Source organism: Exiguobacterium sp. KKT215 (genome assembly GCF_055635335.1).
On the sequence record NZ_CM145756.1, the window covers coordinates 1910880 to 1967360 of the forward strand.

The window sequence follows — 56481 nt, forward strand, 5'->3', positions numbered from 1 at the left end:
ACTTCGTTTTCCATGTCTTCGTTCCAAAGCTTCTTGCCTTCGAGGAAGAGGCGGAAACGTACGAGCGGATCTTTCTCTTGGTACTCTGTATCGAGTTCTTTCGTACGGTAACGTGTTGGGTCATCCCCAGCGAGCGTATGTGGTCCGTAACGGTATGTGAGTGCTTCGATGAGCGTCGGAGTTCCATCAAGTGCGTCTTTACGCGCTTGTTGTGTTGCGGCGAGGACAGCAAGAACGTCCATTCCGTCAACTTGAATTCCGTTGATTCCCGCTGCGACAGCTTTTTGCGCGATCGTTTTAGCTGCAGTTTGCTTCTCAACAGGTGTCGAGATGGCGAAGCGGTTGTTTTGAACGACGAAGATGGCTGGTGATTTGAATGCACCTGCGAAGTTCAATCCTTCGTAGAAGTCACCTTGTGATGAACCACCGTCACCCGTGTAAGTAATGGCGACGTTTGTGTTGCCGTTGCGTTTGAGGCCCATTGCCACACCCGCAGTTTGAACGATTTGTGCCCCGATGATGATTTGCGGCATCAAGACGTTAACGTCTTCAGGAATACGGTTACCTGCGACGTGACCACGTGAGAACAAGAACGCTTGATAAAGCGGAAGTCCGTGGAATACGAGTTGCGGGATATCACGGTAGCCTGGAAGAATCCAGTCTTGTTTGTCGAGCGCATATTGCGTCCCGATCATCGTTGCTTCTTGACCAGCCACTGGCGCGTAGAAACCTAGGCGTCCTTGACGGTTGAGCGAGATGGCACGTTGGTCCCAGATTCGTGTATAAACCATGCGGCGCATAAGCTCCTGAAGTTGCTCGTCCGTTACATCTGGCATTGCGTCTTGGTTGACGACCTCGCCCTTCTCGTCGAGAATACGGAACGTTTGGAAGTTTTCTTCCACGTTTTGAAGTACCTGAACGTTGTTCATTCGTTTCACCTCATCCTTTCAACTATGAGACAATTGTCTTTTTTGTGATCAAACACTACCTCAAATCTTAAGTGTATCTGTCCAAAAAAGCAATCTGTATTAACGTGATTCAGGAAAGTTACACTTATCCTGCCGTTTCCTAGTCAGTATAAAACGGGTTGTTATAATAACGCAAAAAATATGCTCACTTTATAAAAACGCTTACATCAACACATCTTTTCCCTTATTTCGCCTCTGTATCATTTTCATTTCACCTTCTGTACCATCTAAGCGAAATGACTAATAAATATGATATAATTGGTCATATCGCAATGGGAAAGGAAGTTTTGCATGTTAACGATGAAAGATGTGATTCGTGAAGGAGACGAGCGGCTCCGCGCCCGCTCAATCGAAGTGCCGGTCCCACCGACGGCAGAAGACCTCGCGCTACTCGACGAGATGGAGACGTTCCTCGTCAATAGCCAGGATCCAGAGATGAGCGCGAAGTATGAACTTCGGGGCGGTGTCGGCATCGCCGCACCACAACTCGGCGTCAATCGCCGCTTTTTCACGGTCCTGCTCCACGAAGAAGAAGAGACGTTCAAACTATCCATCTTCAATCCGAAGATTACGAGCCACTCGGTCGAACAGACGTACTTGAATGGCGGTGAAGGCTGTCTATCTGTCGACCGTGTCGTCAAAGGCAACGTGCCCCGATACCGACGCATCACGATTGAAGGGTTCGACCGTGACGGCGCCCCGATTAAATTGCGGCTCCGCGGTATGCGCGCCATCGTCTGTCAACATGAGCTCGACCATTTAGATGGGGTGCTCTTTTACGACCGCATCAACACGACCAACCCGTTAGAGACCTACGGTGAGCCGATTTGAGGTGACGAGCTTGAAGAAAAAGGCACTGTTGTTAGTATTCCCATTTCTGTTTCTTTTAATCGGGGGATGTGTCCGAATCGAATATGATGCGACCGTCCACTACGACCAATCGGTCACGTTAGAGACGACGTATGCTTTCCGCGACCATCCGGTCATGAAGCTGCTCAATTTGCGGCTCGATTGGGATACATGGAAACAACAGGCGAATGAGAACGGATATGCGACACGTGACTACTCGAGTCAAGACGACTATGAAGGCATGGTGCTCAAGAAGACGTTCGACAACGTCGATGACCTCCAAAACATTAAAGAGGAGTGGAAGACCGGTCCGGCCGGTATCCTCGTTCCACCTGATATGAAGTTTGATGTCGACAAAGAAGATGGGATTTGGTTTGACTCATACGTCATGAACACGAACCTCGACCTGCGGCTCGACCGCGTCGATTTGCCAGGTCTGAATTTAAGCGGCTCCCCGAAACAACTGGCCGAACGTTACGTTCGTCAAGCCGATATCCGGTTCAATCTGACCGTGCCGACCGGGGTGTTCGTCGAAGACGGTACTGGACTCGATGTACGGTCGATGAAACATGTCGAGTGGCAAGTGTACGGTGGCCGTCAAAACAACATGACGCTCGTCGCCCACGTGCCGAACGTCAAGGCGTGGATTATCACAGGCGTCATCATCGTCGTCCTTGGCCTAGTCGCTTTCTTTGTTTGGCGGAAATATCGTCAAAACGTCGGTAATCCGGACAAGACGTCGATTCGTTCTCGCATCTTCGGCGGCTTCATCCTCGTCTTGACCCTCGCGTTGATGATCGTGACGATTCGAGAAGAGTTGACGACGGAACGGAAATCTGAGGCGATTCGCCAAGCGGCGCAGACGGACGAGTTCATCCCGACGTTCGCCGTTCACGGCTTGCTCGGGACCGACCGCACATTCCTCCGCTTCTCGCAGTATATGGAACAGCGTGGGCTGGCGAAAGATGGTGCCCTCTGTACCGTGACGGTGAAAGGCGCGGCCGATTGCGTCATCAATGACTACAGCTCGAACCGACCGATTGTCCGGATTGAATATGAGGATGCCGAGGCATCGCTCAACAACCAGACGAAGTGGTTGAATGCGGCGATCGAACGCTATAAACAGGAACGAAACCGTTCGTTCGACCGGATGTATTTGATCGGTCACAGCATGGGCGGTGTGGCGGCAGCGAACTATATCTTGAATCAAGACGAATACATCGTCGATAAGTTCGTGACGTATGATAGTCCGTTCGCCGGAACACGACTTGCCAACTTCGGTCTGTCCGCCAGTAATTTCGGGATCAATACCGGCAGTCCTGCCATCCGGGATTTGTCCCCGAGTTCTGACGGGTTGCAGGCGTTCCAAGAAAAACTTGAGACGTGGCCACGCTCCGTCCAAGTGTTCTCCTTCTCGGGACGCGGTGGCGAGTTCAACTTGATTGAGCCAGCGAGTTCGCTCTTGCTCGAAGAATATACGAACAACATCGAGACGGAAACCGTCCCATACGATCACTTCTCGCTCCACCGGAAGACAGACGTCCTCCGCGACACGGGCCGGTTCCTTTACGAGTTCACGAACGAATTCAATCCAGTCGAAACGAAATGATGAAAACCCGCCTTCACATATTATGAGGGCGGGTTTTGTTCGTCGTCATGTCGATGGTAGCCCGTCCACAACAAAGCCCACCTTCACAGGAAGGCGGGCTTGTGTCAGTAGGTCATCGTCCAAGTGAGTTTCTGGATCCAATAAATCACATACTTTCCGATTGGCAAATCGGTCTGAATCTCATCATAGGCGAGCGTATACGTTCCTTGCTCGTTGTTCCAGAGACGCTTGAAGTACCCGTCGACCTCGCGGATGAACGCTGTCTCCTCGGTCGTGACGACTTCGACATCCGCCTCCAAGTTGTAATCGTTCATGTTGCGGGTCGTATAGTTGCCCGACCCGATGACGACGACTCGACGGTCCCCTTCCACGTACAGCATCTTCGGGTGGTACTGCTCTTCGCCGACTTCGTACCACCGAATCTCGATTTGCTCCGGGTTCACCGTGTTCAATTCCGCGGCGACCGGCAAGTTCGGCAATCCTGACTTGTCGCGCCCGAACGCGTTCGTATTCGGGTCAAGAATCAGTTTGACGAAGACGCCGCGCTCGGCGGCCTCATGAATGGCTTGAATGATGTTTCGGTCGGCCAAGTAGAACATGCCGATCCAAATCGTCTCACCTGATTCCGCTTCTTCCATCGCCTTGATGACGGCGTCCTGAATCTTGGATTCCGTGACGTAGCGGATTTGCATCGGGCCTTCCGACGGCTCGTCGCGCAGATTCGCGAGTTTCTCCTCGCTCGGGAAACGTTCGGCATCCCCTTTCGAGAACGTCGCGATCGCTTCCTCCCCTTCGAGGATGTCCGCTAAAATTGGACCGTCGAGCCGGACGCCTACGTTCGAATGATAGCCGCTCGCATCGTGTGGGTTAGCCGATAAGACGAAGCCGTCATTCTCGGTCACCATCACTTTGCGGTGGTTCGCTTTCACGTTCAACAGCCGTAAATACGACCGGATCGTGATGTCCGGTGCCGATTTGGCCATCGGGTTCGGCAACCAGCCGTTCTGGCTGTCCCCGAACCATTGGAACCCGATCCGATACAGCGTCGAGTATAAGATGTTCGGGTCGCGGAGCACATCGAGGTTCGTGTAGACAATTTCCGCGCCCGCTTCCTTCAAGACGTCGAGATGATCGGACGCGTGTCCGTTATAAGTCGTATTGATTTCATCCGTGATTAAGACGACGTTCATGTCCGGATGGGCTTCCATCTGTTCGAGCAAAGCCGATGACAGTTTGGCCGTGATGTCCGGATATTGCCGGTCTTCATTCGAATATGGGTTGAATAAGAAAAAGTCCATGACGATATATTCCCGCGCCTCGCGGATTGACCGCTCGACGTCTTGAAAAATCTCTTGCTCGTTCACTTCCGTGTCTTCCCCTTGATACGTCAAATCAAATAAAAAATCGATTTGGTCATCCGAAATCGCGACCGGTTCCGACGCACGCGACACGCCGTCCGGCAACGGTTTGACTTGATGGTATACCATCGTGATGAGGAAGAGTAAGGCGAATGCGGCCAGGCCCCATTTCAACCAACCTTTCTTCCGTTTCTTGCGTTCCATCAGACACCATCTCCTTTATCTTTGTCCTCTAAAAAACGGGCTGTAGTCCCCTACAGCCCGCTCGTTCATACTTCCATGATGATCGGAAGAACCATTGGGTGTCTTCGTGTTTTTTGTGCCAAGTATGGCGTGAGTGTATCCGAGACGAGTTGTTTCAACTCCGACCACTTCATCTGTTTGTTCGACAACCCTTGCTCGACCGTCTTCTTGAGCAAGCGCTCGCCGTCACGAATCAAGCTGCCCGATTCGCGCATATAGACGAAGCCGCGTGAAATGATATCCGGACCTGAGACGAGTTTACGCGTCTTGCCGTCGATGCTGATGACGACGACGACGAGTCCGTCCTCTGAAAGGATGCGGCGATCGCGCAAAACGATATTGCCGATGTCCCCGATGCCGTTTCCGTCGACGTACACGGCGTTGGCCGAGATTTTCCCGGTGATGGCGGCCGAGTCGGCGTCGACGGCGAGCACTTCACCGTTATCCATGATGAAGCTGTTCTCTTTCGGGATGCCGACCGATTCGGCGAGTTCGGCGTGTTTCACCAACATGCGATACTCCCCGTGAATCGGCATGAAGAATTTCGGGTTGAGCAAGCGGATCATGAGCAATTGCTCTTGTTGCGACCCGTGACCCGACGTGTGGATGTTCGTCAATTTTCCGTAAACGACGTCCGCGCCGGCTTTATACAATTGGTCGATCGTTTTCCCGACCGAGATGGCGTTACCCGGAATCGGAGATGACGAGAAGATGACCGTGTCGCCAGGAATGATCGATACTTGACGGTGTGTTCCGTTGGCGATGCGGCTGAGCGCAGCCATCGGCTCACCTTGCGAACCGGTACAAAGAATCGCCACTTCATGCGGCTCGTAGTTCCGTAACTGATTCGCTTCGACGATCATGCCTTTCGGGACGTTGATGAAGCCGAGCTCTTGCCCGATCGTCATGACCTTGTCCATCGAACGGCCGAAGATGGCCAAATGACGGCCCGTCTCGGCACAAGCGTCGACGACTTGTTGCAGGCGATAAATGTTCGAGGCGAACGTCGCGAAGATGACGCGCCCTTCGGCTTTCCGGAACGTCTCACTGATCGTGCCGCCGACAACTTTTTCACTCATCGTGAAGCCTTCGACTTCTGCGTTCGTCGAATCGGACAAGAGGCAAAGCACGCCTTCTTTCCCGATGTCTGCCATCTTGGCAATGTCAGCCGGTTCGCCGACCGGTGTGAAGTCGAACTTAAAGTCACCGGTATGGACGATATTCCCTTGTGGCGTCTTCACGACGACACCGAGCGAGTTCGGAATCGAGTGAGTCGTGCGGAAGAACGAGATGCTCGTCTTTCTGAACTTGACGATGGCGTCCTCATCAATCTCATGCAGTTCCGCCTCGCGGAGCAACCCGTGCTCTTCGAGTTTCACTTTAATCAAGCCGAGCGCGAGTTTTGTCGCGTAAATCGGAAGCTTCACTTGCTTCAAGAGAAACGGGATGCCGCCGATATGGTCTTCGTGACCGTGGGTGATGAATACCCCTTTGACTTTGTCTTTGTTTTTAATCAAGTACGAGTAATCAGGGATCACGTAGTCGATTCCAAGCAAGTCATCCTCCGGGAACATGACGCCCGCATCGATGACGATGATTTCATCTTGGAATTGAACAACGTACGTGTTCTTCCCAATTTCTCCGAGTCCGCCTAGTGCGAACACAGCTGTTTGGTGGTTCTTTACAAACTTCATTTAATCTCTCCTTACTACAAGTAGTTGATGTTCATCTATGTGAAACATAAGTGATTCTCGCAATATAATTACGTTCCGTAAGATTCTTTCTTCATTATAGCTCATATTGTGACAATATTTCACTATTGACGTAAGATTGAGGGCGGTTTCTCGATTTCGTGTTATGCTTTTTAGTATACAACTGACTTAATCAAGACAGAGAAAGCATGGTGAAGAAAAATGGAAGATCAGAAAGTAGTCTTTTTTGACATCGATGGCACGTTGCTCCATGAAGGGTCGTACATTCCCCCTTCGACGATCGCGGCCATTCAGCAGCTACGCCACAACGGCGTCGAGACGTTCATCGCGACAGGGCGTGGCCCGGCGATGCTGTCTGATATCCCAGAACAGCTCGGCATCGACAGCTTTGTCTGCTACAACGGACAAATCGTCGTCCACCAAGGCGAGGTCGTCTATCGGAACACGTTGCCGACCGACGCGCTCCGTCGCTTGACCGAACATGCCGGCTCAAACGACCATACGCTCGTCTATCTCGGACAACACCGTGGCGGTGCCACGAAAGCGAACGACCATGTCGTCGAACAGTCACTCGGAGAACTTGATATGCCGATTCCGACATATGATCCGAATTTCCATATCGAACAGGCCGTCTATCAGACGCTCCTATATTGCGCGCCTGAAGAAGAACATCACTATTTGGATGCGTACGGCGAGTTTGATTTCATCCGCTGGCATCCGCACGCCATGGACGTCATCAATCGTGGCGCCAGTAAAGCCGACGGTATCCGTCACTTCATCGAGACGAACGGCTATCGGCTCGAGAACACGTACGCGTTCGGCGACGCCTTGAACGATTTGGCGATGCTTCAATACGTTGGAACGGGCATCGCAATGGGCAATGCCCGGGTCGAAGCGAAAGAAGTCGCCGACTTCGTGACGAAATCGATTCTCGAAGATGGAATCGAGTACGGCTTAAAATCAATGAAGCTCATTTAATGAAAAACGAGAGGCGCGCGCCTCTCGTTTTTTTATCTGGACCGAAGTGTGCGTTCGAGTCGATCCAAGTCCGTATCTTTCCCGATGATGATCAAGATGTCCTCTGGCAAAATCATCTCGTCGGCTTGCGGTGAGATGATGACGTCATCATTGCGGCGGACCGCGACGATGTTGACGCCGTATTTGGCGCGAAGGTCCAAATCGATGAGCGACTTGTTCGACAGTTTGTCCGACGCCTTGATTTCAACGATCGAGTGCTCGTTCGAGAGCTCGAGGTAGTCAAGGATGCTTTGGCTCATCAATCCGTTCGCAATCCGGATGCCCATGTCGCGCTCTGGGTGGACGATGTTATCGGCCCCGATGCGGCGCAGCACTTTCTCGTGATAATCATTCGTCGCCTTGACCGTGATGATTTGAACACCGAGCTCTTTTAAAATGAGTGTCGTCAAAATCGAGGCTTGAATGTTTTCACCGATGGCCACGATCACGTGTTCAAAGTTGCGAATGCCGAGACTTTTCAATACGTTCTCGTCGGTCGTGTCCGCGATGACCGCATGTGTCGCCAATCCCATAAACTCGTTGACGCGTTCTTCATCCGCATCAATCGCCAACACGTCATAACCGTTCGCCGATAGTTCCCGAACGATCGAGCCGCCAAACCGTCCTAATCCGATGACTGCAAATTCACCTGTCATAATTTCATACATCCCTTTCCTACGCTGTTTCTGTTCCCGATTCTTCGTACAGTGTAACCGATTCCCCTCAAAAAAACTATATAAAAAAAGACCGGAATATCCGGTCTTTACGCTTTACCACTCGAACGCTTTCCGCGTACATAGTCATTGTCGAACAAGAACAGGCGTAGCAAGAGATACAGCGCCGGTACGAGCAAGAGCAATCCGAGGATGAAGACGACGACGAGGGCGATGGCCATCGACTCGTTGACGACGCTTCCGTTGATGTCGATGTACGGATAAAGAATGTACGGCAAGTGCGTATATCCGTATCCGAACCAGGCCATAAAGAACTGACCCATGACCATCAAGAACGCGATGCCGTAGTTTCGCTTCATGTAGACGAGTGCAACGGCTACAGCGAAGAAGATGAAACTTGCAGCGAACCACCACCAGTTGCCCGCTAAGATGCTCTCATAATGCCAAGCTGCCTGCGACTTCAACCCGAAGAAGACGAGGCCCGACGCGACAATCGTCGGAACGCTCCAGAACAAGGCCCATTTTCGAACGAGTGGGACCGCCTGAGCGTCACGCGCCTTATCGGCATAGAACAAGAGGAACATGGCACTGATATAGAGCACCGACACGATTGCCAAGGTGACGACGGTCCAAGAGTAGAAGTTGGTGAACAACTTCATGCCGTCAAAAAAGACGCCCGACTCGGTCTCATTGATAAATCCACCTTGGCTGACGGTAAGAACGGTAGACATCGAGGCCGGGATTAACAGCCCAGTCGCCCCATATAAGAACATATAGAACGTGCTCTCTTTTGATCCATAGTTGGCAAACGCGTAGAAACTACCGCGAATCGCCAACAGAATCAACACGACCGAGGCCGGTACGAGAAGCGCCGTCCCGTAATAGTAAGCCGTATCTGGGAAAAACCCGACGATCCCGACGAAGAAGAAGACGAAGAACACGTTCGTCACTTCCCACGTCGGCGATAAATACCGTGCAATCAGACGGTTGATCTTTTGGTCCCGCTTCGTGTACTTACTATAGAAAGCGAAGAAGCCGGCACCGAAATCAATCGATGCGACGATGAGGTAGCCGTACAAAAACGTCCATAGTACGGCAATCCCTAATTCTTGAATCTGCATGTCATACCCTCCGATCACACTTCATCCGCGAACATCGCTTCACCGCGAAGCTCCGATTGTTTTAGTTCTTTCCCTACTGGGTTGTCTTTGAACAGACGAGTCAAGACGAGTACCGTGACCACGCCAAGAACTGCATACAGGATCGCAAAGGCGATAAGCATCCATCCTACGTTTGCCGATGTCGTCGCCGCTTCACTCGTGCGCATCAAATCATAGAGCGCCCAAGGCTGGCGACCGAACTCTGCGAAGAACCAACCGAACTCGATGGCCATCATCGCGAGCGGACCGCCTGCGGCGATGGCGATGAGCATCGGTTTACTGAATTGAGGCAGTCGCTTGATATACCGTCCGAGCACGAACAAGAACGAAATCAATGCCAGCAACATCCCAATCCCGACCATCGCATCAAACAGGTAGTGGATGAATAGTGGAGGTTGATCTTCTTTCGCAAATTCATCAAGACCGGTCACCTCGTAGTTCGGCACACCGCCCGCTAGGATTGACAAGGCGTACGGAATCTTCAAGGCGCCACGTACTTCGTAACCGCCCTCTCCGTCTTCCTCGAGCCATCCGCCTAGAATCAGCTCGGCCTCCGAGGAGGTTTCAAAATGCCACTCCGCAGCCGCCAATTTTTCCGGCTGGTACTTCGCCAAGTATTTACCTGAGAAGTCTCCGACGAGTGCAGTCGCAATCGCGAAGATGAGCGCGACGGTCATCGTCAAGCGAAGACCTTTTTTATGATACTCGATTGATAACTTGTCGAGTTGGTTCCGTCGCTGACGGAGCAACTGGACAGCGGCGATAGCAGCTAAAATGAACGCCGATGTCAGAATGGCCGACGTCAAGACGTGCGCCATTTTGGTCGGCATCGCCGGGCTGAACATCGCCTCGATTGGACTCACGTTGGCGAGTCGACCGTCGACAATATCAAATCCGACCGGCTGGTTCATGAAGCTGTTGACGGTCGTAATGAAGAACCCTGAGAACAAGGCACCGACCGCGACTGGAATCCCGACTAGCATATGGTGCCACGGGTTTTTAAATCGATCCCACGTGTACAAATAAATCCCGAGGAAGATCGCTTCAAAGAAGAAGGCGAACGTTTCCATGAACAGTGGAAGTGCGATCGTTTGACCGGCGACCCGCATGAGGTTCGGCCAAAGTAAAGACAGCTGGAGCCCGATTGCCGTACCTGTCACGACACCGACCGCTACTGTGACGACATATCCCCGTGACCACCGACGGGCCATCAAGGTGTATTTCGGATCTTTCTTTTTAATACCTAGAAACTCTGCCAATAAAATGAGTAATGGAACCCCGACGCCGATTGTGGCAAATATCACGTGGAAACCCAACGTGAGTGCCGTTAACGCCCGGCTCATCAGGACAGGATCTTGAAACATCTATTGATTACCTCCTATCTCTCTCTAGCGCTTTAAACCAATGTCTATCGCGCAACATCACAGATGATTTCCCTTGGATACCCTTATCATAATGATTTTATATAGCGCTGTAATGTTTCAATGCTTGAGTTCGCAAAATGTTCACATTTGAGCATGCTTAACAATATCGACGCTTTACAACTCTTACTTTTTTCCCAAATCTTTAACGGTTCACGCACAATTCTACACATTTCATACAAAAAAGCGGACACCGTCGTGTCCGCTTGCTTCACTTAATGATGGCCGTTCTAAAGAAATGATCGAACAGCTCGATGGCGACATCGATGGCCCGCTCATCCGGGTTGAGCGTCGATTGGTGAAGTCCCGACCCCATATCGTTCACGCCGAGCCAGACCATAAAGCCTGGAACTTGTTTCAGCATGTATCCGAAATCTTCACCGGTCATGGCCGGTACGCACGTCTTGTATGAGTATCCGACTTCCTCGACCGCTTCTTCGAATTGGAACAAATAACGTTCGTCGTTGACGACCTCGTGGTACCGGTTGCCGAACTCGAGGTCGATGTGGACGTTATACGTCATCTCCACCCCGGCGATGATTTGACGGATGCGTCGTTCGAGCACGACCATCTCCTTGTCCGACAAGGCCCGAATCGTACCGTCGAGCTTCGCCGTGTCCGCGATGATGTTCTCTTTCGTCCCAGCCATCACTTTCCCGATCGAGATGACCGCGCTGCCCATCGGGTCGATGTTCCGCGAGACGATTGTTTGCAGCTGCATAATCAACGCGGCCTGGACGATGACGGCATCAATTCCGGCGTGTGGGAAGGCACCATGCCCGCCTTTCCCATGAATCGTCAGATGCAACTCGCGCGCACTCGCGAATAATACACCTGGACGCGACGCGATTGTGCCGACAGGATATTCTGGTGCGACGTGAAGTCCGAACATCGCATCGGGACGGAAATGATAGAACAATTCCGACATGGCCATCGGCTCAGCTCCGCCCGGACCTTCTTCGGCTGGTTGGAAGAAGATGACGAGGTGATGGTCGAGCGGCTCTTCGACGGCTCGCTTAATCAACCCGAGAGCGATTGCCATATGAACGTCATGGCCACAGGCGTGCATCATCCCTTCATGGACCGAGGCAAACTCGAGGCCCGTCTCTTCGGTGATCGGTAAGCCGTCCATGTCGGCCCGGTAACCGATCGTCTTTTCACCGGCAAGCCCGTCGATGCGGACGAACAAACCGGTACGCCAATGCGAGATGTGCACGCGCGGCGAGTTCAAGGATCGAATCAGTTCCTCAAGCGTCGCCTGTGTCTTGAACTCTTCATAACCTCGTTCTGGAATCAAATGTAATTGCCGTCTTGCCTCAATTGCCCAACTCATTCCACACTCTCCTTCGTCACTTCATCAACAATCTCCCAAAACGCCTTCACTTGCGCCAACTCGAGCATCGACTCGGTCGATAACATCCACGTATCCCGGACGAGCGGAATCCCATCCGACGACGTGAGCGGAATCTTATTGATTGCCTCGACGTCGCGAATCGTCGACTCAGGTAAAATCGCGAATCCGATTCCGTGTAACGCCATCTGTTTGCACGTCTCGATTTGGTCGACGACGAGCGTCGTGAGCGGCGGGCTCGAGAAGCGCTCTTGCCACCACTCCAAAATTTCTTGATAATACGTCGAGTCGCTCTTGAATTGAATGAACGAACGCTCGTTATTCTTTAATTGTTTCAAATCGGTCATCCGCAAGTCGACCAGATGAAGCGAATCTGAGAACAATTTCATCTTCTCACCGCGCCAATCCGGATTCCCGCGAATGATGCCGATATGGAAATTTTCCTCTAGCATATAGCGCATCATCTCGCTTGACCAGCCCGTGACGAGTTTGACTCGAACCGATGGATACCGCTCGACGAATCGCTTCAAGACGCGCGGTAGCCAATACTGACCCATGATGGATGCGACAGCGATTTTTAATGTACCGTACACCTCACCTTGTTGCGCTGTCAACTCCCCACGCAGCTCCTGCTCCTCGCTATACATCTTCTTCGCGAAGTCGATGATTTTTTCACCGTCCGGCGTGAGCGCGAGGCCCCGTGTCGAACGGACAAAAATTTTCTTGCCCCACTGATGCTCGATTGTGACGAGGCGCTGACTGAGTGCGGGCTGGGAGACGAACAAGCGCTCCGCCGCTTTCCGCATATTCAACTCTTCGGCGAGGACGATTAACACTTCCACTTCTGATACTTGCATGACGTCACCTATTTCTCTATCGTTTCAAAGATTGTATACTGGATACGTTATTGCTTCACTGTATCATATCATGTTTGTCGATTAGTTTTGAATCGTCAGGAGGAAATCAGATGCAACGTCATCATTTTGCCTTTATTGTCGCCACCATCGCGACGCTCGGCAGTCTTTATTTCTCGGAAATCATGCTGTACGTGCCATGCAAGTTATGCTGGTTCCAACGCATATTTATGTATCCGCTCGCCATCTATTACTTGACGGTGCTTCTCTCGAACCGTGCTGTGAACAAATTGTTCGTCGGTCTCATGGCCGGGGCGGGTTGGGCAATCGCCCTCTATCACGTCATTCTCGAACGCATCCCGAACGGCGACGCGTTCTGCAGTAATGACTGTTTGATTCGTTGGGTGAACTACTTCGGATTCATCACGATCCCGCTGCTCAGCTTGATCGCGTTCACACTTATCTTGCTCATCCAATTCGTGCCGACACGCTCGAAGCGCTAATCTGTGATACACAAAAGAACCGGTCTACCGACCGTTTTTTTTGTTTGATTTACGATTGCTTTGGCCGGCATCCTTCGTTTCTGGGGCGATGCGGATGCCTCCGCAGCGCGAATCGCGCTTTACGGGGTCGTCCTTGCATCGCTCTCCCCTAGGAGTTCGGTTGCCGGCTTTTGGCATCGATTGATTTGTAGCATAGGGAAGTCCCTTCGATCCGGCCCGTGGCGCCCTGACTCATGCAGGAAAGCAATCCGACGAAGACCCCGCAGTGCCGGATTCGGCGCGAGGAGGCTACGGGATTGCCTGCTGAAAGCATGGGCGCCTAACGGGACGGTTCGAAAGTTACCATATAAAAAAGAACCAGCCGGGGGCTGGTTCTTAAGATCACTGCCACCACTCGTCATAGAGCGAGGCCGGCATATGGTGTTTATGGCGCGACCGTTTGAAGATTGTCTCAATCCGTTCAGCGATGGCTGGATCGACTGATTTCCCTTCGAGATAATCATCGAGTTGATCATACGTCATCCCGAGAGCGACCTCGTCCGGGAGTCCCGGTTTGTCATCTTCCAAATCAGCCGTCGGCACTTTGTAAATCAAGCTCTCATGCGCTTCAAGTTCATGGAGCAACGCTTTCCCTTGGCGCTTGTTCAATCCTGTGAGCGGCGTCAAGTCGGCCGCCCCGTCCCCGTGCTTCGTGTAAAAACCAGTGACGTATTCGGCCGCATGGTCCGTACCGACGACGAGGGCACCGTACGTGGCTGCGATGTCGTATTGCACTTTCATCCGCTCACGCGCTTTCGTGTTCCCTTTATGGAAGTCGCCAAGTTCGAGTCCCGTCGCTTCATGGAACGAGTTGGCTGAGGCATCGACGGCCGGTTTCACGTTGACCGTGAACGTTTTGTCCGGTTGAATGAAGTCGAGGGCACGTTTGGCGTCGGCCTCGTCATGTTGCTCGCCATATGGCAGACGGACGGCGTAGAATGTAAAGTCCGCACTTGTTTCCTCACGCAATTCTTCCATCGCCAGCTGGCAGAGCTTGCCGGCGAGCGTTGAGTCCTGTCCTCCCGAGATGCCGAGGACGAGCCCTTTCGCGCCTGCTCGTTTGACATAAGCCTTTAAAAAATCGATTCGGCGACGAATCTCTTCGGCTGGGTTGATGGATGGTTTGACGTGTGTCGTCTCAATAATATGTTGCTGCATTCTCAACTTCCTCCCTATCTGATATCGGTTTGCCTAATTGTCTGACAATCTATGAATGCCGTCAACTTGTTTCATTCCCGAAACAAAACGACGGAAACCTAAGTTTCCGTCGTCCGGTTATTGAATGCGGAACGATGCGACGTCGCCGCCGATCGGTGTCATCTCCAAGAATAATGCTTTTCCTGCCGGTGGTTCTTCATCCATTAAGACACCAAATGTGAAGCTGCCACTTGTCACTTCGGCCGCACCTTGGGCATATAGATTATGACCGTCCGACACGCTCCATTCGAACTCTTCGACGTCCGTGTATCCAGAAACATCAATCGCGTTACCGTTCAATTTGATGGCCACATCGCGGAACGAACCTTCCGTTTGCGCGGGTTGGTCGCTCGGCTCTTCAACGGGTTCTTCTGTCGTTTCTTCCGTCGTTTCTTCGGCCGGCTCTTCCGGTGTTTCTTCAGTCGGCACCTCGGAAGCTTCAACGGTCAGCGACTGTTGATCGGTGACCGCCATCTCAGGTGCACCTTCGACTTGGGCCAGACCGACGAAGTCCACCGTGTACTCACCCGCTTCGAGCGTGAGTGGGAATACTTCATCGAACACTTTCTTCTCACCTGGTGCCCACGTCTCTTCGATAATCGATTCTGTGAACATATATTCACTGCCATAGTCGAAGATGGTCGTATCCCCGTTCATCACCGTCATCTGAAAGCGTTGCGACGAATTGAACGTCACGTTGACGGGCTCCTCGTTCGGATTCGTCATCGATACCGTCGCCGACAACTGTTTGGACTCGGCATCGTAGCTCACGTCCGTCTCGAGTGTCAATAAGGCAGGCGGTGTCGACGCGTTACCGTCCACATCGCTCGGGTTCGCTTCTTCTTTGCTGCAAGCCGCGACGACCAACATCATCGCCGTAACGATTGCCAATAACCAAGTTTTCTTCACGTATCCCACTCTCCTCCGAAAAATAAAAAAACGTCTATAGCACTAGTGTAAACGTTCGTGCAGACGTTTGTAATGGGTTTACGGATATTATTCACCTTTATTATGAAACTTGGACGTTTTCCACGTATTGCTGCCATCCTGTCATGAACAACGCGTCAGCGACGTCGATATCGGACCGAACTTGTGCAGAGATCGAGAACGTCTCGCTGTGAATCGACTCAAAGATGACCGTTATCATACCATCGACGACTTCCTTATAGGCTACGAGTTCTGGTGTTTCTGCAAAAAGCATCATGAGTGTGGCTCCTTTTCGGTTATAAGATATGTATAGTGTATCAACGATTATATTGAGAATAACGTCCCATCGTTCGACAGGCCAAAAGACCCGTTTACCCAACTGTCGAATTGCTGGTATCGATTGTTAGTCATTTGGATGAATTATCAAATTATTCGTGCAAAAAGAGAGACGAATCGCAATCCGATTCGTCTCTCTTCCTGTAACTGTAAATAAATTAAATTCATGATTGTCGAATGATTTGTTACTTCGTTCGGTTTGAAATTTGTTGCCACACTGTCCCGAGTGCCGTTTCCCCGCTCGTGATCCGTTCTTTGGCAAGGCGTGCCTGCAACGACACCTCGAACTCACGATCGTCTTCGGCGATTTTGAGGGCGGGTACGGCCTGTTCATCTCCGCAGTCGAACAAGAATCGAGCGGCCCGCCACCGGACGAGCTTGCTCTTATCCTTGAGCGCCTCAATCATCGACGGTTGCGACTGCGGCAACGCCCAATCGGACACCGTGTCGCCGGCCGTACGCCGTACAATCGGTGACGAGTCGACGAGCGCCTGTTCGATATACGTGACATACTCTTCCCGATTCTCTTCGAACATGCCAATCATGACGACCGCTTGTCGACGGATGGCCATCACCTTGTCCTCGAGGGCGCGGCGGAAGTACACCATGTTGTCCGGGGTAATCTCGAGCTCGTCCAAGAACGCCAAACGTGCTTTCCAATCGTCTGATTGCAATTGGTTCGCATTGGCTTCATAGTCGGCTTCCCGGCCAAACGCCCGGGCGACGATGCGAGCGACCCGTTCTTCAGGATACGCCGCCTCGAGCTCTTCTTGCGCGACGACACTCACATCCTCGAGCTCGCCGTAACGCGGGGCTTGTTCGACCCAGCGTCGGTCTTGGATGACGTTTTTCACTTGGGCCTGCACGTCAAGTGCGGCGTCGACGAACCGTTTTGACAGACCGACCCGTTTTTCCGAATCGCCTTTGACGAGTTTCAATTGCATCGGCACATCGAGGACGAACTGGACCGAGACGTGCACCGGTTCGTAGTCCGCCGCCATTTGGCTTGCCTCGACTTCCGGCACGTCTTCCCCGAACGCGCGGCGAATCTCGTTCATGACGTCGTGCCAGTCATGTTTCGGATGGCGTTCGACGGCGAGGAAGTCGGAGACAGCGTAGACCGACTTGACCCCGCGTAAGCCGACGATGTCTTCAATGATCGGCGGCATATCACGGCTCGCCTTGTCATACGTGACACCACGGCCCGTGAACGCCGGTTCGACGATAATCTTCAAGTTATTTGGACTTGGAGTTGGTTCGATTGCTACTAATTTCATTCTCATCACCTCACTCTCAATCGTGACGAAAACGACAAAAAAACGCAAGCGAGTCGCTTGCGTCGTGAACAATCAAAATAGGGCGATGAACTGTTGGAGCGAATACTCTTCTCCTTCGACGATGAACGTATCATCTGCTGACACAGGCTCAAGGAAGAAGCGCTTCTCCCCATTGACTTTGACGTATCCGAAGATATGGCTCGTTTGATAGAACAATTCCACAATCGTCACCCGGCCGAACGTCATCCCGTCATTGATGATTGCCCGGTCCTCCAACTCGCCGCCATTATACAGTTCAATATACGTTTGCATGTTTGTCGTCGCTCCCTTTGTGTTTGTTTTCACAATTCATTTCTATCAAACAATCAGGGCGACTTCAAGTTAATTTTTTGCGTGACGCTTCCAAAAATCAATCCAGTTATAATACTCGGATAACACTCGGTCGATTTGTTGCCGAGACTTTTCATCATGTAATCCAGTATCATCAATCTTTTCTTTACAATGCGTGATAAAGATTTCATTTCCTGGTAAAACGTTAGCACGATTTGTGGCAAATACTTGACGGAGATGAATTTGACATCGCGCCGTCCCAAGCATACCCGGAGACGCCCCGGCAATCATGACCGGTTTCTCACGGAGCGGCGTGCCTGGTTCGAGCGACAGCCAATCGATTGCGTTCTTCAACACACCCGGGATGCTGTGGTTATATTCCGGGGTGACGACGAGCAGACCGTCCGCCTCACGCACGGCTCGTTTGAAGTCGCGCACGACTTCGGGTTCATCCGGGTCGATCAAGTCGTCGTTATAGAGCGGCATCTCAATCGAAGCAATCTCGACGTCGAACCGATCTTGGCCAAGCTCGATGATGGAATGGAGCAGCGCCGTGTTGTATGACGCCTTACGAAGACTTCCTGATACGGCAACGAGTTTGAATTTAGACATCCTGTACCTCCTTGAGCCAATCATTGATGAGTTGCGCTTCTCGTTCTGGCTGTTCCATCATCCCCATATGGCTAGCCGGTACCGTCTGTTTCGTATGACGGTCCGCCCCTAGGAAAGCGCGTTCCGCATCCATGTTCGGATCACTAGATCCATAGAGGAAGAGACCGGGCAAGTTCGTCGACCGGACCGTCTCCGTTTCATCGGCACGGTCGCGAATGGCCATCTGCGCGGAAATGATTCCTTCTTTTGACATCTCGTAGCCGATTTGCTTGGCGCGTTCAATCAACGCGGTGTCGGAATCAGCGGCAAACACACCCGGAATCATCGTGTCGATGAACGGATGTACCCCTTCTTCCATCACTCGTTCGATGGCTTCATTCCGCTTCACTTTGGCCGTCTCTGGATCAGCCGCCGCCGTCGAATGAATCAATCCGAAACCGGATAGCGCGTCCGGATGACGGCGGACGAGGTTGGTCGTGATGTAGCCCCCGAACGAATGACCGAGCACGATTGGACGCTTGAGATTGCGCAGTTTCATCTCAGAAAGTACCCAATCCGCAAACTGATCCATCGTCTCTGGTCCGGCCTCCGTCCCGGCATGTCCCGGTAATGTCAGCGCGTATACGTCCGCGTCCATCAATGGGATGAGTTCCTCAAAATAATCAGGTGATCCACACAATCCATGTAACAGCACAACTTGTCTCAACGTCATTCCTCCCTTTCGTTCCATTCGTCTTTCAAGAGACGATACATCGTCAAATCCATGAAACGTCCGTGACTATAGGCATAGTCATGGAGCAATCCTTCCTCCGTAAAGCCGAGCTTTTGCACCAACCGGTTCGACCCTTCGTTCCCTGGAGCGACGAGCGCCGAGATCCGATGAAACTTGAACTCGTCAAACCCGTATCGAATGACGGCAGACGCCGCCTCGAACGCGACACCCCGGCGCCAATGGCTCGGCGCGACCTCGAAGCCAATTTCGGCTCGAAAATACTGCGGGGTCCAGTTGTGAAAGCCGATCGTCCCAATCAGTTCGTTCGTGTCGCGGTCACAGATTGCCCAGCGAATCGCTTTTCCTTGCTGAAATTGATCTTTGAAATAAGCGATGACGTTCTTCGCCTCATAGACGGCCAGCAGAGGATCGGACCCGTAATAACGCATCACTTCCTCGGTCGAAAGAATCACATAGAGCGCCCTCGCGTCACGGGGTTCGAGTTCCCTCAAAATGAACCGGCTCGTCACGAGCTCGGGAAAGCTTTTTTTCAACCCCCACATATGGAATCCGCCTTTCTGCTTCTTTTCCTCAATTATAACCATTTTCCCAAAAAAACCATCATCTCAATCCTCTAGAACCGCTCAAACATGGCGCGCCACGAAAGGATTTGCTAAAATCAAACTATAGTGACTTCGAACTGAGGGGATAATTATGTCAAAACAGTTGTTCTATATTAAACAAGACCGAGAACTGCAACGTTTTACACTGCATGGCGTCACTTTAAACGATGTCACCGAGGCGTTATCACTCGCCCGCCCGATGATTATTTGTCGGACGGACATGAAAGGGATGAGACAGTCGTCCCGGACCCGGTTCCGCTATATCGAGGCGCACGAACTGTCGACGTTCTCGACCAAGTATTTAAATAACCAAACGAGTTTCACCGCCATCGACTTTCCTGACTATCATCTGCTTGAATCGCTATCGGATCACGAAATCGCTGAAATTTTGTTCCTCAGTCATATGGAACGTGGCTTAAAAGGACCTTTCTTGAACTCGATTCAAAACGAGATTGCCTTCTTCAACGAATCGAACGATCGTCATAGCAGCCTGTACATAAAAGACTGGTCGACGATCTCGCACTTCTTGCAGAGCGTGCTGCAAAGCAAGCTCGACCGCGACATTCGCAACATCAGTTTCGTCCCGATCCCGCTCCCGGTCATTGATGAGATTTTGGCGTTATCACCGCAAGGGTTGATTATCGATTTCGATCATACGAAGCGGAGCCTGTTCAATCGGCAAGTCTCGATTGCCTTCTATGTCGCCGGGCGTTACGAGGACATGTCGGTGCTCGAAGAAGACTTTGATGCGAAAAAAGAATCGATCGCGTTGAAAGGACAATTGACGTATCGCCGTCGTACTTGGGAGATTGAACGATTTTGAGTTCACCCGTGCAATAATCTTTATCGAACCTGAGCCAATCAGGTTCTTTTTTGTTATCCCGCTCATACGGATTACGTTTCAAATCCCATCACCAAGCGCCTGAGACACTATTTTTAAAAATTGATAACAAATTGTCTTAATTTTTCGTTAAATTAACTCTTTTCTTTTATCGCGAGGAGGGTATACTAGGAATAACCTTCTGGAGGAATGGAAGGCAATATAGAGAAAGCGAGGTGAAAATCTATTCATCACGCGGATGAATAGATACACGAGATGGAACAACTGAAAGTACAGGGAATGTCTTCGTTCACCAAGTTTGCGACGAATGGAAAAATGCTGAAACTAAAAGATGCAGTAGCCGGCGAGCAACGGATTTCGCTTCAAGAAGCGACCGATATTCAAGTCTCAATGCTCGACGAGGACCATTCGCGCTTCACTATATTCGGTCAGTCACACCCACTTGTCGAACTGACCCTTCCTCACCATTCTTGTGAAGTGTTACATGCCTGGTTATTACACAAGTTAAAACGACAAAAAATCAAATTGGCTTCTAACGCCTAAATGAACAAAGCGCGTTCCTCTTATGAGGACGCGCTTTGTTCGTTTTTCCGATAAATCGTCACGCCGCCGTGTTTCGCTTCACCCACGACTTCAAACAGCCAGCCCTTGTCGACCAAAAGTGAACGGACCGTCAAAAAGTCGTCTTTTGGGACGATGAGTTCGTCGACCGTCCCGTCGAGAAGTTCTTGAATTTTTGGTTCCCACTCGTTCATTTCACTTCATCCCTCTCCGTTTGTTGTCGGTTTGCCCAGGCGAACAATCGTTCACTCGTCTGCATCACATTTTCCGGTACGAACACATCTTCCGGCACCTGAGGATGCGACGCGACCGGCTCATCGATGGCGAGCACGACCGTTTCACCGAGTGCCCGCTCCACATAATCGGCTACAAACGCGATCCGTTCACCGTACGTTTTTGGCGCAGCGTCGTCGAGGGCGACCGCATAGGCCACATCCACTTCGTTGTCCTTTAATAAGACTCGGCCCGAATCGAGGATGGCGAACGGCGGGACCGCGTCGACATGAAACACTTCATAGGCTCGATACGCCGTCTCATCGCACGATAAGAGCGGCACGAAGCGTCGTTGTCCCGTCCACTTCTTGAGTTGGAACAACGTTCGCATCGCCGTGAATGACTTGGCCCCGGACGCATCTTTTTCGACCAAAATCGTCGGTGCGTCGGCCGCGTCCGCTCGAGTTTGGTCCATGAACAACCATGTTTCGACTTGTGAGACTAAAATCAATTTCGTTTCCTCCTTATTACTTCTGACCCTGCCACGATGACGAGCGCGACGAGCCACCCGCCGATGACGTCACTGAAATAGTGGACGTTCAAGATGACCCGGCTGAACGAGACGGCCAACACCATCGCGACAAGCAAGCCGAACCCGATCAAGTTTTCATTGCGGCGGTACATCAATATCGCCAGCATACCGTACAAGGCGAGTGATCCAGAGGCGTGACCGCTCGGGAAGCTATAAGTCGTCGCGTCGAGCGCGGCATCGATTGACGGTCGGTCAACCCCGAACACGAGCTTCAACACTTGTGTCACGAGAAGCGTGGCGATGACGACAATCGGCAAACGGAACGCCTCAAAGCGGTTCCCTCGCCATAAGAAATAGAGCATGCCAATAATGGATAGACCAATCAACACTTTCACACTGCCGAGCTCGGTCACATAAACGAACAATGGTCCAGCGAGCGGTTCAAGCAAAGCCGTGACGAAGCGGTCGACCGGTACGACCCAACCTAAAACGACGACCACCGAGAAGAGAACGAATCCAATCGTCCCGGTGATCGCCAGCTCTTGTAAGCGAGAAGTCATCAATACAACCCTTTCCGTTCCCGCATCTCGTCTTCGCCGAAGTCGGTCATGTCACGCAGACGGTGCGCCAACCGACCTGAGGCGTTCGCCGCGATGGCACCGACGAGGTCATCCATGAACGTATGGACTTGGCCGTCGTCCATTTTCGTGTCGAGCTGTTTGATGATCCCGATTTTCGCTTTGTCTAAGTATCCGAACGTCGTCACGGCAATCGAACCATATGTGTTGACGGCCCCGATCGCAATCGTCTCATCGACACCGAACAACCCTTCATCCGACGCCACGATTGACAAGAGCGGCTCCGACAATTGCCCGCGCTCGGCGAGCATGTCGAGTTCCGACCCGACGAGAATCGCGTGTTGGAGCTCGCGTTTATCTAACACGGCCTCGACCGAGTCCATGCAGTCTTTCAATGATAAGTGTGGCGAATACGGTGCTTGCATTTGATAGACGATTTCGGCGATCGATTCGATCGATACGCCCCGTTCAATCAAGCGAGCCCGTGCCGCGTCGCGTACATCGCGTGAGTGTGGTACATGTTTCATCATAGATGCGGGAACATTCCCGCTACACATCCTTTCATCTCGAGAAGAGCTTCTCGAAGTACTCAATGTCTATTATACTGAAAACTCGAAAAAAAGACTAAGCCCGCTTTGACTTCATTCATTAAATCGGTCATCATAAAAAAGTAGACCACTTTATAAAGGGGGAACTGGAATGAAGATTGGGGTAGTCTTATTTCCATCAAAACAAGTTCAAGACTTCGCCAACTCGTATCGGAAGCGATACGACACGAAGTATGCGTTGATCTCACCTCACGTGACGATCAAGGAACGCACTGAAATCGACGAGGCCGATTTGCCGAAAGTGCTCGAGTATCTCCAGCAAGTCGCAGACTCGACCAAACCGGTTCAATTGAAAATCGACGGGGTCCGCTCGTTCGCACCGACGAACAACGTCCTCTACTTAAAAGTATTGCCGACGCGCGAACTGTCAGCGCTTCACGACAAACTGCACGACGGTCTGCTCAAGCAGCCTCCGAAATACGAGTTTCTGCCGCATATCACCATCGGTCAAGATTTGACCGATGCCGAACTGTTCGACGTGCTCGAACGGATGCGAATGGAACAAGTGCATTTCGAGGAGACGATCAATCGCATGGCCGTCATGTATGAGCTCGAAAACGAAACATGGAACGTCTATGAGACGTTCCGGTTCCGCGGATAAGATTACACGCTCCGGTCGACGAAACGACCGGGGCTGTTTTGTTGTTCGGCTTCTAACCATTCTTCTTGACGGGGCCGGATTCGTTGGACACGTTGAATGCGTGTGACCGGCTCGATATTCGCCCGTTCTGTTGGTTGAACTTGGCGATTTCCATATTGGACGACTGTGAAATCAATCTGATAAGGACCCATGATCCAACCTCCTTCACAAGTCCTTACCCGAAATTCTTCAACGATAATACAAAAAAGAGCGTATCGCTACGCCCTTCCCCATCTTTATAAAATGTGATAACCGCTATCGACGTGGATGACTTCACCTGTCACGCCGCTGCCCATGCTCGACAAGAGGAACAGGCCGGTCGAGGCCACTTCTTCTACCGAGACGTTGCGGCGCAATGGCGCTTTTTGCTCGAGTTCAGACAAGATGCTGTTAAAGTCGCCGACTCCTTTAGCCGACAACGTCCGAATCGGGCCAGCCGAGATCGCATTGACGCGGACGCCGTGTGGGCCGTACTCGTTTGCCAAATATTTGACGCTCGAGTCGAGCGCCGCCTTGGCGACACCCATCAAGTTATAGTTCGGGACGACGCGTTCGCCGCCGAGATATGTGAGCGTGATGACCGATGCATCTTCTGCGAAGTACGGTTTGGCCGCTTTGACGACAGCCGTCAAGCTGTATGCCGAAATATCGAGCGCTTGCGCGAACTGGCCGCGTGTCATCTCTGAGAATTCACCGCGGAGTGCTTCTTTGTCTGCGAATGCGATCGAGTGCGCAATCCCTTGAATCGGGCCTGCTTGTTCATGAATCGTCCGGAACGTCGTGTCGATGGCTTCGTCGTTCGTGACGTCACACTCTAACAGCAAGGCTTCTCCGTTCAAGTCGGCTGCAAGCGACTCGAGTCCTGACTTGAAGCGTTCGCCCGCATATGTGAGCACGAGCTTCGCGCCTGCTGCGTCGAGCGTCTTCGCGATTCCCCAAGCGATCGAGCGTTTATTGGCGATTCCCATGACGACATACGTCTTATTCGTTAACGTTGGATAGATTGACATCGTAAACTCCCCTTTTTTAGTACCTGGTGATAATATCTGTTATCAGATTACAGAATGGTGTCTGTTTTGTCAACTAGCGCGTAACGTATTGCGATTTTTTTAACTTACGGTAAGATAAAATACGTAGAGAAAGGGTGAGACGACTTCATCATGAACCGCATTCAATCTTATTTTAAAAGTTTAGACACAACACTTTTGACAATCGTCTTTTTCTTGATGATCATCAGTTTAGGTGCCATCTATACGGCCCAACCGATGTTGCCGACGCGATTGCAACATATTAATTTCGCATTTGACCAAGGAATCCGCTACATCATTGGGTTCTTCGCCATGTTCGCCATCATGACCATCGAATATGAACAGTTGCGAAAAATACACTGGTATTTGTATGGCTTCGGGTTATTGCTACTAGCCGGTTTGATTCCGCTCCGCGATACGACTCTCGTTCCGAACATCAACGGGGCGTACGGCTGGTATAACGTACCGGGCTTCAGTTTCCAGCCAGCCGAATTCATGAAGTTGTTCTTACTTATTTCCATGGCGACGATCGTCTATGACCATAATAAACGCTACGGTTCGTCCCAACAGGACACATGGCTATTAATGAAATTGGTGCTTCTCGCCATTCCGCCTCTCGCGCTGATTGTGACGCAACCAGACTTAGGCACAGGGCTCGTGTTGATCACGATGCTCGGAGCGATTATCATCGTGTCTGGTATCGGGTGGAAGTGGTTGCTCGGATTGTTCAGCGCCGCTGCCTTAACGATCGGTGGCTTCATGTATTTGTTCTTCTCGCATTTCGAGTTGTTACAAAGTTTCGTGCCAGGCCACGCCTTGAATCGATTCCAAGCTTGGATTTACCCGTATGAGTATTCCGATGACCTGGCGTTCCAGTTAATCAAATCGCTTCAAGCGATTGGGTCTGGCCAAATGTTCGGGGCCGGCTATGGACAAGGGCTCGTCTATCTTCCTGAGTCGCAAACCGACTTCATCTTCGCCGTCATCGCCGAGCATTATGGCTTTATCGGGGCAGCGATCGTGATTATCGTTTTCTTCTTGTTCTTGTACCGAATGATTCATATCGCCCTCGAAGCGAGCAGTCCGTTCGGAAGCTACATCGTCACGGCCGTCATCGCCATGTTCACGTTCCAAATTTTCCAAAACATCGGGATGACGATCGGCGTCCTCCCGATCACCGGTCTGACGTTACCGTTCATCAGTTATGGTGGGACCGGGATCATCATGAACATGATCGCCATCGGGCTCGTCATGAACGTCGCCTCTAAATCAAAAACGTATATGTTCGACGACGACTAAACAATAGTCCCGCACTCATCCGAGTGCGGGACTATTGTTGTTACAGGATGAATTGGAAATCAGTCGGGTCAGGGGCTTGGATGAACAGCTTCTCGCCGGTCAATGGATGATTAAACGCCGCCGAAGCGCTATGGAGCGCATGACGGTCGAGAACAGTCTTGCCACCGTACATCGTATCCCCGAGCAACGGATGGCCGATATGGCGCAGATGGACCCGGATTTGATGCGTCCGACCGGTCTCAAGGGCAATCGATAGTGCCGTATATGCGCCATGCGCCTCCGCTTCGAGAATATGTGTGACAGCATGCTGTCCGTCCGCTGTCACGATTCGCTCCATAATCGAATCGGGGGCGCGGCCGATTGGGGCATCGATCGTCTGTGGTTCAAGCGGCCCTTCGACTAACGCGAGATACGTCCGCGACAAGCCGCCAGTCTGTTGCAACTCGCTAAAGCGATGATGCACGTATGCATATTTTGCGAACAGGACGACCCCGCTTGTGTCACGGTCGAGCCGGTTGATGACGTGAATCGCCGACTGCAATCCAATCTGTTCATAATAGCCGAGCACGGCGTTGGCGAGTGTATCATCCGGATGGAGCCGGGACGGGATTGTCGCAATGCCTGCCGGTTTGTCGACCGCGAGCAAATAGTCATCCTCAAATAGGATCGTGAGCGGCCGCTTGGAACGGACCATCGTCTCTGCGGGCTGTTCGACCGGGAAGTGGACGGTCACTGCCTCCCCTGCTCGGATGTCATAGCGGACGGTGCGAGGCTTGCCATCGACGAGGATGAGGCCACCTTGTTTGATTTGGGTCAACATCTTTCGTGAGATGCCACAGTCTGTCATTAAAAAGTCGCGCAACGGGACGGTTGTCTCCGCGACGCGACGCAATGTAAATCCGTACATCGGTTACTTCCCTTCTTCAATGAACGATTCGCGGACCCGTCGCCAAAATGGGAACGGCCGGAACCGGGCAAACGTCACTTTTTCTTTCGCGACCGCACAGCGGATGGAGCGCACGTTCGACCACGACAACGCTTCTTGATGATCGAACGCAAGTTCAAACTCGGTTTTCGTGTGCGGAGCAATCTTCACTTGATGATGTTTCGGCAATAAGAGCGGTGACCCGATCGTGCGGTACACCAAGTTGTTAATCGACGCCATCTCCGTCACTTGAATTGCCTCGATGGACGGATGGACGATGGCCCCGCCGAGCGCTTTGTTATAGGCCGTCGACCCGGACGGCGTCGAGATACACAACCCGTCGCCCCGGAACGTCTCGAAGTAATCATCGCGAATCGATAAGTCACAGACGAGTGTGCGCTTATAGTTTTTAATCGTACATTCGTTCATGGCGAGCTGTCGATCGGTCGTCCCATCCTCGTAATCGATGAGTACCTCGACAAGCGGGTATGACACCGGTTCGAACGACTCGCTTGTAATCATCTCCGTCAACTCATCGAGTTCATCCGGTTGCCAGTCGGCGTAAAATCCGAGATGGCCTGTGTGGATGCCGACGAGCAACGTCTGATCGAGCCGGTCGATATACTCGTGGAACGCCTGCAGCATCGTCCCGTCGCCTCCGACTGAGACGACAATGCGTGGCTCTTTCGAAACCGAATGCCCCGCTTCGGTCAATTTATTCGTCAACTCTTGCGCGATGTCAGCCGACCGCGCGTCTCCCCGTGCTACAATCGCAAACTGCATGCCGTGGCCCCCTAGTCTTGGTCCGTCTGGACGTTCATTTCTTTATCCCGGAACACTTGCTGTGCATCTTGAATCTCGACGCGAAGCTGGCTCATCTCGGCATCCAGCAAGAACGCCGCCTCGGCCGCTCGCCGCAGACGCTCTTGAACTTCGAGCGGCATATCCCCGTCGTATTTATAGTTAAGCGAATGCTCGATTGTTGCCCAGAAGTTCATCGCGAGCGTCCGTACTTGGACCTCGACGAGTGTCGGGAACTCGCCATGAATCGTTTGCACCGGGTACTCGAGAATCAAATGGTACGAGCGATAGCCCGATTCCTTTTGGTTCGTGATATAGTTACGTTCCTCGACGATTTTAAAGTCGGTCCGATGATGGAGCAGTTCGAGGACGTGGACGATATCGTCCACGAATTGGCACATGATGCGGAGTCCGGCGATATCTTGCATCTCCGTCGACAATTTATCATAAGGAATCTGCTTTCGCTTCGCCTTCTCGAGGATGCTGCCGACCGGTTTCACTCTTCCGGTGACAAACTCAATGGGAGAATGGTCATTTTGAGATTTATATTGCTTTCGAATCGCCTTGAATTTCACTTTCAGTTCATCGACCGCGATTTGATACGGCACTAAATATTGATCCCAATCCATGGATTGCATATGCTGTCACCACTTTCGTTCGTATCGGAAAGCCCTGCTTTTTCCGTATGTATCCGATTGTATGGTATCATAAACCAACAATTGTTCATAGAATGGAGCGATGATTTATGACCCAAGAAGTGGAAATTGAATTTAAATCGATGTTGACAAAAGACGAGTACGAAATGTTGCTCGCCGCCTACGATTTGACAGACGAAGTGAAATGGCAAGCCAACGACTACTTTGACACGCCGACGTTCGAACTGAAGAACCATGGTGCCGCCCTTCGCATCCGTGAGAAAAAGAACGGCCAAGTGCTGACACTGAAGCAGCCGCATGAAGTCGGCTTGCTCGAGACGCACGCCGCCATCAACGAAGAGGAAGCCGAGAACTTGTTCAAATACGGCATCATCCACGATGATCAAATGACGGCCGCGCTCGCTCCATTCAACTTGTCTGGACCGCTCGAACACCTCGGCCGTCTCGAGACGAAACGGGCCGAAATCGCGACACCGGACGGCCTACTCGTCCTTGATGAAAGTCATTATTTGGAGATTCACGACTACGAAATAGAATTTGAAGTGACCGACGAGGCGAGAGGGAAAATCGCTTTCGAACAGCTCCTTCGCGAGCATGGCATTCCTCTTCGTCCCGCTAAAAATAAAATCGTTCGATTCATGGAAGAAAAGGTGCGTCGAAATCAAGGTTGAGCAGATACGTTGCCAACCTTTTTTTTTCGTTGCTACAATGAGCATACGATATATTTGATTTTTGTTTACGAGAGGAGGCGACACAATGGAACTAGAACAATGTAATGAGTCATCCTGTTCACTGGAAGAATCTCCTATCCAAGCAACCTATAAACCATTAGAGTTATTCTATTTCATGGACATTTCTGATCCAGATGGACTTCATGTGATGACGCTCATTAAAAAGCTCGAACTTGAATACGGGCATTTGATTCGTTTCCGTATGGTTTCGACGGTTCCTAGTTGTGTTGGCGGATGTCAAGAAGAGGTTCGCCTTCTCACGATGATTAAGGCTATGGAGTTACAAGGGAAACGTCATGCGATGCGCTTCTTACGCCATCTGCATATAAACGATATCTTTTTGAAGGATGGCTCTAGCGACAGCGACTTGTGGGAAATTGCCCGCTCGTTCGTCGATTACGGGCTCGACATCGAGGAGTTGGCGGCCGATATCCAATCCAATCAACTGCTCAGCGCTTTAGCTGTTGACCATGAGATCTTAAAAGATTGGGAAATTGAGTCACTTCCTGCTTTGACGTTCGTCACGCGTGACGAAGCACTCAAAATCGAAGGATTGTACCCGTATGACGTCTATCAGGCCGTCATGGCCGAACTGCTCGGTTACGTCCCAACCCGGGAGTCCGAGTGGAACGTCGAGAAAGTATTGGGGCGCTACGATGCCTCGACCATCACCGAGCTCGCCTTCATCTTGGAGCTCGAGAAGCCGGTCATCGAGAGAGAACTGAAAAAACTGTCACTCCAGCAACGGTGCCGACCTGTTCCAGGTTGCAGCGGACAAGCTTGGGCGACGAATAAATGACACAACAAAACCCACGGCCGGGGAGCCGTGGGTTTTTTGCGATGTTCTCCGCGGGGACGGAAAACATCACGACCCGAGTATCTATACAGATCACAGGTTGGGAGAAAGTTTACGGTCAATAAAGGGGTTTGTGATTGATTTCACACTTATAATATACCGAGACGGGCGCCACGTGACAAGCACTTTGTTCATATTGTCACATAATGTTCACGCCATACTTCTTATTGAAATAATAACGTCTCCATTTCGTCGAGGACGGCCTCGAACTGATCGAGTGCTGCGAGCACCGGCGCTTTCGTCGTCATATCGACGCCGGCCGCCTTCAATACTTCAATCGGATAGTCGCTCGAACCGGCCTTCAAGAACTTGTCGATGTAACGACGGACAGCTGGTTCGCCTTCTTCCATGATCTGTTGCGACAACGCGGCCGATGCTGAGATCCCTGTCGCGTACTGATAGACGTAGTAATTGTAATAGAAGTGCGGGATACGGGCCCATTCAAACGCAATCTCACCATCGATAACGAGTTCGTCTCCGAAGTATCGCTTGTTGAGCTCGAGATACGTCTCATTCAAATACTCAGGTGTGAGCGAGACGCCTTCTTGGGCCGCTTTATGAATCATGTGCTCGAACTCGGCGAACATCGTCTGACGGAACAGTGTGCCCCGGAACGTTTCGAGCTGATTGTTCAACAGATAGAGCCGCTCCTGGCGGTCCGTGCGCGTCTTCAACAAATAATCGTTCAAGAGCGCCTCGTTCGTCGTCGAAGCCACTTCAGCCACGAAAATCGAGTAGTCCCCGTACGGATACGGCTGCGTCGCACGCGTATAATGGCTATGGACCGAATGGCCGAACTCATGGGCGAGCGTGAACAAGTTGTTGACGTTGTCCTGCCAGTTCATCAAGATGAACGGTTGCGTGTCGTACGCGCCTGATGAATAGGCGCCACTACGCTTACCACGTGTCTCACGAACGTCGACCCAACGTGAAGCAAGTCCGTCTTTGACGATTTGGACGTACTCGTCTCCGAGCGGCGCGAGCCCCTCGACCATCAAGTCTTTCGCTTCGGCATACGGAATTTTCATGTCCACGTCTTTGACGAGCGGCGTATACAAGTCGTACATATGCAACTCGTCCACACCAAGTGCCCGTTTCCGGAGCGCGACATAACGGTGCAACAAGTCGAGACGTTCGTTCACCGCCTCCACGAGCCCGTCGTATACGGATTCTGGAATGGCATTATGATGAAGCGCCGCTTGGCGGGCGCTCTCGAACTTGCGGACCGTCGCATAGAAGTTGTCTTTTTTCACGCTACCTGACAACGTCGAGGCGAACGTGTTCAAATATTGCTCGTACGTCCCGTACATCGCCTTGAATGCGCCTTCGCGGACGCTGCGGTCACTTGATTCGAGGAAGGTGATATAGCGGCCATGCGTCAATTCGACGTCTTCGCCTTTCTCGTTCTTCACTTTCGGGAACTTCAAGTCGGCGTTGTTGAGCATGCCGAACGTCGAGCTCGACTGCCCGAGGACGTCACCGGCTTGGGCGAGAATCGCCTCTTCCGCTTCCGTCAACACGTGTGGACGTTCTTGTGCCAACTCGTCGAACGCGTGGCGATAGACGTTGAGTGACTCGTGCTCACTCATGAACGCCTCGATTTGGCTTTCGTCGATGGCGAGCAGCTCTGGCGTCATGAACGCGAGCTGAGCCGAGATTTGGGCGGCGAGAGAACCGGCACGGTCGTTCAGTGCCTGATAATGGCTGTTCGACGTATCCTCGTCGTAGCGCATATGGGCGTATGTATACAGCTTATGCAATTGACGCGAAATGTCGTCGCGCAGTTGCAGACCTGCGAATAAAGAAGCCGCTGATTCTCCGAGTTTCCCTTTGAACTCGACCAAGGCCGGTACGCTTGCTTTTAGCGCCTCAAAATCTTGTTCCCAAGCTTGATCGTCTGCATAAATCGTCTCTAAGTTCCACGTCTCCTCGACGGGTACTTGTTGTCGTGTAAGTACTTCTGACATATGTCCACTTCCTTTTCTTAGTTTGTATACGATTTCGCCATGAATCGCTGAAACCCTTGAAAGTATCGAAAATCGTGAAGCAACGCCGTGTCTAACGTCTTAGGCACGTGCCAATCGCGCACCGCCTCCGTCACGTCGAATACGTTCAACAGCTGTCTCCATTGTACTTCAAACGCTTGCAGAAAGTCGCTTGTCGGGGTCACGTCGAACTGGCGGCACGTCTTCTCGATGCTCCAATTGACGGAGTCTCCGGGGCAATCCCGTCGATTCAAGTAGAGCACCGTCTGGAACATGAACGGATGGACATGGACCCCCCACAGTGACGGCAACGGCAAATAACAGTAGCTCGGTAACAACGAGGGCAACATCCCGAGCGGATACAGTCGGTTCAAGATGAGGCGGCGATACTGTGGCGTCGGATAAGGTGGCGTCATCCGCCTCCGCCGAATGACTTGGGTCCAACGATGGGCATCGAAGCCATAATATGCCGCGAACGGCGAGACATCGAACGAGGTCGCGACCTGCCATTGCCCGACGCCCGCTCGGATGGAGACCGGAAAGCCGACGAAGCGGTATAACGCCTGTCCGGTCGGGACGACCAGGCTATGTCGTCGGGCCAGTTCGGCCCGCATCCACGGTTTGAACGTTGTCACACCCCCGGGCTGCAGCCCGCTCGCCAGCCAGACGACGTCAAGTCCATTGTCGCGATAATGTTTCGTCCGGTCGACGTAAGACTCGATTGAGAGCGTGGACGCCTGGATTTCGACGACGAGCCGTGTATCGTCGCGTACTGCCACCAAATCGGCACGACGTGCGCCGATGACGACTTCTTGCTCGACTTCATACCCTTGCCCTTGAAGCCATTGCCGCACTCCCCATTTGTCTTCATGGTGTCCGGTCGACTCGCCGCATCCGCAAGGATTGACGTGGGCGAAATGGAGACGCCGTTTCACACCTTGCCTGACGATGACCCGTTCCCCGCATTCTGGGCACGAAAAAGGGGCAAACGGTTCAATCCGCCCCCGACTGAGCGTAAGGGCATCCACATACCCTCCAGTTCGACCGATGGCAAATCGCATCCCGCTTCCCCCTCATAATAGTGGTGAAAACATTCGGGCCAATGATTCGACGAGTTTGATGAAGTAGGATCGTTCCGAGAACGCCCGAATCTCCAACTCGTGTGACCCTTCAAAGTCTTTATACAAATCTTGTTTGAGCTGATGGACGGAGTTCGTGTTATACAAGAGCGCGTTCACCTCGAAATTGAGGTGGAAACTTCTGAAGTCCATATTCGCCGTTCCGATTGTCGCCAACCCATCGTCGACGACGATGACTTTCGAATGCATGAACCCTTCCTCATACAAGTAAATCTTGACCCCGGCGCTGAGTAGTTCCTCAAAATATGAGCGACTCGCATAAAAGACAATTTTATGGTCCGGATAGCTCGGAAGCACGATACGGACATCGATACCTGATAACGAAGCGGTCTTGAGCGCGCTCATGATGTCCTCGTCTGGAATCAAGTACGGGGACGAGATGTATACCGACTTCTTGGCCGCATTGATCAGCGCGAAATAAATCGATTTCATCGTCTCGTACGGCTCATCCGGTCCGCTCGCCACAATCTGTACGCCGCCACTCGCACTTCGCACCGTCTCGAGCGGCTCTAGATAGAACGGCGTGAATAGACGCTCACCCGTCATGTAGTACCAGTCCTGCAAGAAGATGAGCTGGAGTTCCGACACCCCTTCCCCTCTGACGTATAGATGCGTGTCACGCCAAAAACCGAACTTCGAATGCTCGCCCAAATATTCATCTCCGACATTCAACCCGCCTGTGAACGCCTCTGTTCCATCGATGACGACGATTTTCCGATGGTTCCGATAGTTCGTCTTACTCGAAACGAGCGGCAGGACGACCGGGAAGAACGCTTTGACATGGACACCTGCTTGGCGCATCTCGTCAAAGAACGTCCCGCTCGTATGAATCGAGCCGACCGCGTCATATAGAAAGCGCACCTCGACCCCTGCCTTCGCCTTCTGAATCAAAATCCGTTGAATTTCCCGAGAAATACGATCTTCCCGGAAAATATAATATTCGAGATGGATGTGGCGGGTCGCCCCTTTCAAAGCGGGCAACAACTTCGAGAACTTCTGTTGTCCATTCGTCAGCACTTGCGTATACGTGTTCGACGAAACGGGTAATTGATTCAGAGACGACGTCAAATGGAGCAACTTCTCATAATCGTCATGAGAGAACATGAGCGACGGCGACAACGTCATCGCCTTCTGTCGATAAGCGAGGTACGTCTCTTCGTCCAACATGGCCTTCTCTTTGAACATGCGCTTCCGGCGATAGTTCTGTCCGAACACAAAATATGCGAACAGCCCGACGACCGGGAAGCCGAGCATGACGATGGCCCAAATGAGCGTCCGCTGCGGATTTCGATTCTCGAGCAGGATGACGAGCAGGATGCTGAACGTCGTCAAAAAGACGAGCACCGAGAACAACCCGATCACTTGCGAGCTCCAGTAATACGATAATACGGCAATGAGACCTGCGAGCAAAATCAGGGATAAAAGTACTTGTATGCGTCGCAACATATTATAAACTGACCTCGTTTCTGTCTTGTATTATCATAATTATACAACTTAACACCATCTTTTGAGGGGAGCGAACAAAATATGGGCACATTTTTGGTTACAGGAGCGACGAGCGGGATTGGACGGGCCGTCGCCCTTCGTTTGGCTGAGGACGGACATGACGTCATCGGCATCGGCCGCGACGAGACACGAGGTGCCGCACTCGAAGACGCCTCACCACGCATCACTTTCCTTACATGTGATTTAGCCGAATCCGAGCAAGTTGAAGCATTGATGGACCGCTTGAGCGAGGACAAGGTCGTCCTCAACGGATTATTCAACAACGCCGCGACGTTCGGTCGTCCCGGGACACCGGAGCGGTTGCCAGCGACCGCGTTTGACGACGTATTCGAACTGAACGTGTTGGCTGTGAACCGGCTTATCCAACGCGCCATCCCGCTGTTGGCGACGGGAGGGAGCGTCGTCAATAACGCTGCAATCGTCGGCCACGTCAAATTTCCGCCGATGCTCGGTCCATACGCCGCCTCGAAAGCGGCCGTCATCGCCTTGACGAAGACGTTCGCCCATCGGATGAAAGGCAAAATACGTTTCAATGCGGTCTGTTTCGGTCCGGTCGATACGCCACTCAGTCATAAACTGTATGGCGGTGAGGCCGAATTCCAAGAGGCGATGACCCATCATTTCCGGGGACATGCCGCCAAACCGGAGGAAGTCGCACCGGTCGTCACATTCCTATTGAGCGAAGCGTCAAGCTATATTAACGGTCAAGCCATCACGGTGGACGGTGGATATACACTCTCATAAGTACCAAAAGGGAGGGGTCTCGAGTGACCCCTCCCTTTTACGTCTGTACTTTTCGGGCACGCATCATCTGATTCGTCAGAAACGCGCGTTCTCTCGGATGCAACTCTTCAAAATCGAGCGACTCCTCCAAATAGTCGATGAACCCCTCGAACGTCTCTTCGTGTGAGGCATGTGCTTCCAGTCGGGCGATTCGGATCGCCTCGAACACGGATGCCATCACAAAGATGTCATGGCTCGCATACGTCTTGATTGGGGTGAGCGCCTCGAACAACGTCGCCTCCATCGGTTTACGTTTGGCGTGCCAGTTGCTCTTGTCATTGGAAAATAAGAAATCCCCTTCAGGTAATCGGCTCAGTTCTCGCAAAATGTCGCCGATGTAATGAATGGCGTGAATCGCAGTATTCGGATCGTTAATCCCGGGCGAGATGCCTTTCAACGCGATTTCACTCAATTTCTCGATGACGAAGGCCGGGTCTTGAATCGAGGAGCGAATCTCCCCAATTTGGAACACGTCGACATCGAGCGCTTCTTCTCCGAGCCAATAGCCGAGCAAGTCTCCTTTCGCCACGAAATCCCCGACGGCCACGACCGACTCGAAATCGACATCATGGCTTTCTTGTTTCTCGCTTGCGAACAATTGGATATAGCCGGTGCGCGGCGCATAGATGGCCTGGCCCTCGAACGTGTGGACCGAACGTTCGGGAACGATGTGCATCTTTCCGTCCTCCACCGCTTGCTGTTGCGTCTCGATGACGGACAACGCCTCGCGATGCAGGGCTGACAAGAGACGTTCGGCTTGAATTGAGACGCTTATCGTTTGTATGAACTTGACGAACGCCCAGATGGAACTGACGACGAGCAACACGCTGACGCCCGAGGCGAGTACGACATCCTCATCCGACGTCCGAATTAAAAATAAGTTCGTGATCCCGTACACCGTCGTCATGATGAACAAGCCGAGCGTATGTTTCGATGCCGAGTTCGTCAAAAAGTTATTGATTGTTCGTGGTGAGAACTGTGACGAGTACGTCGTCAAGACGACGAGAATCGTTGAGAAACTAAACGTCATCATCGTCATCAGACTCGTAAAGGACGAGGACAGCACGGTTGCTGCCGAATCCTTATCTAAATAGACGATTTCGGGCAACAGTTCCCGAAAGAAGTTTCCGAAGTATTGGGTCAGGAACGTCAAGGCAATCCCCCCGACCCCATATAAAAACGGGACAAACCAGGCACTATCGGCCAACATCAACTGCAAACGCTTGAACATCACGACACCTCGTTTATGTATTAGTTAGAAAAAAATCGCCTGTCCATATGAACAGGCGATTGGGGTTTAGAAATAGTGACGGACTTTAGCGAAGACATCCCCATCGAGGATAAGCTTACCGTATTCTTCGAGCATCGCTAACGTCTGCGTGCTGAACGTCAAATACTCGGCCAAGAGACTCAATACGTTCTCTTCTTCCTCTGGTTCCATCTCTTCCGGGAAATCGATCCACAAGTAATACTTCTGATCGTAGTGGAACAGTTTGAGGTCGACGTTGCTTAACGTCTCTCCCGCCCGTTTGCTGAGCGAGATGATCGCCTCAAAGTCATCCGTTTCCATAGCGAGCGGAGCCCACGCCTCCTGCTCGGTTTCTTCATCGAGTTCACTCAACTGGTCGAGCACCGATTGTTGATCGCGTGCCTCATCAATTGCCGAGCGTAGGAGTGATCCGAGCTCAGAATCGTCTTCGGCGCCAATCACGTTTTTCGCGATCGTCACGGTCACTTCGAGTCCTTTTTCAAAAGCTTGTACTTGTATCCATAGTGGACCATCAAACGAGATATCTTCTCGTTCGTGCGCTTCGTCCATCATCTGCCAGAACAGCTGCTCACCACGTTCTCGGTTATACCAGATTTCATCACGAGCGAAACCGCGTTTTTCGATATCGACATACGTAATGAAAAATTTGACGGTATTGTCATTGATGCGCTCAATTTTCACGATTGTCCACTCCCTTCTCACCTCACTCCTACTTCAACAATTAAGGAGGAGAGGGGAAATTGTCTTGTTATCATAGTACCCTTTTTTTAACGTGTCAATCTATTGATGATGGGGTTGTTACTATTATTTTATCGGAAAAACGGAATAATAAAAAGCACACTGCTTAGACAGTATGCTTCCTCACTCGTTGACGAGTCGTTGCGCTTCTTGAAGTTGGAACGTCCGGACCTTGCGCGGCAAGAATCGACGAATCTCATCTTCGTTATACCCGACTTGAAGACGTTTTTCATCAATCAAGATTGGACGGCGAAGCAATCCAGGATACTCTTGAATCAAATCGTATAGTTGTTGAAGCGAGAGCGCATCGACCGATACGTCGATTTTAGAGAAAACTTTAGACCGGGTCGAGATGATTTCATCCGTCCCGTCCTCTGTCATACGTAGGATTTGTTTGATCTCATTAAGTGAGAGTGGTTCTGAAAATATATTTCGTTCCGTAAATGGGATATCATGCTCTTCAAGCCAAGCCCGTGCTTTTCGGCACGATGTGCAGCTCGGAGACGTGTAAAGTGTGACCATTTTCGTTCCTCCCTGATCAAATGTTCGTTCATCTTTTTCAAGTGACTCTATTTGTATACCCAAAAAATCGTTCACTTAATTATAATAATTCTTATCAATTGAAACTTCAATGATAACTTTTCTCACTCGGGTAAGAAAAGAGGACGCATTCTCGAGAATGCGACCCTTGATCGACCGTTCTAGGACGCCGGCATTCGAGAAACCGGTTGTGATACCGTCTCTTTGCCTGGCTTCACTTGCAAGTCTTTCAATTTCTTCTTGAGGACTTCTTTTAGAAGTTTCTTTTTCTGTTGCAAAACTTTATTACGTTCTTTCATGGTCTCTCACCCCCAACGCCAAAAGGACCGGACCGACCGTTACTGAATCTGAAAATCTTGAACTTGCACTAATCTACATTTAAATTATAGCACATTCTTATGAAAATAGTTGAACAATCTCCAAGTTTTTCATCATTTCACACGTTCCAAATTTGCTTTTCCTATCTCATTCCCGTATAGTTAATAGAAATAACCTTTGAAATCACCAAGGAGGAGAGCGATGATGAGAATTACGTTAGAGACGATTATGCAACACCCGGTCACCCAGAAATACTTGACCCGTTCTGGCTTGAAACACGCCGTCGATGTGTGTGAACGCGCTCTCGAATTGGCGACGCGACGAGGCCTCGATACGGATTTAGCGACGAAAGCCGCCCTGCTCCATGACATCGGTCATTATGAATGGTACACCGAAGGAAAATGGAATTATGATTTGTATCGTCAAAACGATATCCATGCCATTAAAGGCGCCGAACGTGCCCATAAGCTGTTGATTCGTCTCGGCGAAGACCCGGCCCGCGCGAAAGAGATCTCGGTCATGATATTGCTTCACACCGACTCCTATTTGCCGCCCAACCGGATTCAACGGACGCCACTCCAACAGCTCGTTCACGATGCGGACACGTATGTCGAACAGCCTGGTGGATTGCACCACTATGAGACGATGGATATCGAAGATGCCCTGGCCCGCGTCCGCTTGATTGACGCGGTTGTCGACCGGCTCTCGAATTTGCCACGCATCTCAAACGCCTGACACCGTCATCATGGACGGTGTTTTTTTGTACGAAAAAAGTCCCGAATCCATCTGGATTCGGGACTTTCCTATTATACGAGTTGTACTTTGTAAGCTTCGTACTCTTCGTCTGTCATTGAGACGAAGTGGCCTGGCTCGACTTCGCGGAGTGGCGGGATACTTGAATCCTCATCCGAACGTCCGACGGCACCGAGCGACTTCGACTCATACACAATGCGTTTACGTGTCCGCTCATGCTCAGGATCCGGAAGTGGGATTGCTGAGAGAAGTGACTTCGTATAAGCGTGGAGTGGGTTCTCATACAGGCGCGCTGCAGGAGCGAGCTCGACGAGGTGACCTTGATACATAACACCGATCCGGTCCGAGATATACTTGACCATCGACAAGTCGTGGGCGATGAACAAGTACGTGAGGTCACGGTCGCGTTGCAATTCTTTCATCAAGTTGACGACCTGGGCTTGAATCGATACGTCGAGAGCCGAAATCGGCTCATCAGCGATGATGAAGTCCGGTTCGACTGCGAGAGCGCGGGCAATCCCGATCCGCTGACGCTGACCGCCCGAGAATTCGTGCGGGTAACGGCTCGCGTGCTCTTTCGTAAGACCGACTGTCTCGAGAAGGTCATAGACGCGGTTCATCCGGTCTTCTTTCGTCTTGGCAAGACCGTGGATATCGATGCCTTCGGCGATGATATCAGCGACGGTCATACGCGGGTTGAGGGATGCGTATGGATCTTGGAAAATCATTTGCATCGCTCGGTTGAACTTCAATTTTTCAGCGGTGCTCTTCTTGCCGTGAACGTTCTCACCTTTGAAGATGACATCCCCGTCAGTCGCATCGTAAAGTCCGATGATGGTACGACCTGTCGTCGATTTCCCACATCCAGACTCCCCTACGAGTCCGAGCACTTCACCTTTATAAATATCGAACGAGATGCCGTCGACCGCTTTGACGACGCGGCCTCGGCCGATTTTAAAGTGCTGCTTCAGTTCTTTTACTTCGAGTAATTTCTCGCGTTCCATTATTCAGCACCACCTTTCAAAATCGATTTCGCGAACGCGCTGTCCGGACGATACTTGAGCGCAAGATCACGGATTGCTTTCGGCGGGCTCACTTGTGGGGCTTGTGGGTGCAATAGCCAGCTCGCCGCATAGTGTGTGTCGCTAATTTGGAACATCGGTGGTTCTTTTTCAAAGTCGATTTTCATCGCATACGGGTTACGTGGTGCGAAGGCATCGCCTTTCGGTGGGTTGAGTAAGTTCGGCGGCGTACCCGGGATGGCCGGAAGCGCCTCGTTCGGGTCATCGGATGGACGCGGCATCGATCCGAGTAGTCCCCATGCATAAGGGTGACGCGGCTCATAGAAGATCTCATCAACCGTTCCCTTCTCGACGATTTTACCAGCGTACATAACAGCAACGCGGTCTGCCATGTTCGCAACGACACCGAGGTCGTGCGTGATGAAAATGATCGCTGTGCCCGTCTTTTGCTGGATGTCTTTCAATAACTCTAAAATCTGAGCTTGAATTGTTACGTCGAGGGCCGTCGTCGGCTCATCGGCGATCAATACTTTTGGGTTACATGCGAGCGCGATCGCAATAACGATCCGCTGACGCATCCCACCTGAAAGTTGGTGCGGGTATTGCTTGAGGCGTGCCTCAGGGTTTGGAATCCCAACGAGTGTGAGCAATTCAAGTGTACGCTTCTTCGCATCCTCACCTGTGAGTCCTTGGTGTTGCTTCAATCCTTCGGCGATCTGTTTGTAGATCGTCATCGTCGGGTTGAGCGATGTCATCGGATCTTGGAAGATCATTGCGATATCGCGTCCACGAATTTTAAGCATTTCTTTTTCCGACAACTTCGCCAAGTCTTTACCTTCGAACAAGATTTCTCCATTCGTGATTTCACCTGGCGGGTTCGGAATGAGACGCATAATCGCTTTCGATGTGACGGATTTACCAGAACCCGATTCACCAACGATGGCGAGCGTCTCGCCTTTTTTCAAATCAAACGATACGTTGCGAACGGCTTGTACTGTTCCAGCATACGTATGGAACGAGACCGCTAAGTCTCGGACAGATAAAATCGTTTCCATGCACGAGTCCCCCTGTTTCTATAATTATTTACGCATTTTCGGGTCGAACGCATCACGCAAGCCATCGGCGAGCAAGTTGAAGCTGACCATGAGCAAGACGATGATGATTGACGGGATCACGAGCAAGTACGGGAACGTCCGTAGCTCTTTGTATCCGTCGTTAATCAACGTACCAAGTGATGCTTGTGGCGGTTGAAGTCCGATCCCGATGAAACTAAGGAATGCCTCGAAGAAGATGGCAGATGGAATCGTGAACATAAGTGTGATGATGATGGCGCCGAGCGTGTTCGGAATCAAGTGTTTGAAAATCAAACGAGTACTTGAAGCGCCGAGTGTACGGGCAGCCAAGACGAACTCCTGGTTCTTCAATTTCAAAATCTGACCGCGGACGAGTCGACTCATCCCGATCCAGCCGGTGATGGCCATCGCCAAGATGATGGTGAAGACACCTGGGTCAAAGATCAAGATGAACAAGATAATCAAAATCAAGTTTGGTACACCAGTCAAAATCTCAACAATCCGTTGCATGATGTTATCCGTACGGCCTCCGAAGTAAGCCGAGATACCACCATAGGCGACACCGATAACCGTATCGACGATTGCGGCCATTAAACCGATGAAGAGTGAGATACGTGTACCTTCCCAAACACGTGACCAAAGATCACGGCCGAGGTAGTCCGTACCGAACCAGTAGTTCTCTTCGACGTTCTTTTGTTCATAGAAGTCGATTTCACGGCCACCGAGGTTAGCCATCCCGTCTAACCCTGCCCACTCAAGTCCTGTGACTTTAGGTGGAAGTTTCGCTTGCGAGATGTTTTGCGTATAAGCGTCACGACCAGACAACATCGGGCCGAATAGAGCGAGTAAGACAAGAATGACGATAATCGATAACGACAAGATGGCCGCTTTGTTTTTCTTTAGGCGCATCCAAGCATCTTGCCAGAAGTTTAGACTTTTACCAGCGATTCGTTCAGCGAGCTGTTCGTTCATCTCGACACGTTGGAACATGTCTTGGTCGAACTGCTCGAAGTTCTTTTTGTTTTCAATCATCAGTTATTCCCCCCAAGACGAATACGTGGGTCAACGACTCCGTAGAGCAAATCGACAAGTAGAATGATAATAATGAACAGGCCAGAGAAGAAGAGCGTCGTGCCCATGATGACCGAGTAATCATTCAACGTAATAGATGTGACGAACAATTCACCTAAACCAGGTACCGCAAAGATTTTTTCGATGACGAACGTACCCGTCAATAGACCGGCCGTCATTGGTCCGAGGATTGTGATTGCTGGAATCATCGCGTTACGCACCATGTGTTTCCAGACGATCGCATTCCCGGTCAACCCTTTCGCTTTCGCGAGCGTCACGTAATCTTGTCCGGTAACTTCTAACATCTCGGTCCGGACGAAACGAGCGATGGACGCCGTGACCCCGAGTGAGAGCGAGATGGTCGGTAAAATCGTATGCGCCGGGGAATCCCAGAACGCAACAGGGAGCAACTGCAACTTAACTCCAACGTAGTACTGGAGAAGTGCTGCAAAGACGAATGATGGGACAGAAATCCCGATTACCGAGATGAACATCGAACCATAGTCGATGAACGTATTATGACGAATGGCTGCCACGATCCCGAGCAACAATCCAACAAACGTCCCAAGCACAAGTGCTTGAATACCTAGTTGAGCCGAAGGACCGATTCGTTCCATGATCAAATCCGTCACTGGCCGGTTGGCCGTACGGAACGATACACCGAGGTCCCCTTGCACAAGGTTTCCTAAGTAGGTCGCATAACGAACTGGAAGCGGATCATTGAGTCCGTAGCGGTCGTTCAAGAGTTGAATTTGTGTCTCTGTCAATTTCTCCTGGTTTTGATACGGCGAACCTGGAAGCAGGTCCATCAGGAAAAACGTGAACGTCGCAATCAAGAAGAACGTGATGAGGCCGTAAGTCAGCCGCTGAAGAATATAACGTCCCATAAATAAATACCCCCTGTTTTTCTAATGTGTCTATGCTTGCACCAACAGCATCACTATGACATATTTCCCTTTTCATGAATTCACAAAATGAAAGGAATTTTCTGAAAGAATAGGTCAAACGTCATCTCAAGGCTCTTAGCACAGCACATGAAAATCGAAGAATCCTTAGTTTGTAAAGTATTCTGAATTTTCACTGTTACTACATTATACTTTACCAACAAAACTTTTGAATAGTTTTTTCTCTAATTTCTGATTTTTTTTAGAAAAGGGGGGACATGCGTGGTGCATGCCCCCTTCTCATTTAGTTGATATCGACGTATTTGTACTGGTAGTCAGCACCGAATAGTTGACGGTTGAAGTTTTCGACGTTCGGACGGAGCAAGTAAGCGACACCCGCTTGGTAAAGCGGCATGATGGCTTGGTCTTGTTCAATCAAGAGCGTTTCTGCTTCTTTAAACTTGTCATAACGCGCATCGATTGCTGTTTCAGCTGATGCTTCATCAATCAACTTATCGTATGCTGCCGACTTGTAGTTGATGTCGTTTTGACCGTTGTCAGATGTGAAAATACCAAGGTTCGTGAGTGGATCTTGATAGTCAGGTCCCCAAAGGGCGAATGACATCTGATACTCTCCGTTCGCTTCGAGTTCGAGCTTGTTGTTGAACGGTTGTTGTGAGATGTTCACGGTCACGTTCGGCAAGTTCGATTCGAGTTGGCCTTTCATGTACTCTGAGATTTGTTTTGCTACTTCGCTATCGAATGAGAGAAGTTCAATCGTGACAGCTTCGCCGCCAGTCGCTTCTTCCCAAAGTGATGCCGCTTCGTCAGCGTTCGTCTCAAAGTGTGTTACGCCTTCTGCATAATCCGTTCCGTCTTCATACTTGATGAATTCTTTCGGGACGAACGAAGTCGTGGCGATTGAACCGTTGTTCAACAACTGATCGATAATCCCGGCTGGGTCGACCGCACGAGCGACTGCTTTACGGGCGTTTACGTCAGCAAAGAGTTCATCTTCATGGTTGAACTTAAAGTAACCGACTGTTGAACGAAGACCTGTACTGTAGTCGTCGTTCTCTTGGAACGCTGCAACTTGTTCAGATGAGAGGCCGGCGTAGTCGACTTCTCCTGCTTCATACAAGTTAACGACTGTCGATGTGTCTTTGACGACGCGAACATCGACTTTCTCTAGAGCTACATTCTCAGCATCCCAGTACGATTCGTTTTTCGTCAACACGTATCCTTGCTCGCGATCCCACTCCGACCATGTGAATGGACCGTTGTAGATGTGGTTTTCTGGAGTCGTCGAGAAGTCTTCGCCTTTTTCAGTCGCAAAAGCTTCGTTAATCGGTGTGAACGTACCGAACGATGTGAGCGAGATGAATGATGGGTCTGGACGCTCGAGTGTAACTTCAAGTGTCTTCTCATCGATTGCCTTCACACCGAGATCTTCTTTAGGAAGTTTACCCGTGTTGATGGCTTCGGCATTTTTAACTGTGTTCATGATGTACGCGTATTGTGAACCTGTTTCAGGATCCACGGCGCGTTGCCAAGCGTAGACGAAGTCGTTCGCTGTGACAGGTTCTCCGTTTGACCATTCCGCGTCACGAAGTGTGAACGTGTAGACCGTTTCGTCTTCACTCACTTCTGGTTCTCCTTCAGCGATGGCTGGAACGGCATTTCCTTCCTGGTCAAGACGATAGAGACCTTCCATCGTGTTGGCGATCAAGTTGAACGCCACAGCGTCCGTCGCGAGCGCCGGGTCAGCTGTTGTAATGTCAGACGTGTCCGTCAAGCGGAGAATCTTTTCTCCGTTCGAAGACGAACCGCCGTCAGAGTCTCCGCCAGTCGAGCAAGCGGCGAGCACTGAACCGAGTGCCAAGATGAGTGTCATCATGAGCAGAATCGATTTTTTCTTCATTGCGATGTCCCCTTTCTGAATCGTGAAGCATGGCGTTTCGTCGGACCGTAACATCTTACTTTTTCTTTAATTTTCTGAATATTTCATTTTGTATCCGACGAAAGAACGTTAGGGCTATTGTAAAAAATTTTTAATCAAACTGTCAACTCCCCAATAAACCGCTGTCATTTTTAACACGAACTTCTCGCCATATATGTGGCACAACAGGTATCATAGAGCCATAGGGCGGATGACTCGATGGAGCGCATCCACGCTGAAAGGAGTTTGTCACATTGAAAAATTTTAGAAGTATATTAATCGTTTGGGGAATTGTCACAATTGCCTACACCGTTTGGTCGAACTTGTCATACTACCAAGACGAGACGATCGGGTTCCATTTGAGTGGCGGCTTGTTCGTGGCCGGTATACTCGTCTTCGCGGTCGGGATGTTCTCTCATATGGGTGCCACCGGATTATTTGACGGGTTCATGTACGGGTTCAAACGCAATCGTCGGGCCAAGTTGAAAGAAATCGACCCTGACTACGAAGAAGACGAAGAAGCCTCACCAGAAGATCGAGCCAATCAAAAACGTTCGGCGTGGCGTTGGGTCTATGTCGGTGTCACGAGCGTCGTTCTTTCTTACGTGATCACCCTCGTTTGACCTTCCGATTTCACTGTCGATATGCTACACTATGCCTAGAACAATAGGAAACACTATGAAGAAGACAAGTACCTCGAATCCCCTTTCCCCCAGAGAGTCTACGTTGCTGTGAGTAGATGGAAAGCGTCGAGCGAATGGACTTCGGAGTGGCTCGCCTGAACGATAGTACGGCGAGACGGTCACGCCCGTTAACGCGATCAAGTGGCATGAGTTTCATGCAAATTTGGGTGGCACCGCGGTTATTCGTCCCGATTTATCGGGCGGGGAACCGCGGTTTTTTATATTCTCTGGAGGTGCAATCATGGCAAAAATCTTTTCTGGCATTAAACCGACCGGCGTCGTCACGCTCGGCAACTACTTAGGCGCGATGAAACAGTTCGTCGAGCTGCAGGAAGAACACGAAGCGTTTTACTGTGTCGTCGATCTCCATTCAATCACGGTTCAATTGGACCGCGTCGAGTTGATGGACAACACGCGCAAACTTGCGGCTCTCTATCTCGCTTGCGGTCTCGACCCTGAGAAATCGACGATTTTCGTCCAATCGGAAGTGAAGGCGCACGCCCAACTCGGATGGATGTTGACATGCATCGCCGGCATGGGTGAACTGAGCCGCATGACGCAGTATAAAGACAAATCACAGAACAGTGAGAATATCGGCGCTGGCCTATTCGTCTATCCGACCTTGATGGCAGCCGATATCCTCTTGTACGGCACGGAACTCGTCCCGGTCGGGGATGACCAAAAACAACACGTCGAATTGACGCGTGATTTGGCCGAACGCTTCAACAAACGATACTATGAGACGTTCACGATTCCTGAGCCGCTCATTCAAAAAGAAGGCGCGCGCATCATGAGTTTGACGAACCCAGTCAAAAAGATGTCGAAATCAGACGCGAACGCGAAGGGCTTCATCTCGATGCTCGATGAGCCGAACGTCATCCGTAAGAAAATCAAGAGCGCGGTCACGGACTCGAGCGGTGTCATCAGCTTCGACCGTGAGAACAAACCGGGCATCTCGAACTTGCTTGAGATTTACTCGCTCTCGACCGATACCCCGATCGATGATCTCGTCGAGCGCTACAAGGATTCGAATTATGGAACGTTCAAGCAAGACGTCGCCGAAGCGGTCGTCGCCATGCTTGAGCCAATCCAGAATCGCTATCACGAACTCGTCGACTCAGCTGAGCTCGATGCCATCCTCGATGCGGGCCGTGAGAAAGCGGAAGCCGTCGCCAACAAGAACCTCGCCAAAATCGAGAAAGCGATGGGACTCAACCGGAAACGGGCCAAAGTGAAGAAATAACGTTTAGCCGCCCTTTGCATGCAAGGGGCGGCTTTTTTTGTACGGTATATTAACTTCATCTGAAGGCACAAAAAAAGAGACAGGCGTCCCTGTCTCTTTTCGTATGCATGTTGTTTCTTATTGCTCTTTGCCTTCGATGAATGCCCACTTGTACGAGTAGTCAGCGCCGAACGCGTGTTCAACGATTCCTTTAACGTATGGCTTCGTGAGGCGAGCCGATCCACGTTGGTAAACTGGCGAGATTGCGTTCTCTTCAAGAACGATTTTCTCTGCAGCTTGAAGGTCAGCCCAACGCTGTTCAGCATCTGTGCTTGATTTCGCAGATTCGATGAGTTTGTCAAATTCTTCGTTCGACCACTTACCACGGTTGTATGGTCCGTCAGTGACGAAGAGGTCAACGAATGTCATTGGATCCTGGTAGTCAGGGCCCCATCCAGCGAATGTCAACTCGAAATCACCTTTGTTCTCAAGGTCAAGTTTGTTGTTGAACGGTTGTTGCTTGATTGTAAGTGTGATACCTGGAAGGTTCTTCTCAAGTTCACCTTTGATGAACTCACCGATTTGCTTCGCAGATTCTGAGTCATAGTTGAGGAGCTCGATTTCGACAGAGTCTTGACCGAGCTCTTCGAGTCCTTTTTCCCAAAGATCTTTCGCACGATCTACGTCATAGCCGCCGATGTCGCCGTTCGCTTCACGGAAGTCTTTACCGTCTGGTCCAGTTACGAAGTCTTTTGGTACGAGGTAGTTCGCAGGGATTGAACCGTTCGCAAGGAGCGTTTCAGAGATCGCTGCTTTATCGTATGCCGCGTCAATCGCGTTACGGATGTTTTGGTTGTCGAGTGCTTCAACTGCCGTGTTGAACTGGAGGTAGAAGAGTGTTGGCTCGACGACAGTCGAGAAGTCTTCGTTGTCTTGGTATTGCGCAACGAGCTCAGAAGTCAAACCAGTACGGTCAACGTCGCCGTTTTCGTACAAGTTAACGCCTGTTGAAACTTCTTTAACGACTTTAACGTTGATTTCGTCAAGTTTGACGGCTTCAGCATCCCAGTAGTCGTCGTTTTTGACCATTTTCCAGCCTTGCTCGCGCTCCCAGCTATCGAGTTTGAACGGTCCGTTGTAGAGCGTTGTTTCTGCAGACGTACCGAAGTTCTCGCCTTGCTCTTTGTCGAACGACTCAAGTTTAGGCATGAATACGCCGAAGCTTGTGAGGCCGAGGAAGTAATCTGCTGGTGCAGTCAATTTAACTTCAAGTGTCTGATCATCAAGTGCCTTGACGCCGACAGCGTCGCGCTCGCCTTCGCCAGTGTTGTAGGCTTCAGCACCTTCGATGATTGACATGACGTAAGCATATTGTGAAGCGTTGTCCGGGTTAAGGACTTCTTTCCAAGCGTATTCGAAGTCGTTAGCTGTTACAGGCTCACCGTTAGACCAAGTTGCGCCTTCACGGATTTTGAACGTGTACGTTTTACCGTCTTCAGAAACTTCGTGTGACTCCGCGATCCCCGGTGTCGGGTTATCTTCGTCGTCCATACGATAGAGACCTTCGTTAACGTTGTTCAAGACGTTGAACGAAACCGCGTCAGTCGCGAGTGTAGGGTTAAGTGAAGGGATGTCAGAACTATCGAGCAAGTTGAGGACTTGCTCCTCGTCTGCGCCGCCTTCAGAACCTTGATTTTTTGATGATGTCTCTTCTTCCCCACCCGAGCAAGCTGCTAGGAATGCGCTAGATAGAAGCGTTACCGACGTTGCTAAAGCAAAACCTTTTTTCTTATTCATTGCGATGACCCCCTGATTTTTTTCGGTTTAACGAAATGAACGATGGTAGAAAATTCAGATATCTCACTTTACAAAATTTGCTACCACAATCCCGTTGAAGCAATAATACAATATTCTGATAATTTTGCAAAGTGTTTATTTTGATTTTTCTAAAAAATTTTTATTATAGGCTAAAAGCCCGCCTAGGGAGACGGGCTTTTAGCTCATTTTTCATAAACTTTAGAAAAAGTTAGGACGTACGAAGGACCGATGACCGGAAAACCGATTTCCGCATATTTGGAATCGACTGCGTAAGATCTTCCAGCTTGGTAGATTGGGATAACGACAGCTTCTTCCAACAGCCGTTTTTCCGCCTGTCGATACGTCTCGTTCCGGTCCGCAAGTACTTCTGTCGAGCGGGCCTCATCCATCAAACGATCGAACGTTTCGTCCGTGTATCCGCTCGAATTCAAATAGTTATTTGTCTCGAATTGGGTCAAATAGGCACTGAATGCCGGGTAGTCCGGTTGCCACCCTGATAGTGACAACGCGTAATCGCCTGCGACTTCTTTCCTAACTTTGTCACCGAGCGGCAACTCGACGATGTTCACTTGAAGACCAGGAAGTTGTTCAAGCTCTGTTTCAATCGTCTGGGCGATTTGTCTCGCCTCTTCATCGACAAAGCTGAGCAACTCAATCTCGATTTCCTCTTCTTCGAGCCGATCAAGCACGTCTGCGAACAGTGTCGCCGCCTCTCCTTCAAGCGTCGGCTCCGTCTCCGTTTGATCGGTGACGAGCAATCGTTCTGTCGTCCGTTCGGCTCTTGCGAGTGACCCTTCCACTGCTTCGCGATCTAAGGAGAGCGCGAGCGCGCGTCGGAAATCGGCATCATCGAACGGATACTCGTCGACGTTCGGTTTTAAATAGAAGACGCCGCTTCGCGGAACATCAACGAGCTTACCTTCGAGTGATTCGATTGTCCCCTCGTCCGTGCCGTAAGGGATCGGGTGAATACCGTCGGGCTCTGAACTTAGACCTTCATCCGCCCAGATGATAACCTTTTCGAGCGTGACGCGATCGGCATCATAATAATCCTCGTTTTTTATCAACGTCGCCTGGGCCGCGTCGATTGACTCGATTTGGAACGGTCCGTTCGCGTCGAGTTCTTGCCACTCCCCAATCATCGTCTGCGGCAGAAAGGCCGGCATCGCTAACATCTGCTCGAACCCTTCCATCGGCCGCTCGAGCGTCAGCTCAAGTGTCTGTTCGTCAATCGCTTTCACGCCGAGCGTCTCTGGTTCTTTCGTCCCGAGACTGATCGCTTTCGCGTTCAATACATCTCCGAGGAGGAAACTGAACGGGGAATTCGTATCGTCATCGGCGAGCATGCGAAAATGCTCGACGAACGTTTCAGCCGTGATCGCATTTCCATTCACAGTTTGACTTGCCTTCAAGTTAAACGTATATGTCGCCCCGTCCTCGGAACGCGTCATCGTCTCAACGAGTCCCGGTTCAATCTCACCGTCCGCTCCGAAGCGATACAATCCTTCATAAATATGCGATAACACAGTTTGCGAACTCGGATCGATCGCGAGCAGTGTGTTCGGCTGCTCCGGCAACGTCTCTCCATGGATCGTCACGATTTGTTCTTCTGGTGGTAGTAATTCTCGTGCCTGCTCTCGTTGTCCGTACCAAATAACGAAAAAAAGGATAAGGACTGAACCCAACAAGGCGGCACCGATGAAAAATCGTTTCATCTGGCATTCTCCTCTCTGTTAGACCAACCCTTATACCCTACCCGTTTTTGTCACTTTTTTCTACTATTAGTCGTTCACTTTCGCGAATGCGAGCGTCGCGTTGTGGCCCCCGAAGCCAAGCGAGTTGCTCAGTGCGTACTGGATATCAAGTTCCCGATTTCCATCACGGACATAGTCTAAATCGCAATCATCAGCTGGTGTCTCACAGTTGATCGTCGGATGAATCCGTCCCTCATGAATCGATAGCGCCGTGATGACGGCCTCGACTCCGCCGGCTGCGCCGAGCAAGTGCCCGATCATCGATTTTGATGAGTTGACGGCCAAGTTGTGCGCGTGGTCACCGAAAACGTTGTGGATCGCTTTCGTCTCGAGCATGTCGTTGAGTGGTGTGCTCGTCCCGTGTGCGTTGATGTATTGAACGTCTTCTGGACGAATTCCCGCGTCACGAAGCGCCTCGTTCATCGCTTTTGATCCACCTTCTGCCTCAGGTGACGGTGCCGTGATGTGGTAAGCGTCCGAACTCATGCCATACCCGACGACTTCCGCATACATTTTGGCTCCGCGCGCTTTCGCATGCTCATATTCCTCGAGAACGAGCACGCCCGCGCCTTCACCCATGATGAAGCCGTCACGGTTCTGATCGAACGGGCGGCATGCCGTGTTCGGGTCTGGATTCGTCGATAGTGCCTTGTTGGCACAGAATCCTGAGAATGAGAGCGGCGTGATTGGTGCTTCGGCCCCACCTGCGAACATCGCGAGGGCATCACCACGTTGGATGACTTTAAACGCCTCACCGATTGAGTTCGTTCCAGACGCACAAGCTGTGACCGAGCAGTTGCTCGGCCCTTTTGCTCCGAGGTAAATCGAAACTTGACCGCTCGCCATGTTTGGAATCATCATCGGGATGAAGAATGGGCTGATGCGACGTGGTCCCCGTTCATGCAAGATGCTCGCTTGTTTGTCGATCGTTTCGACACCACCGATCCCGCTTCCGATCCAAATCCCGACATCGTCCGCGATTGCTTTCACATCTAGACCGCTATCCCGATGCGCAGCGTCAGCCGCAAGAATCGAATATTGAATGAACGAATCCATCTTGCGCGCTTCCTTCGGTTCGACCAAATGATCGATGTTCCATTCCTTTACTTCCGCCCCGACTTTCGCCGGATACTGGCTAATATCAATCTTTGTTAACGTATCGACTGCATTTTCCCCGTTCAACAGTCGCTCCCACATTGCCGTAACGTCGTTCCCGAGTGGGGAAACGACTCCTAATCCTGTGATGACTACTCGTTTCATGCGTTAATCTCCTCCGTGATGTTAGCGTTATTCCATGTTAGACAACTCGCTCCCCATGTGAGCCCGGCGCCGAATCCGGCGACGACGACCGTCTGACCGTTTGAAATCTTACCGTGCTTGACCGCTTCCGCCAAAGCGAGCGGAATCGAAGCGGCTGACGTGTTCGCATGGTCTTGAATCGTGACGACGACTTTTTCTTCTTGAAGCCCTAGCCGTTCAATCGCCGCGTCGATAATGCGACGGTTGGCTTGGTGCGGCACGAGAACGTCCAGGTCATCAATCGATTTCCCGGCAACTTGTAGCGCCTCTAGCACGATATCTGGCATTTTACGAACGGCGAATTTGAATACTTCACGTCCGTTCATGACGATTTTACCTTCTTCATTCTCATATAAGAACTTTCCGCCTGTCCCATCACTGCCGAGCACGATCGAATCGATGGCGGCCACTTCGTCTTCACCGAGGACGACGGCACCTGCCCCGTCACCGAACAAGACGGCGGTCGAGCGATCGTCCCAGTCGATGAGGTTGCCCATCTTCTCGGCCCCGATGACGAGCGTCCGTTTCAAGCCTTTCGCGAGCATCATGCTCTTCGCCGTATCCATCGCGAAGATGAAGCCGCTACAGGCGGCACTGACGTCGAAAGCGACCGCTTGCTTGGCTCCAAGGTTGGCCTGGACGAGACAAGCCGTCGCCGGGAACGATGGCGCCGTCGCCGTCGCGCAAATAATCGCATCGATGTCTTCAATCGAGACACCTGCGCTTTGGAGCGCCCGCTCGGCAGCGTGTGTGGCCATATCGGCGACACTCAAGTCGGCGTCGGCCAAATGTCGTGCCTCGATCCCGGTGCGGGTCCGAATCCATTCGTCGCTCGTATCCATTCGTTTTTCCAAATCGATGTTCGTGATCCGGTTATCCGGAAGGAACGAACCGATCCCAATGATTCCAATGTTCATATTGATGACCCCTATTCTTAGTATCTGGTACTAATATAAGGGAATAAAAAAGGGATGTCAACGCATCCCTCTCGATTATTCACTTTGACCGAGTCGTTTCGTGACGGCCATGACCATTTTCGCCGAGTTGATCGATGCCGTCTCCAAAAATTCGTCGAACGACAAGTTCGCTTCCTCATCGGCGCTGTCCGAGATCGAACGGGTCACGACGAACGGAATCCCGAACTGATAGCACGTCTGTGCGATCGGTGCGGCTTCCATCTCGACGGCCGCGACGCCTTCGAAATGTCCGAGGATGTCCGCCACCCGTTTCGAGTCATTGATGAATGAGTCGCCCGTCACGATGAGGCCCGTATGGACGTTCACGTCATGGAGACTCTCGATGACTTCTTTACAGACGTCCATCAAGTGCGCATCGGCCGTATATGCCGCCGGCATGCCTGGAACTTGCCCATACTCATAGCCGAACGCTGTCACGTCGACATCGTGGTGACGGACTTCTGTCGAGACGACGACGTCGCCGACTTTCATCCCTTTTTTGAAGCCGCCGGCTGAACCGGTGTTGATGACGACGTCCGGTTTGAACTTATCAATCAAGAGCGTCGTCCCGATGGCCGCGTTCACTTTGCCGATGCCTGACTTTAAAATGACGACTTCGACGTTGCCGAGGTATCCTTCATAGAAGTGATAGTTGGCGATTTCCGTGTCTGTCCGTTCTGTCAATTCGTTGCGGAGCAAGTTTACTTCTTCTTCCATCGCTCCAATGATTCCGATTTTCATGATATGTGCCTCCTCAGAAAGAGAGCGACCTCCAGATGGATGTCGCTCGTTAGTGTTACTTGATTTCTTTAATTTCGACGACCATGTCGCCGCCTGGCGTTTGAACGTTGACCACGTCTCCGACCGTACGGCCGAGAAGCGCTTTGGCGATTGGTGATTCGTTTGAGATTTTCCCTGTGAATGGGTCGGCCTCGGCGCCACCGACAATCGTATACGTCTCGTCTTCGTTATCTTCTTGAATGAAGAACGTTACCGTTTTCCCGATGGCGACCATCGAGTTGTCGGCTACGTCATCTTGGATGATGACGGCGTTACGAAGCATCTCTTCAAGTTGGGCGATGCGTCCTTCGACCATTGCCTGCTCTTCTTTCGCCGCATCATATTCAGCGTTCTCAGACAAGTCTCCGAAATCGCGGGCGATTTTAATATTCTCAACGACTTCTTTACGGCGCACCGTCTTCAGTTCGTTCAATTCATTTTCGATCTTAGCTTTTCCGTCTAACGTCATGTAATGTTGTTTTTCAGCCATTTCTGTCACTCCTTCATTGTCTCCTAGTATATTACAGCTAGGTTAAATTGAAAACGATTTATTTCCTTATGCCCGGTTGCGTTCTGTGAGCACCCAGCGAATCTTCGTCACGAGCAAATCGATGGCGACAAAGTTCTCTCCGCCTTCAGGCACGATGATATCCGCATAGCGTTTCGTCGGCTCACAAAATTGAAGATGCATCGGCCGGACGACGTTCGTGTACTGGGCGACGACCGAGTCGATTGACCGGCCCCGCTCGTTCAAATCACGTTGCATCCGGCGCAAGATGCGGACGTCCGCATCCGTGTCGACGAATACTTTAATATCCATCAAGTCGCGGAGACGATCGTCCTCGAGCGCCAAAATACCTTCCACGATGACGACATCGACCGGTTCGATCAAAATCGTCTGATCCGAACGCGTGTGTGCCGCATAGTCATAGACGGGCTTCTCGATGGCCTTATGTTCTTGCAGTTGTTTAATCTGTTCGATCAATAGATCGTTATCGAACGCGAATGGATGATCATAGTTCGTCTTGTACCGTTCTTCCATCGTCATCTCTGACTGGTCTTTATAATACGCGTCTTGCTCGATCATGACGACCGATTGTCCTTCGAACGCATCTACGAGTGCGCGGGCCACGGTCGTCTTGCCTGATCCGGTCCCCCCGGCCACGCCGATAATGACGGGTTTATGTTGCATCAAAGTTAAGTCCTCCTCATCGTAATTTACGACTGATTGCTAGGCCATCACCAAGGGGCAAAATTGCAGTATGATAATCGGTCCGTGCCATCAATTGCTCAGTAAACTCTTTCACGAGACGGACGAGACGGCGACGACGACGGTCAAGTACCGACACGTCTTCGAGCAGGACGTCCCCTCGTAAAAATAAATTATCGCTGTAAATCGTACCACCAATTGGTACTAAAGCGCCATACCCATCAAAGAATTTTTGATACTGACCTTTGGCCGCATCGATAAAGACCGCATCGAATTCTCCTTCGATCGTCCCGATTAACTCGACCGCATCCCCATGAATGACGGTGATTCGGTCCGATACGTCCGAGCGTCCGATAAAACTGAGCGCCTCTTCGTGCCGTCGTGCATTCCGCTCGATTGTGACGATTTCAGCGTCCGGTAACAGTTCGGCCATGCGAATCGCGCTGTAGCCGATGGCAGTCCCGACCTCGAGGATGCGCTTCGGACGTTGCATCGCGAGGAGTGACAGCAGCACTTCTGAACCGGTCAAGTCCATGATTGGCACGTGATGTTCTTTCGCGAACGCCTCCATCTCCGCTAACAGCGGGGACCGTGGCGTGACCAAGTTCTCCACGTAACCTTCATAGGATGAATGTTCCACGTCGTACACCTCAACCTCTCTATTCATTCAAACGACCGGAAGCCAAGGCTTCCGGTCGCATATCCGTCAATTGTTGTTTGCTTCTTCGAACGCTTCCCACTCCGGACGGTACTTGTTCACGTTTTGTTGGTGCGCCTCATATTCCACTTCGAACAAGACTTCCCCGTTCGGGAACCCTTCGCGCGGTGGTCGAGCGTAGAAATAAACGTTATCCGTATCGTTCGGATTGAGTGTGGCGACGAGTGCGTCACGACTGACCGAAGCAATCGGCCCAATCGGGATGCCCTCGTAGCGGTACGTGTTATAGAGCGAGTCGTTTTCAAGGTCATTGAACGATGTGAAAATTGACGTCTCCCCTGTGCCGTACCAGACGGTCGGGTCAGACTGCAACTTCATGCCATCGGCCAAACGGTTTTCGAACACGCCGGCAATCTCTTGCCGGTCTTCTGTCGACACGGCCTCTTTCTCAACGACCGAGGCGAGCGCAAGCGTCTCATGGAACGTACGTCCCGACGCTTTAACCGCATCCCCATACTCGAGATAGAGCTGTTCGGTCGGCTTCAACATCTCATCGATGATCTGTGTGAGTGTGACACCTTTGTCGAACTCATACGTGGCCGGGAACAAGTAACCTTCGAGCGGATGGTAAATCCCATCAGCGAGTACTTCGTCGGTCAACATCTCATGCTCATTGACGAGCGAGCGGATATACTCTTCGTCGCTCAGTTGGGCCGAAATCTCTTCTTTCGGGATTTCTGCAACTTTAGCGAGACGTGAGATGACCTGATCGATTGTAAAGCCTTCCGGAATCACCAATTTGATATCCGGGACAACGATGACTTTCCCAGTTTTCAGCGTGGCGATCAACTCGTCAAGCGACTGTGACGGAGACAATGTATACGTCCCCGCTTGGAACGATGATTCATTTTTAAATCGTGTATAAAAACGGAAAATCGTGCTATTCCTCACGAGCCCATTCTCTTCGAGTAGTTCGCCAATGTACCCTGAACCTGCACCGAGTGGAACCTCGACCTCGACCGATTCGGTCGAAGACGGG

The 56481-nt window shown here is 51.2% G+C and carries 60 protein-coding genes and 1 other annotated feature (2 of these 61 running past the window's edge); of the genes, 14 read left to right on the forward strand and 46 right to left on the reverse strand.

What is annotated here, in order from left to right; all coding sequences use genetic code 11:
* On the reverse strand, positions 1-929 hold the 5' portion of the coding sequence (gene pdhA / locus ACZ2GZ_RS09940; RefSeq protein ID WP_214713858.1) for a pyruvate dehydrogenase (acetyl-transferring) E1 component subunit alpha. The gene continues 157 nt to the left of window position 1, outside the view; only the first 929 of its 1086 coding nucleotides appear in the window; the start codon lies at positions 927-929; the stop codon falls past the left edge of the window.
* Positions 930-1259: 330 nt separating this feature from the next.
* Between pdhA and def the strand changes: the two genes are divergently transcribed.
* Entirely contained in the window at positions 1260-1799 is a 540-nt protein-coding gene (def, locus tag ACZ2GZ_RS09945; RefSeq protein ID WP_021066993.1) for a peptide deformylase, read from the forward strand.
* A 1-nt stretch (position 1800) separates the two neighbouring features.
* Positions 1801-3426 carry an alpha/beta hydrolase gene (locus ACZ2GZ_RS09950; RefSeq protein ID WP_031200155.1) on the forward strand — a complete coding sequence of 542 codons (1626 nt, stop codon included), beginning with the start codon at positions 1801-1803 and terminating at the stop codon, positions 3424-3426.
* A 104-nt stretch (positions 3427-3530) separates the two neighbouring features.
* Here ACZ2GZ_RS09950 and ACZ2GZ_RS09955 read toward each other — a convergent pair whose 3' ends face one another.
* Both ACZ2GZ_RS09955 and rnjA read right to left on the reverse strand, forming a co-directional pair.
* The gene (locus ACZ2GZ_RS09955) at positions 3531-4988 is read right to left on the reverse strand and encodes a phospholipase D family protein (RefSeq protein WP_214713860.1); all 1458 of its coding nucleotides are present in this window, start codon (positions 4986-4988) and stop codon (positions 3531-3533) included.
* 65 nt (positions 4989-5053) lie between these two features.
* A complete protein-coding gene (rnjA, locus tag ACZ2GZ_RS09960) occupies positions 5054-6721 on the reverse strand; it encodes a ribonuclease J1 (protein ID WP_021066990.1) in 1668 nt (555 codons plus the stop codon).
* A gap of 219 nt (positions 6722-6940) precedes the next feature.
* Here rnjA and ACZ2GZ_RS09965 point away from each other — a divergent pair, with 219 nt between their 5' ends.
* Complete coding sequence (locus ACZ2GZ_RS09965) at positions 6941-7717, forward strand: Cof-type HAD-IIB family hydrolase (protein WP_214713862.1); 777 nt, start codon at positions 6941-6943, stop codon at positions 7715-7717.
* Positions 7718-7749: 32 nt separating this feature from the next.
* Here the strand turns inward: ACZ2GZ_RS09965 and ACZ2GZ_RS09970 are convergent, their stop codons facing one another.
* The 5 genes from ACZ2GZ_RS09970 to ACZ2GZ_RS09990 form a co-directional block, all read right to left on the reverse strand.
* Positions 7750-8412 carry a potassium channel family protein gene (locus tag ACZ2GZ_RS09970; RefSeq protein ID WP_029595762.1) on the reverse strand — a complete coding sequence of 221 codons (663 nt, stop codon included), beginning with the start codon at positions 8410-8412 and terminating at the stop codon, positions 7750-7752.
* Positions 8413-8519: 107 nt separating this feature from the next.
* Positions 8520-9551 (reverse strand): cytochrome d ubiquinol oxidase subunit II, encoded by a 1032-nt coding sequence (locus ACZ2GZ_RS09975; protein ID WP_021066987.1) that lies wholly within the window; start codon positions 9549-9551, stop codon positions 8520-8522.
* Between the two features lie 14 nt (positions 9552-9565).
* On the reverse strand, positions 9566-10954 hold the full coding sequence (locus tag ACZ2GZ_RS09980; protein ID WP_131471125.1) for a cytochrome ubiquinol oxidase subunit I: 1389 nt from the start codon (positions 10952-10954) through the stop codon (positions 9566-9568).
* 268 nt (positions 10955-11222) lie between these two features.
* Positions 11223-12344 (reverse strand): N-acetyldiaminopimelate deacetylase, encoded by a 1122-nt coding sequence (locus tag ACZ2GZ_RS09985; protein ID WP_131471124.1) that lies wholly within the window; start codon positions 12342-12344, stop codon positions 11223-11225.
* Positions 12341-13219 carry a LysR family transcriptional regulator gene (locus ACZ2GZ_RS09990; RefSeq protein ID WP_021066984.1) on the reverse strand — a complete coding sequence of 293 codons (879 nt, stop codon included), beginning with the start codon at positions 13217-13219 and terminating at the stop codon, positions 12341-12343. Before ACZ2GZ_RS09990 ends, ACZ2GZ_RS09985 begins: the two co-directional genes overlap by 4 nt.
* Positions 13220-13329: 110 nt before the next feature.
* Here ACZ2GZ_RS09990 and ACZ2GZ_RS09995 point away from each other — a divergent pair, with 110 nt between their 5' ends.
* Positions 13330-13719 carry a disulfide bond formation protein B gene (locus ACZ2GZ_RS09995; protein ID WP_021066983.1) on the forward strand — a complete coding sequence of 130 codons (390 nt, stop codon included), beginning with the start codon at positions 13330-13332 and terminating at the stop codon, positions 13717-13719.
* A 381-nt stretch (positions 13720-14100) separates the two neighbouring features.
* Here the strand turns inward: ACZ2GZ_RS09995 and nadE are convergent, their stop codons facing one another.
* The 8 genes from nadE to ACZ2GZ_RS10035 all read right to left on the reverse strand — a co-directional run bounded on the left by nadE (position 14101) and on the right by ACZ2GZ_RS10035 (position 19712).
* Entirely contained in the window at positions 14101-14916 is an 816-nt protein-coding gene (gene nadE, locus ACZ2GZ_RS10000; RefSeq protein WP_214829845.1) for an ammonia-dependent NAD(+) synthetase, read from the reverse strand.
* Positions 14917-15033: 117 nt separating this feature from the next.
* A complete protein-coding gene (locus tag ACZ2GZ_RS10005; protein WP_353048035.1) occupies positions 15034-15864 on the reverse strand; it encodes a BsuPI-related putative proteinase inhibitor in 831 nt (276 codons plus the stop codon).
* A 100-nt stretch (positions 15865-15964) separates the two neighbouring features.
* Positions 15965-16159 (reverse strand): hypothetical protein, encoded by a 195-nt coding sequence (locus ACZ2GZ_RS10010; RefSeq protein WP_021066980.1) that lies wholly within the window; start codon positions 16157-16159, stop codon positions 15965-15967.
* 244 nt (positions 16160-16403) lie between these two features.
* Positions 16404-17495: a virulence factor gene (locus ACZ2GZ_RS10015; RefSeq protein ID WP_029595766.1), complete on the reverse strand. Its 1092-nt coding sequence runs from the start codon at positions 17493-17495 to the stop codon at positions 16404-16406.
* A 72-nt stretch (positions 17496-17567) separates the two neighbouring features.
* Positions 17568-17807 carry a hypothetical protein gene (locus ACZ2GZ_RS10020; RefSeq protein ID WP_214714096.1) on the reverse strand — a complete coding sequence of 80 codons (240 nt, stop codon included), beginning with the start codon at positions 17805-17807 and terminating at the stop codon, positions 17568-17570.
* 69 nt (positions 17808-17876) lie between these two features.
* Positions 17877-18437 carry an NADPH-dependent FMN reductase gene (locus ACZ2GZ_RS10025; RefSeq protein WP_021066977.1) on the reverse strand — a complete coding sequence of 187 codons (561 nt, stop codon included), beginning with the start codon at positions 18435-18437 and terminating at the stop codon, positions 17877-17879.
* A complete protein-coding gene (locus tag ACZ2GZ_RS10030) occupies positions 18430-19143 on the reverse strand; it encodes an alpha/beta fold hydrolase (protein WP_214713866.1) in 714 nt (237 codons plus the stop codon). The genes ACZ2GZ_RS10025 and ACZ2GZ_RS10030 overlap by 8 nt, the downstream gene beginning before the upstream one ends.
* A gap of 2 nt (positions 19144-19145) precedes the next feature.
* Positions 19146-19712 carry a GNAT family N-acetyltransferase gene (locus ACZ2GZ_RS10035; protein WP_021066975.1) on the reverse strand — a complete coding sequence of 189 codons (567 nt, stop codon included), beginning with the start codon at positions 19710-19712 and terminating at the stop codon, positions 19146-19148.
* Positions 19713-19863: 151 nt separating this feature from the next.
* Between ACZ2GZ_RS10035 and ACZ2GZ_RS10040 the strand changes: the two genes are divergently transcribed.
* Positions 19864-20595 (forward strand): hypothetical protein, encoded by a 732-nt coding sequence (locus ACZ2GZ_RS10040; RefSeq protein WP_021066974.1) that lies wholly within the window; start codon positions 19864-19866, stop codon positions 20593-20595.
* A gap of 273 nt (positions 20596-20868) precedes the next feature.
* Complete coding sequence (locus ACZ2GZ_RS10045; protein ID WP_029595769.1) at positions 20869-21156, forward strand: FHA domain-containing protein; 288 nt, start codon at positions 20869-20871, stop codon at positions 21154-21156.
* A gap of 20 nt (positions 21157-21176) precedes the next feature.
* Here ACZ2GZ_RS10045 and ACZ2GZ_RS10050 read toward each other — a convergent pair whose 3' ends face one another.
* From ACZ2GZ_RS10050 to ACZ2GZ_RS10065, 4 genes are read right to left on the reverse strand one after another with little or no spacing between them, the layout of a single operon-like run.
* A complete protein-coding gene (locus ACZ2GZ_RS10050; RefSeq protein ID WP_058763287.1) occupies positions 21177-21368 on the reverse strand; it encodes a hypothetical protein in 192 nt (63 codons plus the stop codon).
* Positions 21365-21898 carry a hypothetical protein gene (locus tag ACZ2GZ_RS10055; protein ID WP_214713868.1) on the reverse strand — a complete coding sequence of 178 codons (534 nt, stop codon included), beginning with the start codon at positions 21896-21898 and terminating at the stop codon, positions 21365-21367. The genes ACZ2GZ_RS10050 and ACZ2GZ_RS10055 overlap by 4 nt, the downstream gene beginning before the upstream one ends.
* Positions 21895-22479 carry a phosphatase PAP2 family protein gene (locus ACZ2GZ_RS10060; RefSeq protein WP_214713870.1) on the reverse strand — a complete coding sequence of 195 codons (585 nt, stop codon included), beginning with the start codon at positions 22477-22479 and terminating at the stop codon, positions 21895-21897. Before ACZ2GZ_RS10060 ends, ACZ2GZ_RS10055 begins: the two co-directional genes overlap by 4 nt.
* The gene (locus ACZ2GZ_RS10065) at positions 22479-23024 is read right to left on the reverse strand and encodes a phosphatidylglycerophosphatase A family protein (RefSeq protein WP_029595773.1); all 546 of its coding nucleotides are present in this window, start codon (positions 23022-23024) and stop codon (positions 22479-22481) included. The genes ACZ2GZ_RS10060 and ACZ2GZ_RS10065 overlap by 1 nt, the downstream gene beginning before the upstream one ends.
* 172 nt (positions 23025-23196) lie before the next feature.
* Between ACZ2GZ_RS10065 and ACZ2GZ_RS10070 the strand changes: the two genes are divergently transcribed.
* Positions 23197-23706 (forward strand): YjcG family protein, encoded by a 510-nt coding sequence (locus tag ACZ2GZ_RS10070; RefSeq protein WP_021066965.1) that lies wholly within the window; start codon positions 23197-23199, stop codon positions 23704-23706.
* Positions 23707-23708: 2 nt separating this feature from the next.
* Here the strand turns inward: ACZ2GZ_RS10070 and ACZ2GZ_RS10075 are convergent, their stop codons facing one another.
* Positions 23709-23897, reverse strand: a complete 189-nt coding sequence (locus ACZ2GZ_RS10075; RefSeq protein ID WP_021066964.1) for a hypothetical protein — start codon at positions 23895-23897, stop codon at positions 23709-23711.
* Positions 23898-23981: 84 nt separating this feature from the next.
* Positions 23982-24755: an enoyl-ACP reductase FabI gene (fabI, locus tag ACZ2GZ_RS10080; protein ID WP_058763280.1), complete on the reverse strand. Its 774-nt coding sequence runs from the start codon at positions 24753-24755 to the stop codon at positions 23982-23984.
* Positions 24756-24905: 150 nt separating this feature from the next.
* On the opposite strand from fabI, the gene ACZ2GZ_RS10085 reads away from it, so the two are divergent.
* Positions 24906-26072 carry an FtsW/RodA/SpoVE family cell cycle protein gene (locus ACZ2GZ_RS10085; RefSeq protein WP_021066962.1) on the forward strand — a complete coding sequence of 389 codons (1167 nt, stop codon included), beginning with the start codon at positions 24906-24908 and terminating at the stop codon, positions 26070-26072.
* Between the two features lie 40 nt (positions 26073-26112).
* Here ACZ2GZ_RS10085 and ACZ2GZ_RS10090 read toward each other — a convergent pair whose 3' ends face one another.
* Genes ACZ2GZ_RS10090 through yjbM form a run of 3 tightly spaced genes read right to left on the reverse strand, consistent with a single transcriptional unit; the run spans position 26113 to position 28436 of the window.
* Positions 26113-26979, reverse strand: coding sequence for an RluA family pseudouridine synthase (locus ACZ2GZ_RS10090; RefSeq protein WP_214713872.1), 867 nt, complete (start codon positions 26977-26979; stop codon positions 26113-26115).
* A 3-nt stretch (positions 26980-26982) separates the two neighbouring features.
* A complete protein-coding gene (locus ACZ2GZ_RS10095; protein WP_021066960.1) occupies positions 26983-27780 on the reverse strand; it encodes an NAD kinase in 798 nt (265 codons plus the stop codon).
* An 11-nt stretch (positions 27781-27791) separates the two neighbouring features.
* Positions 27792-28436, reverse strand: coding sequence for a GTP diphosphokinase (yjbM, locus tag ACZ2GZ_RS10100; protein ID WP_021066959.1), 645 nt, complete (start codon positions 28434-28436; stop codon positions 27792-27794).
* A gap of 107 nt (positions 28437-28543) precedes the next feature.
* Between yjbM and ACZ2GZ_RS10105 the strand changes: the two genes are divergently transcribed.
* Together ACZ2GZ_RS10105 and ACZ2GZ_RS10110 are read left to right on the forward strand one after the other, a co-directional pair.
* A complete protein-coding gene (locus tag ACZ2GZ_RS10105) occupies positions 28544-29125 on the forward strand; it encodes a CYTH domain-containing protein (protein ID WP_214713874.1) in 582 nt (193 codons plus the stop codon).
* Positions 29126-29210: 85 nt separating this feature from the next.
* Entirely contained in the window at positions 29211-29984 is a 774-nt protein-coding gene (locus tag ACZ2GZ_RS10110; protein ID WP_021066957.1) for a DsbA family protein, read from the forward strand.
* A gap of 221 nt (positions 29985-30205) precedes the next feature.
* Here the strand turns inward: ACZ2GZ_RS10110 and pepF are convergent, their stop codons facing one another.
* From pepF to cls, 3 genes are read right to left on the reverse strand one after another with little or no spacing between them, the layout of a single operon-like run.
* Positions 30206-32008, reverse strand: a complete 1803-nt coding sequence (pepF, locus tag ACZ2GZ_RS10115; protein ID WP_131471117.1) for an oligoendopeptidase F — start codon at positions 32006-32008, stop codon at positions 30206-30208.
* 17 nt (positions 32009-32025) lie between these two features.
* The gene (locus ACZ2GZ_RS10120) at positions 32026-33087 is read right to left on the reverse strand and encodes a competence protein CoiA (RefSeq protein ID WP_214713876.1); all 1062 of its coding nucleotides are present in this window, start codon (positions 33085-33087) and stop codon (positions 32026-32028) included.
* Positions 33088-33099: 12 nt separating this feature from the next.
* Complete coding sequence (gene cls, locus ACZ2GZ_RS10125) at positions 33100-34611, reverse strand: cardiolipin synthase (RefSeq protein ID WP_029595781.1); 1512 nt, start codon at positions 34609-34611, stop codon at positions 33100-33102.
* 81 nt (positions 34612-34692) lie between these two features.
* On the opposite strand from cls, the gene ACZ2GZ_RS10130 reads away from it, so the two are divergent.
* The gene (locus tag ACZ2GZ_RS10130) at positions 34693-35415 is read left to right on the forward strand and encodes an SDR family NAD(P)-dependent oxidoreductase (protein WP_214713878.1); all 723 of its coding nucleotides are present in this window, start codon (positions 34693-34695) and stop codon (positions 35413-35415) included.
* Positions 35416-35452: 37 nt separating this feature from the next.
* On the opposite strand, the gene ACZ2GZ_RS10135 is transcribed toward ACZ2GZ_RS10130, so the two are convergent.
* From ACZ2GZ_RS10135 to ACZ2GZ_RS10150, 4 genes are all read right to left on the reverse strand, one after another.
* Positions 35453-36685, reverse strand: a complete 1233-nt coding sequence (locus ACZ2GZ_RS10135; protein WP_470295203.1) for a DUF2254 domain-containing protein — start codon at positions 36683-36685, stop codon at positions 35453-35455.
* A gap of 66 nt (positions 36686-36751) precedes the next feature.
* Entirely contained in the window at positions 36752-37405 is a 654-nt protein-coding gene (gene mecA, locus ACZ2GZ_RS10140) for an adaptor protein MecA (protein WP_021066951.1), read from the reverse strand.
* A gap of 180 nt (positions 37406-37585) precedes the next feature.
* A complete protein-coding gene (gene spxA / locus ACZ2GZ_RS10145; RefSeq protein WP_015881217.1) occupies positions 37586-37984 on the reverse strand; it encodes a transcriptional regulator SpxA in 399 nt (132 codons plus the stop codon).
* Between the two features lie 179 nt (positions 37985-38163).
* Complete coding sequence (locus tag ACZ2GZ_RS10150) at positions 38164-38301, reverse strand: hypothetical protein (protein ID WP_021066950.1); 138 nt, start codon at positions 38299-38301, stop codon at positions 38164-38166.
* A 220-nt stretch (positions 38302-38521) separates the two neighbouring features.
* Between ACZ2GZ_RS10150 and ACZ2GZ_RS10155 the strand changes: the two genes are divergently transcribed.
* Positions 38522-39055 carry an HD domain-containing protein gene (locus ACZ2GZ_RS10155; protein WP_021066949.1) on the forward strand — a complete coding sequence of 178 codons (534 nt, stop codon included), beginning with the start codon at positions 38522-38524 and terminating at the stop codon, positions 39053-39055.
* 71 nt (positions 39056-39126) lie between these two features.
* On the opposite strand, the gene ACZ2GZ_RS10160 is transcribed toward ACZ2GZ_RS10155, so the two are convergent.
* From ACZ2GZ_RS10160 to ACZ2GZ_RS10180, 5 genes are all read right to left on the reverse strand, one after another.
* Entirely contained in the window at positions 39127-40077 is a 951-nt protein-coding gene (locus ACZ2GZ_RS10160; protein WP_214713880.1) for an ABC transporter ATP-binding protein, read from the reverse strand.
* Positions 40077-41150, reverse strand: a complete 1074-nt coding sequence (locus ACZ2GZ_RS10165; RefSeq protein WP_021066947.1) for an ABC transporter ATP-binding protein — start codon at positions 41148-41150, stop codon at positions 40077-40079. The genes ACZ2GZ_RS10160 and ACZ2GZ_RS10165 overlap by 1 nt, the downstream gene beginning before the upstream one ends.
* A gap of 24 nt (positions 41151-41174) precedes the next feature.
* Positions 41175-42200 carry an oligopeptide ABC transporter permease gene (gene opp3C / locus ACZ2GZ_RS10170; RefSeq protein WP_021066946.1) on the reverse strand — a complete coding sequence of 342 codons (1026 nt, stop codon included), beginning with the start codon at positions 42198-42200 and terminating at the stop codon, positions 41175-41177.
* Positions 42200-43126 (reverse strand): oligopeptide ABC transporter permease, encoded by a 927-nt coding sequence (opp3b, locus tag ACZ2GZ_RS10175; protein WP_021066945.1) that lies wholly within the window; start codon positions 43124-43126, stop codon positions 42200-42202. The genes opp3C and opp3b overlap by 1 nt, the downstream gene beginning before the upstream one ends.
* Positions 43127-43427: 301 nt before the next feature.
* Positions 43428-45044, reverse strand: a complete 1617-nt coding sequence (locus ACZ2GZ_RS10180; RefSeq protein ID WP_058764496.1) for a peptide ABC transporter substrate-binding protein — start codon at positions 45042-45044, stop codon at positions 43428-43430.
* Positions 45045-45316: 272 nt separating this feature from the next.
* Here ACZ2GZ_RS10180 and ACZ2GZ_RS10185 point away from each other — a divergent pair, with 272 nt between their 5' ends.
* Positions 45317-45685, forward strand: coding sequence for a DUF3899 domain-containing protein (locus ACZ2GZ_RS10185; RefSeq protein ID WP_021066943.1), 369 nt, complete (start codon positions 45317-45319; stop codon positions 45683-45685).
* A 46-nt stretch (positions 45686-45731) separates the two neighbouring features.
* Positions 45732-45939, forward strand: a binding site (T-box leader).
* A gap of 47 nt (positions 45940-45986) precedes the next feature.
* Positions 45987-46988 carry a tryptophan--tRNA ligase gene (gene trpS / locus ACZ2GZ_RS10190; protein ID WP_021066942.1) on the forward strand — a complete coding sequence of 334 codons (1002 nt, stop codon included), beginning with the start codon at positions 45987-45989 and terminating at the stop codon, positions 46986-46988.
* A 117-nt stretch (positions 46989-47105) separates the two neighbouring features.
* On the opposite strand, the gene ACZ2GZ_RS10195 is transcribed toward trpS, so the two are convergent.
* The 9 genes from ACZ2GZ_RS10195 to mltG form a co-directional block, all read right to left on the reverse strand.
* Entirely contained in the window at positions 47106-48764 is a 1659-nt protein-coding gene (locus ACZ2GZ_RS10195; RefSeq protein ID WP_214713883.1) for a peptide ABC transporter substrate-binding protein, read from the reverse strand.
* A gap of 203 nt (positions 48765-48967) precedes the next feature.
* Positions 48968-50500, reverse strand: coding sequence for a peptide ABC transporter substrate-binding protein (locus tag ACZ2GZ_RS10200; RefSeq protein WP_214713884.1), 1533 nt, complete (start codon positions 50498-50500; stop codon positions 48968-48970).
* Positions 50501-50566: 66 nt separating this feature from the next.
* Positions 50567-51799 (reverse strand): beta-ketoacyl-ACP synthase II, encoded by a 1233-nt coding sequence (gene fabF / locus ACZ2GZ_RS10205; RefSeq protein ID WP_029595790.1) that lies wholly within the window; start codon positions 51797-51799, stop codon positions 50567-50569.
* The gene (locus ACZ2GZ_RS10210; protein WP_131471113.1) at positions 51796-52755 is read right to left on the reverse strand and encodes a beta-ketoacyl-ACP synthase III; all 960 of its coding nucleotides are present in this window, start codon (positions 52753-52755) and stop codon (positions 51796-51798) included. Before ACZ2GZ_RS10210 ends, fabF begins: the two co-directional genes overlap by 4 nt.
* Positions 52756-52830: 75 nt before the next feature.
* On the reverse strand, positions 52831-53535 hold the full coding sequence (gene mtnN, locus ACZ2GZ_RS10215) for a 5'-methylthioadenosine/S-adenosylhomocysteine nucleosidase (RefSeq protein ID WP_021066937.1): 705 nt from the start codon (positions 53533-53535) through the stop codon (positions 52831-52833).
* Positions 53536-53590: 55 nt separating this feature from the next.
* Positions 53591-54064 (reverse strand): transcription elongation factor GreA, encoded by a 474-nt coding sequence (gene greA, locus ACZ2GZ_RS10220; protein WP_029595793.1) that lies wholly within the window; start codon positions 54062-54064, stop codon positions 53591-53593.
* A gap of 66 nt (positions 54065-54130) precedes the next feature.
* Positions 54131-54766: a uridine kinase gene (gene udk / locus ACZ2GZ_RS10225; RefSeq protein ID WP_021066935.1), complete on the reverse strand. Its 636-nt coding sequence runs from the start codon at positions 54764-54766 to the stop codon at positions 54131-54133.
* Between the two features lie 16 nt (positions 54767-54782).
* Positions 54783-55424: an O-methyltransferase gene (locus tag ACZ2GZ_RS10230; protein WP_201455024.1), complete on the reverse strand. Its 642-nt coding sequence runs from the start codon at positions 55422-55424 to the stop codon at positions 54783-54785.
* Between the two features lie 66 nt (positions 55425-55490).
* Positions 55491-56481, reverse strand: the 3' portion of a protein-coding gene (mltG, locus tag ACZ2GZ_RS10235) for an endolytic transglycosylase MltG (RefSeq protein WP_058763260.1). It continues 152 nt past the right edge of the window; 991 of the gene's 1143 nt are visible here — the last part of the coding sequence; its start codon lies off the right edge, out of view — the gene reads right to left on this strand; it ends in the stop codon at positions 55491-55493.

Bases quoted from the DNA above. Each gene is read 5' to 3' on its own strand.
- def (WP_021066993.1), top strand. From the start codon at position 1,260: ATGTTAACGATGAAAGATGTGATTCGTGAAGGAGACGAGCGGCTCCGC.
- ACZ2GZ_RS09970 (WP_029595762.1), bottom strand. From the start codon at position 8,412: ATGACAGGTGAATTTGCAGTCATCGGATTAGGACGGTTTGGCGGCTCG.
- ACZ2GZ_RS10210 (WP_131471113.1), bottom strand. From the start codon at position 52,755: ATGAACATTGGAATCATTGGGATCGGTTCGTTCCTTCCGGATAACCGG.
- ACZ2GZ_RS10015 (WP_029595766.1), bottom strand. From the start codon at position 17,495: ATGAAATTAGTAGCAATCGAACCAACTCCAAGTCCAAATAACTTGAAG.
- ACZ2GZ_RS10095 (WP_021066960.1), bottom strand. From the start codon at position 27,780: ATGCAGTTTGCGATTGTAGCACGGGGAGACGCGCGGTCGGCTGACATC.
- fabF (WP_029595790.1), bottom strand. From the start codon at position 51,799: ATGAAACGAGTAGTCATCACAGGATTAGGAGTCGTTTCCCCACTCGGG.
- rnjA (WP_021066990.1), bottom strand. From the start codon at position 6,721: ATGAAGTTTGTAAAGAACCACCAAACAGCTGTGTTCGCACTAGGCGGA.
- mtnN (WP_021066937.1), bottom strand. From the start codon at position 53,535: ATGAAAATCGGAATCATTGGAGCGATGGAAGAAGAAGTAAACTTGCTC.
- ACZ2GZ_RS09975 (WP_021066987.1), bottom strand. From the start codon at position 9,551: ATGCAGATTCAAGAATTAGGGATTGCCGTACTATGGACGTTTTTGTAC.
- ACZ2GZ_RS09985 (WP_131471124.1), bottom strand. From the start codon at position 12,344: ATGAGTTGGGCAATTGAGGCAAGACGGCAATTACATTTGATTCCAGAA.
- opp3C (WP_021066946.1), bottom strand. From the start codon at position 42,200: ATGATTGAAAACAAAAAGAACTTCGAGCAGTTCGACCAAGACATGTTC.
- pepF (WP_131471117.1), bottom strand. From the start codon at position 32,008: ATGTCAGAAGTACTTACACGACAACAAGTACCCGTCGAGGAGACGTGG.
- udk (WP_021066935.1), bottom strand. From the start codon at position 54,766: ATGCAACATAAACCCGTCATTATCGGCGTGGCCGGGGGGACCGGATCA.
- ACZ2GZ_RS09995 (WP_021066983.1), top strand. From the start codon at position 13,330: ATGCAACGTCATCATTTTGCCTTTATTGTCGCCACCATCGCGACGCTC.
- trpS (WP_021066942.1), top strand. From the start codon at position 45,987: ATGGCAAAAATCTTTTCTGGCATTAAACCGACCGGCGTCGTCACGCTC.
- ACZ2GZ_RS10035 (WP_021066975.1), bottom strand. From the start codon at position 19,712: ATGTGGGGGTTGAAAAAAAGCTTTCCCGAGCTCGTGACGAGCCGGTTC.
- ACZ2GZ_RS09990 (WP_021066984.1), bottom strand. From the start codon at position 13,219: ATGCAAGTATCAGAAGTGGAAGTGTTAATCGTCCTCGCCGAAGAGTTG.
- greA (WP_029595793.1), bottom strand. From the start codon at position 54,064: ATGGCTGAAAAACAACATTACATGACGTTAGACGGAAAAGCTAAGATC.
- ACZ2GZ_RS10085 (WP_021066962.1), top strand. From the start codon at position 24,906: ATGAACCGCATTCAATCTTATTTTAAAAGTTTAGACACAACACTTTTG.
- ACZ2GZ_RS10120 (WP_214713876.1), bottom strand. From the start codon at position 33,087: ATGCGATTTGCCATCGGTCGAACTGGAGGGTATGTGGATGCCCTTACG.
- ACZ2GZ_RS10105 (WP_214713874.1), top strand. From the start codon at position 28,544: ATGACCCAAGAAGTGGAAATTGAATTTAAATCGATGTTGACAAAAGAC.
- ACZ2GZ_RS10180 (WP_058764496.1), bottom strand. From the start codon at position 45,044: ATGAAGAAAAAATCGATTCTGCTCATGATGACACTCATCTTGGCACTC.
- ACZ2GZ_RS10025 (WP_021066977.1), bottom strand. From the start codon at position 18,437: ATGTCTAAATTCAAACTCGTTGCCGTATCAGGAAGTCTTCGTAAGGCG.
- ACZ2GZ_RS10050 (WP_058763287.1), bottom strand. From the start codon at position 21,368: ATGAACGAGTGGGAACCAAAAATTCAAGAACTTCTCGACGGGACGGTC.
- ACZ2GZ_RS09955 (WP_214713860.1), bottom strand. From the start codon at position 4,988: ATGGAACGCAAGAAACGGAAGAAAGGTTGGTTGAAATGGGGCCTGGCC.
- ACZ2GZ_RS10060 (WP_214713870.1), bottom strand. From the start codon at position 22,479: ATGACTTCTCGCTTACAAGAGCTGGCGATCACCGGGACGATTGGATTC.
- ACZ2GZ_RS10200 (WP_214713884.1), bottom strand. From the start codon at position 50,500: ATGAAACGATTTTTCATCGGTGCCGCCTTGTTGGGTTCAGTCCTTATC.
- cls (WP_029595781.1), bottom strand. From the start codon at position 34,611: ATGTTGCGACGCATACAAGTACTTTTATCCCTGATTTTGCTCGCAGGT.
- ACZ2GZ_RS09965 (WP_214713862.1), top strand. From the start codon at position 6,941: ATGGAAGATCAGAAAGTAGTCTTTTTTGACATCGATGGCACGTTGCTC.
- ACZ2GZ_RS10075 (WP_021066964.1), bottom strand. From the start codon at position 23,897: ATGGGTCCTTATCAGATTGATTTCACAGTCGTCCAATATGGAAATCGC.
- ACZ2GZ_RS10150 (WP_021066950.1), bottom strand. From the start codon at position 38,301: ATGAAAGAACGTAATAAAGTTTTGCAACAGAAAAAGAAACTTCTAAAA.
- opp3b (WP_021066945.1), bottom strand. From the start codon at position 43,126: ATGGGACGTTATATTCTTCAGCGGCTGACTTACGGCCTCATCACGTTC.
- ACZ2GZ_RS10195 (WP_214713883.1), bottom strand. From the start codon at position 48,764: ATGAATAAGAAAAAAGGTTTTGCTTTAGCAACGTCGGTAACGCTTCTA.
- ACZ2GZ_RS10010 (WP_021066980.1), bottom strand. From the start codon at position 16,159: ATGATGCTTTTTGCAGAAACACCAGAACTCGTAGCCTATAAGGAAGTC.
- ACZ2GZ_RS10155 (WP_021066949.1), top strand. From the start codon at position 38,522: ATGATGAGAATTACGTTAGAGACGATTATGCAACACCCGGTCACCCAG.
- ACZ2GZ_RS10135 (WP_470295203.1), bottom strand. From the start codon at position 36,685: ATGTTCAAGCGTTTGCAGTTGATGTTGGCCGATAGTGCCTGGTTTGTC.
- ACZ2GZ_RS10090 (WP_214713872.1), bottom strand. From the start codon at position 26,979: ATGTACGGATTTACATTGCGTCGCGTCGCGGAGACAACCGTCCCGTTG.
- ACZ2GZ_RS10020 (WP_214714096.1), bottom strand. From the start codon at position 17,807: ATGCAAACGTATATTGAACTGTATAATGGCGGCGAGTTGGAGGACCGG.
- ACZ2GZ_RS10110 (WP_021066957.1), top strand. From the start codon at position 29,211: ATGGAACTAGAACAATGTAATGAGTCATCCTGTTCACTGGAAGAATCT.
- ACZ2GZ_RS10160 (WP_214713880.1), bottom strand. From the start codon at position 40,077: ATGGAACGCGAGAAATTACTCGAAGTAAAAGAACTGAAGCAGCACTTT.
- nadE (WP_214829845.1), bottom strand. From the start codon at position 14,916: ATGCAGCAACATATTATTGAGACGACACACGTCAAACCATCCATCAAC.
- ACZ2GZ_RS10070 (WP_021066965.1), top strand. From the start codon at position 23,197: ATGAAGATTGGGGTAGTCTTATTTCCATCAAAACAAGTTCAAGACTTC.
- ACZ2GZ_RS09980 (WP_131471125.1), bottom strand. From the start codon at position 10,954: ATGTTTCAAGATCCTGTCCTGATGAGCCGGGCGTTAACGGCACTCACG.
- ACZ2GZ_RS10165 (WP_021066947.1), bottom strand. From the start codon at position 41,150: ATGGAAACGATTTTATCTGTCCGAGACTTAGCGGTCTCGTTCCATACG.
- spxA (WP_015881217.1), bottom strand. From the start codon at position 37,984: ATGGTCACACTTTACACGTCTCCGAGCTGCACATCGTGCCGAAAAGCA.
- yjbM (WP_021066959.1), bottom strand. From the start codon at position 28,436: ATGCAATCCATGGATTGGGATCAATATTTAGTGCCGTATCAAATCGCG.
- ACZ2GZ_RS10040 (WP_021066974.1), top strand. From the start codon at position 19,864: ATGTCAAAACAGTTGTTCTATATTAAACAAGACCGAGAACTGCAACGT.
- fabI (WP_058763280.1), bottom strand. From the start codon at position 24,755: ATGTCAATCTATCCAACGTTAACGAATAAGACGTATGTCGTCATGGGA.
- ACZ2GZ_RS10045 (WP_029595769.1), top strand. From the start codon at position 20,869: ATGGAACAACTGAAAGTACAGGGAATGTCTTCGTTCACCAAGTTTGCG.
- ACZ2GZ_RS10130 (WP_214713878.1), top strand. From the start codon at position 34,693: ATGGGCACATTTTTGGTTACAGGAGCGACGAGCGGGATTGGACGGGCC.
- ACZ2GZ_RS10065 (WP_029595773.1), bottom strand. From the start codon at position 23,024: ATGAAACATGTACCACACTCACGCGATGTACGCGACGCGGCACGGGCT.